Annotated in this window: 71 protein-coding genes; 25 read left to right on the top strand and 46 right to left on the bottom strand. The window is 60.9% G+C overall.

What is annotated here, in order from left to right:
* The first annotated feature begins 61 nt into the window (after positions 1-61).
* A complete protein-coding gene (locus NGM15_RS18660; protein ID WP_253439141.1) occupies positions 62-238 on the top strand; it encodes a hypothetical protein in 177 nt (58 codons plus the stop codon).
* 187 nt (positions 239-425) lie between these two features.
* On the opposite strand, the gene NGM15_RS18655 is transcribed toward NGM15_RS18660, so the two are convergent.
* From NGM15_RS18655 to NGM15_RS18565, 19 genes are all read right to left on the bottom strand, one after another.
* Complete coding sequence (locus tag NGM15_RS18655) at positions 426-602, bottom strand: hypothetical protein (protein WP_253439138.1); 177 nt, start codon at positions 600-602, stop codon at positions 426-428.
* A 44-nt stretch (positions 603-646) separates the two neighbouring features.
* On the bottom strand, positions 647-814 hold the full coding sequence (locus NGM15_RS18650; RefSeq protein ID WP_253439135.1) for a hypothetical protein: 168 nt from the start codon (positions 812-814) through the stop codon (positions 647-649).
* A gap of 275 nt (positions 815-1089) precedes the next feature.
* On the bottom strand, positions 1090-1323 hold the full coding sequence (locus NGM15_RS18645; RefSeq protein ID WP_253439132.1) for a hypothetical protein: 234 nt from the start codon (positions 1321-1323) through the stop codon (positions 1090-1092).
* On the bottom strand, positions 1320-2219 hold the full coding sequence (locus NGM15_RS18640; RefSeq protein WP_253439129.1) for a DUF6884 domain-containing protein: 900 nt from the start codon (positions 2217-2219) through the stop codon (positions 1320-1322). The genes NGM15_RS18645 and NGM15_RS18640 overlap by 4 nt, the downstream gene beginning before the upstream one ends.
* Positions 2216-2485: a hypothetical protein gene (locus NGM15_RS18635; RefSeq protein WP_253439126.1), complete on the bottom strand. Its 270-nt coding sequence runs from the start codon at positions 2483-2485 to the stop codon at positions 2216-2218. Before NGM15_RS18635 ends, NGM15_RS18640 begins: the two co-directional genes overlap by 4 nt.
* Positions 2482-2784, bottom strand: a complete 303-nt coding sequence (locus NGM15_RS18630) for a hypothetical protein (protein ID WP_253439124.1) — start codon at positions 2782-2784, stop codon at positions 2482-2484. Before NGM15_RS18630 ends, NGM15_RS18635 begins: the two co-directional genes overlap by 4 nt.
* On the bottom strand, positions 2781-3107 hold the full coding sequence (locus NGM15_RS18625; protein WP_253439121.1) for a hypothetical protein: 327 nt from the start codon (positions 3105-3107) through the stop codon (positions 2781-2783). The genes NGM15_RS18630 and NGM15_RS18625 overlap by 4 nt, the downstream gene beginning before the upstream one ends.
* Positions 3104-3922 (bottom strand): beta clamp domain-containing protein, encoded by an 819-nt coding sequence (locus tag NGM15_RS18620; RefSeq protein ID WP_253439118.1) that lies wholly within the window; start codon positions 3920-3922, stop codon positions 3104-3106. The genes NGM15_RS18625 and NGM15_RS18620 overlap by 4 nt, the downstream gene beginning before the upstream one ends.
* Positions 3919-4653, bottom strand: a complete 735-nt coding sequence (locus tag NGM15_RS18615) for a DUF6610 family protein (protein ID WP_311136472.1) — start codon at positions 4651-4653, stop codon at positions 3919-3921. Before NGM15_RS18615 ends, NGM15_RS18620 begins: the two co-directional genes overlap by 4 nt.
* A complete protein-coding gene (locus tag NGM15_RS18610; protein WP_253439112.1) occupies positions 4640-4981 on the bottom strand; it encodes a hypothetical protein in 342 nt (113 codons plus the stop codon). The genes NGM15_RS18615 and NGM15_RS18610 overlap by 14 nt, the downstream gene beginning before the upstream one ends.
* Before the next feature lie 568 nt (positions 4982-5549).
* Positions 5550-5837: a hypothetical protein gene (locus NGM15_RS18605; RefSeq protein ID WP_253439110.1), complete on the bottom strand. Its 288-nt coding sequence runs from the start codon at positions 5835-5837 to the stop codon at positions 5550-5552.
* 72 nt (positions 5838-5909) lie between these two features.
* Positions 5910-6188 (bottom strand): hypothetical protein, encoded by a 279-nt coding sequence (locus tag NGM15_RS18600; protein ID WP_253439108.1) that lies wholly within the window; start codon positions 6186-6188, stop codon positions 5910-5912.
* Positions 6185-6418, bottom strand: a complete 234-nt coding sequence (locus NGM15_RS18595) for a hypothetical protein (protein WP_253439105.1) — start codon at positions 6416-6418, stop codon at positions 6185-6187. The genes NGM15_RS18600 and NGM15_RS18595 overlap by 4 nt, the downstream gene beginning before the upstream one ends.
* Complete coding sequence (locus NGM15_RS18590; protein ID WP_253439102.1) at positions 6415-6624, bottom strand: DUF7563 family protein; 210 nt, start codon at positions 6622-6624, stop codon at positions 6415-6417. Before NGM15_RS18590 ends, NGM15_RS18595 begins: the two co-directional genes overlap by 4 nt.
* Before the next feature lie 99 nt (positions 6625-6723).
* Positions 6724-8280, bottom strand: a complete 1557-nt coding sequence (locus NGM15_RS18585; RefSeq protein WP_253439099.1) for a DNA cytosine methyltransferase — start codon at positions 8278-8280, stop codon at positions 6724-6726.
* A complete protein-coding gene (locus tag NGM15_RS18580; RefSeq protein WP_253439096.1) occupies positions 8273-8716 on the bottom strand; it encodes a hypothetical protein in 444 nt (147 codons plus the stop codon). Before NGM15_RS18580 ends, NGM15_RS18585 begins: the two co-directional genes overlap by 8 nt.
* Positions 8713-9081, bottom strand: coding sequence for a hypothetical protein (locus NGM15_RS18575; RefSeq protein ID WP_253439093.1), 369 nt, complete (start codon positions 9079-9081; stop codon positions 8713-8715). The genes NGM15_RS18580 and NGM15_RS18575 overlap by 4 nt, the downstream gene beginning before the upstream one ends.
* Positions 9078-9386, bottom strand: a complete 309-nt coding sequence (locus NGM15_RS18570) for a helix-turn-helix domain-containing protein (protein WP_253439090.1) — start codon at positions 9384-9386, stop codon at positions 9078-9080. The genes NGM15_RS18575 and NGM15_RS18570 overlap by 4 nt, the downstream gene beginning before the upstream one ends.
* On the bottom strand, positions 9383-9958 hold the full coding sequence (locus NGM15_RS18565) for a hypothetical protein (RefSeq protein ID WP_253439086.1): 576 nt from the start codon (positions 9956-9958) through the stop codon (positions 9383-9385). The genes NGM15_RS18570 and NGM15_RS18565 overlap by 4 nt, the downstream gene beginning before the upstream one ends.
* A 176-nt stretch (positions 9959-10134) precedes the next feature.
* On the opposite strand from NGM15_RS18565, the gene NGM15_RS18850 reads away from it, so the two are divergent.
* Complete coding sequence (locus NGM15_RS18850; protein ID WP_343233307.1) at positions 10135-10365, top strand: helix-turn-helix domain-containing protein; 231 nt, start codon at positions 10135-10137, stop codon at positions 10363-10365.
* Here NGM15_RS18850 and NGM15_RS18560 read toward each other — a convergent pair.
* From NGM15_RS18560 to NGM15_RS18550, 3 genes are all read right to left on the bottom strand, one after another.
* The gene (locus NGM15_RS18560) at positions 10358-12427 is read right to left on the bottom strand and encodes a minichromosome maintenance protein MCM (protein ID WP_253439083.1); all 2070 of its coding nucleotides are present in this window, start codon (positions 12425-12427) and stop codon (positions 10358-10360) included. The two genes, NGM15_RS18850 and NGM15_RS18560, sit on opposite strands and share 8 nt — an antisense overlap.
* Positions 12424-13041, bottom strand: coding sequence for a hypothetical protein (locus NGM15_RS18555; RefSeq protein WP_253439080.1), 618 nt, complete (start codon positions 13039-13041; stop codon positions 12424-12426). Before NGM15_RS18555 ends, NGM15_RS18560 begins: the two co-directional genes overlap by 4 nt.
* An 811-nt stretch (positions 13042-13852) precedes the next feature.
* A complete protein-coding gene (locus tag NGM15_RS18550) occupies positions 13853-14161 on the bottom strand; it encodes a hypothetical protein (RefSeq protein ID WP_253439078.1) in 309 nt (102 codons plus the stop codon).
* A 371-nt stretch (positions 14162-14532) separates the two neighbouring features.
* Here NGM15_RS18550 and NGM15_RS18545 point away from each other — a divergent pair, with 371 nt between their 5' ends.
* Positions 14533-14790, top strand: a complete 258-nt coding sequence (locus tag NGM15_RS18545) for an ArsR family transcriptional regulator (RefSeq protein WP_253439076.1) — start codon at positions 14533-14535, stop codon at positions 14788-14790.
* Between the two features lie 3 nt (positions 14791-14793).
* Here NGM15_RS18545 and NGM15_RS18540 read toward each other — a convergent pair whose 3' ends face one another.
* On the bottom strand, positions 14794-15837 hold the full coding sequence (locus tag NGM15_RS18540; RefSeq protein WP_253439073.1) for a Cdc6/Cdc18 family protein: 1044 nt from the start codon (positions 15835-15837) through the stop codon (positions 14794-14796).
* Positions 15838-16202: 365 nt separating this feature from the next.
* On the opposite strand from NGM15_RS18540, the gene NGM15_RS18535 reads away from it, so the two are divergent.
* From NGM15_RS18535 to NGM15_RS18525, 3 genes are all read left to right on the top strand, one after another.
* Positions 16203-16619 carry a hypothetical protein gene (locus NGM15_RS18535; RefSeq protein WP_253439070.1) on the top strand — a complete coding sequence of 139 codons (417 nt, stop codon included), beginning with the start codon at positions 16203-16205 and terminating at the stop codon, positions 16617-16619.
* Entirely contained in the window at positions 16616-16891 is a 276-nt protein-coding gene (locus tag NGM15_RS18530; protein WP_253439067.1) for a hypothetical protein, read from the top strand. Before NGM15_RS18535 ends, NGM15_RS18530 begins: the two co-directional genes overlap by 4 nt.
* Positions 16892-17095: 204 nt before the next feature.
* Positions 17096-17551 carry a S24/S26 family peptidase gene (locus NGM15_RS18525; protein WP_253439065.1) on the top strand — a complete coding sequence of 152 codons (456 nt, stop codon included), beginning with the start codon at positions 17096-17098 and terminating at the stop codon, positions 17549-17551.
* 10 nt (positions 17552-17561) lie between these two features.
* On the opposite strand, the gene NGM15_RS18520 is transcribed toward NGM15_RS18525, so the two are convergent.
* Together NGM15_RS18520 and NGM15_RS18515 are read right to left on the bottom strand one after the other, a co-directional pair.
* Complete coding sequence (locus NGM15_RS18520; RefSeq protein ID WP_253439062.1) at positions 17562-18008, bottom strand: type IV pilin domain-containing protein; 447 nt, start codon at positions 18006-18008, stop codon at positions 17562-17564.
* 380 nt (positions 18009-18388) lie between these two features.
* Entirely contained in the window at positions 18389-18586 is a 198-nt protein-coding gene (locus NGM15_RS18515) for a hypothetical protein (RefSeq protein WP_253439059.1), read from the bottom strand.
* Positions 18587-18849: 263 nt separating this feature from the next.
* Between NGM15_RS18515 and NGM15_RS18510 the strand changes: the two genes are divergently transcribed.
* From NGM15_RS18510 to NGM15_RS18425, 18 genes are all read left to right on the top strand, one after another.
* Positions 18850-19596: a hypothetical protein gene (locus NGM15_RS18510; RefSeq protein ID WP_253439056.1), complete on the top strand. Its 747-nt coding sequence runs from the start codon at positions 18850-18852 to the stop codon at positions 19594-19596.
* Between the two features lie 1155 nt (positions 19597-20751).
* The gene (locus NGM15_RS18505; RefSeq protein ID WP_253439053.1) at positions 20752-23292 is read left to right on the top strand and encodes a hypothetical protein; all 2541 of its coding nucleotides are present in this window, start codon (positions 20752-20754) and stop codon (positions 23290-23292) included.
* The gene (locus tag NGM15_RS18500) at positions 23289-24806 is read left to right on the top strand and encodes a S8 family peptidase (protein ID WP_253439251.1); all 1518 of its coding nucleotides are present in this window, start codon (positions 23289-23291) and stop codon (positions 24804-24806) included. The genes NGM15_RS18505 and NGM15_RS18500 overlap by 4 nt, the downstream gene beginning before the upstream one ends.
* A 3-nt stretch (positions 24807-24809) precedes the next feature.
* Complete coding sequence (locus tag NGM15_RS18495; protein WP_253439249.1) at positions 24810-25577, top strand: hypothetical protein; 768 nt, start codon at positions 24810-24812, stop codon at positions 25575-25577.
* Between the two features lie 105 nt (positions 25578-25682).
* Positions 25683-26747, top strand: a complete 1065-nt coding sequence (locus NGM15_RS18490; protein WP_253439246.1) for a hypothetical protein — start codon at positions 25683-25685, stop codon at positions 26745-26747.
* An 80-nt stretch (positions 26748-26827) separates the two neighbouring features.
* The gene (locus NGM15_RS18485; RefSeq protein WP_253439244.1) at positions 26828-27232 is read left to right on the top strand and encodes a hypothetical protein; all 405 of its coding nucleotides are present in this window, start codon (positions 26828-26830) and stop codon (positions 27230-27232) included.
* A gap of 189 nt (positions 27233-27421) precedes the next feature.
* Positions 27422-28096 (top strand): twin-arginine translocation signal domain-containing protein, encoded by a 675-nt coding sequence (locus NGM15_RS18480; protein ID WP_256499649.1) that lies wholly within the window; start codon positions 27422-27424, stop codon positions 28094-28096.
* A 196-nt stretch (positions 28097-28292) separates the two neighbouring features.
* On the top strand, positions 28293-28643 hold the full coding sequence (locus NGM15_RS18475) for a hypothetical protein (RefSeq protein ID WP_253439238.1): 351 nt from the start codon (positions 28293-28295) through the stop codon (positions 28641-28643).
* Positions 28643-29902: a hypothetical protein gene (locus tag NGM15_RS18470; protein ID WP_253439235.1), complete on the top strand. Its 1260-nt coding sequence runs from the start codon at positions 28643-28645 to the stop codon at positions 29900-29902. Before NGM15_RS18475 ends, NGM15_RS18470 begins: the two co-directional genes overlap by 1 nt.
* Positions 29899-30186 carry a hypothetical protein gene (locus tag NGM15_RS18465; RefSeq protein WP_253439232.1) on the top strand — a complete coding sequence of 96 codons (288 nt, stop codon included), beginning with the start codon at positions 29899-29901 and terminating at the stop codon, positions 30184-30186. Before NGM15_RS18470 ends, NGM15_RS18465 begins: the two co-directional genes overlap by 4 nt.
* Positions 30179-30493 (top strand): hypothetical protein, encoded by a 315-nt coding sequence (locus NGM15_RS18460; protein WP_253439230.1) that lies wholly within the window; start codon positions 30179-30181, stop codon positions 30491-30493. Before NGM15_RS18465 ends, NGM15_RS18460 begins: the two co-directional genes overlap by 8 nt.
* Positions 30494-30540: 47 nt before the next feature.
* Positions 30541-30762 carry a hypothetical protein gene (locus tag NGM15_RS18455; RefSeq protein WP_253439227.1) on the top strand — a complete coding sequence of 74 codons (222 nt, stop codon included), beginning with the start codon at positions 30541-30543 and terminating at the stop codon, positions 30760-30762.
* A complete protein-coding gene (locus tag NGM15_RS18450) occupies positions 30759-31424 on the top strand; it encodes a hypothetical protein (RefSeq protein WP_253439224.1) in 666 nt (221 codons plus the stop codon). The genes NGM15_RS18455 and NGM15_RS18450 overlap by 4 nt, the downstream gene beginning before the upstream one ends.
* Positions 31421-32401, top strand: a complete 981-nt coding sequence (locus tag NGM15_RS18445; protein ID WP_253439222.1) for a hypothetical protein — start codon at positions 31421-31423, stop codon at positions 32399-32401. The genes NGM15_RS18450 and NGM15_RS18445 overlap by 4 nt, the downstream gene beginning before the upstream one ends.
* Positions 32402-32416: 15 nt before the next feature.
* Entirely contained in the window at positions 32417-33751 is a 1335-nt protein-coding gene (locus NGM15_RS18440; protein ID WP_253439220.1) for a hypothetical protein, read from the top strand.
* Between the two features lie 2 nt (positions 33752-33753).
* Positions 33754-35589 (top strand): hypothetical protein, encoded by a 1836-nt coding sequence (locus NGM15_RS18435; protein ID WP_253439217.1) that lies wholly within the window; start codon positions 33754-33756, stop codon positions 35587-35589.
* A gap of 6 nt (positions 35590-35595) precedes the next feature.
* The gene (locus tag NGM15_RS18430) at positions 35596-38037 is read left to right on the top strand and encodes a hypothetical protein (RefSeq protein ID WP_253439214.1); all 2442 of its coding nucleotides are present in this window, start codon (positions 35596-35598) and stop codon (positions 38035-38037) included.
* A 210-nt stretch (positions 38038-38247) separates the two neighbouring features.
* Complete coding sequence (locus NGM15_RS18425; protein WP_253439212.1) at positions 38248-38619, top strand: helix-hairpin-helix domain-containing protein; 372 nt, start codon at positions 38248-38250, stop codon at positions 38617-38619.
* A 693-nt stretch (positions 38620-39312) separates the two neighbouring features.
* Here NGM15_RS18425 and NGM15_RS18420 read toward each other — a convergent pair.
* Genes NGM15_RS18420 through NGM15_RS18340 form a run of 17 tightly spaced genes read right to left on the bottom strand, consistent with a single transcriptional unit; the run spans position 39313 to position 43905 of the window.
* Positions 39313-39528, bottom strand: coding sequence for a hypothetical protein (locus NGM15_RS18420; RefSeq protein ID WP_253439210.1), 216 nt, complete (start codon positions 39526-39528; stop codon positions 39313-39315).
* Positions 39525-40091, bottom strand: a complete 567-nt coding sequence (locus tag NGM15_RS18415) for a hypothetical protein (protein ID WP_253439207.1) — start codon at positions 40089-40091, stop codon at positions 39525-39527. The genes NGM15_RS18420 and NGM15_RS18415 overlap by 4 nt, the downstream gene beginning before the upstream one ends.
* The gene (locus NGM15_RS18410) at positions 40084-40278 is read right to left on the bottom strand and encodes a hypothetical protein (protein WP_253439204.1); all 195 of its coding nucleotides are present in this window, start codon (positions 40276-40278) and stop codon (positions 40084-40086) included. The genes NGM15_RS18415 and NGM15_RS18410 overlap by 8 nt, the downstream gene beginning before the upstream one ends.
* Positions 40271-40474 (bottom strand): hypothetical protein, encoded by a 204-nt coding sequence (locus NGM15_RS18405; RefSeq protein WP_253439201.1) that lies wholly within the window; start codon positions 40472-40474, stop codon positions 40271-40273. Before NGM15_RS18405 ends, NGM15_RS18410 begins: the two co-directional genes overlap by 8 nt.
* Entirely contained in the window at positions 40471-40713 is a 243-nt protein-coding gene (locus tag NGM15_RS18400; protein WP_253439199.1) for a hypothetical protein, read from the bottom strand. The genes NGM15_RS18405 and NGM15_RS18400 overlap by 4 nt, the downstream gene beginning before the upstream one ends.
* On the bottom strand, positions 40703-40942 hold the full coding sequence (locus NGM15_RS18395) for a hypothetical protein (protein ID WP_253439196.1): 240 nt from the start codon (positions 40940-40942) through the stop codon (positions 40703-40705). The genes NGM15_RS18400 and NGM15_RS18395 overlap by 11 nt, the downstream gene beginning before the upstream one ends.
* Positions 40935-41147 (bottom strand): hypothetical protein, encoded by a 213-nt coding sequence (locus NGM15_RS18390; RefSeq protein ID WP_253439193.1) that lies wholly within the window; start codon positions 41145-41147, stop codon positions 40935-40937. Before NGM15_RS18390 ends, NGM15_RS18395 begins: the two co-directional genes overlap by 8 nt.
* Positions 41137-41469, bottom strand: a complete 333-nt coding sequence (locus NGM15_RS18385) for a hypothetical protein (protein WP_253439190.1) — start codon at positions 41467-41469, stop codon at positions 41137-41139. The genes NGM15_RS18390 and NGM15_RS18385 overlap by 11 nt, the downstream gene beginning before the upstream one ends.
* Positions 41459-41707, bottom strand: coding sequence for a hypothetical protein (locus tag NGM15_RS18380; RefSeq protein WP_253439187.1), 249 nt, complete (start codon positions 41705-41707; stop codon positions 41459-41461). The genes NGM15_RS18385 and NGM15_RS18380 overlap by 11 nt, the downstream gene beginning before the upstream one ends.
* Complete coding sequence (locus NGM15_RS18375) at positions 41697-41999, bottom strand: hypothetical protein (RefSeq protein ID WP_253439176.1); 303 nt, start codon at positions 41997-41999, stop codon at positions 41697-41699. The genes NGM15_RS18380 and NGM15_RS18375 overlap by 11 nt, the downstream gene beginning before the upstream one ends.
* Positions 41996-42220 carry a hypothetical protein gene (locus tag NGM15_RS18370; RefSeq protein ID WP_253439172.1) on the bottom strand — a complete coding sequence of 75 codons (225 nt, stop codon included), beginning with the start codon at positions 42218-42220 and terminating at the stop codon, positions 41996-41998. Before NGM15_RS18370 ends, NGM15_RS18375 begins: the two co-directional genes overlap by 4 nt.
* Positions 42213-42383, bottom strand: a complete 171-nt coding sequence (locus NGM15_RS18365) for a hypothetical protein (protein WP_253439169.1) — start codon at positions 42381-42383, stop codon at positions 42213-42215. The genes NGM15_RS18370 and NGM15_RS18365 overlap by 8 nt, the downstream gene beginning before the upstream one ends.
* Positions 42380-42574: a hypothetical protein gene (locus NGM15_RS18360; RefSeq protein ID WP_253439167.1), complete on the bottom strand. Its 195-nt coding sequence runs from the start codon at positions 42572-42574 to the stop codon at positions 42380-42382. The genes NGM15_RS18365 and NGM15_RS18360 overlap by 4 nt, the downstream gene beginning before the upstream one ends.
* Positions 42571-42813 carry a hypothetical protein gene (locus tag NGM15_RS18355; protein ID WP_253439164.1) on the bottom strand — a complete coding sequence of 81 codons (243 nt, stop codon included), beginning with the start codon at positions 42811-42813 and terminating at the stop codon, positions 42571-42573. Before NGM15_RS18355 ends, NGM15_RS18360 begins: the two co-directional genes overlap by 4 nt.
* Complete coding sequence (locus NGM15_RS18350; protein WP_253439162.1) at positions 42810-43118, bottom strand: hypothetical protein; 309 nt, start codon at positions 43116-43118, stop codon at positions 42810-42812. Before NGM15_RS18350 ends, NGM15_RS18355 begins: the two co-directional genes overlap by 4 nt.
* Positions 43115-43504, bottom strand: coding sequence for a hypothetical protein (locus NGM15_RS18345; protein ID WP_253439159.1), 390 nt, complete (start codon positions 43502-43504; stop codon positions 43115-43117). Before NGM15_RS18345 ends, NGM15_RS18350 begins: the two co-directional genes overlap by 4 nt.
* Positions 43501-43905, bottom strand: a complete 405-nt coding sequence (locus NGM15_RS18340) for a hypothetical protein (protein ID WP_253439156.1) — start codon at positions 43903-43905, stop codon at positions 43501-43503. Before NGM15_RS18340 ends, NGM15_RS18345 begins: the two co-directional genes overlap by 4 nt.
* Before the next feature lie 192 nt (positions 43906-44097).
* On the opposite strand from NGM15_RS18340, the gene NGM15_RS18335 reads away from it, so the two are divergent.
* The gene (locus NGM15_RS18335) at positions 44098-44310 is read left to right on the top strand and encodes a hypothetical protein (protein WP_253439153.1); all 213 of its coding nucleotides are present in this window, start codon (positions 44098-44100) and stop codon (positions 44308-44310) included.
* A gap of 12 nt (positions 44311-44322) precedes the next feature.
* Here the strand turns inward: NGM15_RS18335 and NGM15_RS18330 are convergent, their stop codons facing one another.
* From NGM15_RS18330 to NGM15_RS18315, 4 genes are all read right to left on the bottom strand, one after another.
* Positions 44323-45471, bottom strand: coding sequence for a tyrosine-type recombinase/integrase (locus tag NGM15_RS18330; RefSeq protein ID WP_253439151.1), 1149 nt, complete (start codon positions 45469-45471; stop codon positions 44323-44325).
* A 492-nt stretch (positions 45472-45963) separates the two neighbouring features.
* A complete protein-coding gene (locus NGM15_RS18325) occupies positions 45964-46128 on the bottom strand; it encodes a hypothetical protein (RefSeq protein WP_253439149.1) in 165 nt (54 codons plus the stop codon).
* Positions 46129-46234: 106 nt separating this feature from the next.
* Positions 46235-46645 carry a DUF8115 family protein gene (locus NGM15_RS18320; protein ID WP_253439146.1) on the bottom strand — a complete coding sequence of 137 codons (411 nt, stop codon included), beginning with the start codon at positions 46643-46645 and terminating at the stop codon, positions 46235-46237.
* Position 46646: 1 nt separating this feature from the next.
* The gene (locus NGM15_RS18315) at positions 46647-47477 is read right to left on the bottom strand and encodes a ParA family protein (protein ID WP_253439144.1); all 831 of its coding nucleotides are present in this window, start codon (positions 47475-47477) and stop codon (positions 46647-46649) included.
* Between the last annotated feature and the right edge of the window lie 74 nt (positions 47478-47551).

The raw sequence follows: 47551 nt of genomic DNA, 5'->3' as shown, positions 1-47551 counted from the left end.
AGTGAACGTAAGCGTCGTTGGAGGGAGTAGGTTTAATAGCTCCAATCGAGACGCGGGTTTCATGTCAAACCCAGGTGGAATGTTGCTGGCAGTGGTTGCCGGATTCCTCGTGCTTTCGACCCTCTACGCGGGGATCAATGGAATAAGCCCATCAGTTGCGATTGATTCATGGACGCCCATCATTGCGTTAGGTGTTCTCGCTATCGGCGTTCTTGGCCTCGTGGCAAGTCGCCTGTAAGACGGTAGCGATTACTCCTCATCGACGGCCCGATCTCGAGACCGCGTCGCCCGGCCTGCGTCGGTCGCCGGCCAGTCCTTTCGTCGGAACTCGCCAGGATGTTCGGTGTTGACATGCTCGGCCAGCTCGGCAGCGCCGCCAGTCGAGTGCGAACAGTCCGGTGATGGACAGACGAACGATCGTGGTGTCATGGTCGGCGATCGGGGTACTCTGCGGCCCCACCGACCGGCGCCTCTTTCACGACGACGTTGTGAGTCGGGTGGTCCGACCGGTGATCCTCGAGGTGGCCCTGCGCATCCGCTTTCTCAGATCCGCTCTCTCGGAACCGACAGTCGCAACAGACGGCCGTGTAATGAATTCCCATGCGTTGGTGTTCCGGGCACTCCTAGATAAATCTGGTCCGAGTCCTTACCGCTTCGTCTTCGACATGATCTCGATATTAGGGTCTCGGCTCGCCTCGTCGATCCGGTCGAGGGCGTGACGCTCGCAGTAGTACTCCGACCGCTGGTTCATCCGATGCCAGAGTTTGACGTTGAATCGGTAGTCCGACCAGCGCTCACACCGGTCGCATTTCATACGCGGTCGTTCGCTTCACTGGATAGAAACAGTCCGCCTCGGTGCGAAAGTGGAGGTAACAGGCAACGGTGGGAGACCATGCTGGCCCGATTTGGTGTGATGGTGCATGATAGGACCGTACCTACAGCGCGGCCAGGGGTCGAACGTGGGCGACTTCGCGCCTCCGGACGTCGTTTCGTGACGTCAGTCGTGGCCGGTGAATCGGCGCTCGAGCCGACGCGCCGAGGACCGCGATCGAGAACTTGCACTCGAGGTCAGCGTGGGTACTGTCGCGGTTAGGGACTCGGCTTGAGGCGCGGGGTATCTGGCGGCGTCCACGGATCGGTTTCGCCGTTCTCGTAGACGCAACAGCCGCCTATCTGGAAGCGGCCGTTTCCAGTCGCCTCGATCGAGTGGACGTACTGTGTTCCGGGTGCGTGCGGTTCGTGGTCCGGGCTCGGGTTCTCCGGGATGTGTTCGGTGCGGATCACGCCCCAGCCACAGACCGGACAGGGTTCGTCTTCGGTCACTGTGGCTCACCTCCGTCGGTCGCGAGCGCCGACGCCGCGACCTCGCCGGCCATCCACTGTCGTTGCTTCCCGATGCCGGTCAGCCCCTCGACCTCTCGGAACGGGAACGCGACCTCGAGGTCGCCCCGGATTCGAAGCACGTCGAAGACGTCCCGCTCGCGAAGGCGGTTCTCGTAGTCTTTCCCCAGGAGGACCTCCAGTCGAACGTCACGCGGATCAATGCCACCGGCGGCGTCCTCGAGCCAGCGTGCGAGTTCGTTGTGGACGTTGTACGCCCACAGGTCCACGAGCGTCGTGACAGGCTCGCCGTTCGGCAGGCGACCGTCGTGATCGACCGGGATGCCATCGAGATCGGTGACGTGCGTTTCGTAGTACTCGATCGGCGCGTCGGGCTCGAGCAGTGCGTGTTCGGCAGAGATAACCCGCCAGTCGTCGCCGACCGTCTCACCGTACTGGCGTTTGTTCGTCCAGTAGCCGCCCGCGTAGCGCTCTTTCGACGGGAGTGGCTCGTCGGCGTGGTCTTTCGTCCCGGAACAGCCGACGGCCACGAGCGTGATCGGGTCGCGGTCGCGGTGGGCCTCGATCGCGTCGCGGACGCGGTAACAGTGGCCCATCCCCCAGCCGACGCCACCGATATCGGCGCTGCCTCGATCAATGTTCTCGACAGCGTCTTTGACGTCGACGAGATCCGTGCAGGCAGTGGCGAGTCGGGCGGGCATACAGTCGGGAACAGGGGCGTCCTCGAGCACGCGCATGAGGAGTCGGTACAGTGGCCGCTTCGTGTTGGGGACGACGGTCGCGTCGCGAACGCCCCAGACCCAATGACTCGAGACCGCGAGGTCACCGTTCGAGAGCTCGTGTTCGCGCGGCGTCGGGGTTCGATCGACGTCGGTCACTGTTCGTCACCTCCTGCAGCCAACGCCGACCGGTGCTCTTCGCGATGCTCTTCGGCGTTCGTGTAGGCGATCGACCTCGAGAGGCCGTTCTCTGGATCGTACACCTGTTTCCAGTCACAGTCGGGATACGGGCACTCGAGGACCTCGTTATCTTTCTCGCGTCGGCGGGCGCCGATGCAGTCCATCGAGCAGTAGGGGATTCCCGACGCGCGCTGGGTGGTTTCCGTCCCGCAGTGGCGACACGGCTTTGGTTCGGCTTCGTTCATCGATCCGATTCCTCCGTCACGATATCCTCGAGCTGGTCGGCCGCACTTTCCCACGTCTCACACCGTGCGTTGAACGTGTCCGTTTGGTGGTGGCCGTACTGCGACGCGTACTCGAGCCACTCATCGATCAGGTCCTGGAGGTCGTCGTTCGCCGTCTGTCCTTCGGAGAGTCCGCGAACGCATCCGACCTTCCCCGCGAACTCCATCTCGTCGCCGCAGTCACAGCGGATCGGCCCATCGCGAGAGAGGTAGTCGATCCGGTTGTTACACTCCTCGCAGATGGCTCGGTTGACCATCATTCGGAATCACCGTCCCCGAAGGCGCACTCGTTACACAGCGACGGGCCACCGACGCCTTTCGTGCACGTTGATTGATTGACGCCACACCAGTCACACGCCCACTCTTCGTAGCGCTCGAGGCGCTCTTTGACCATGTCGGCGAGTTCTTTTTGCATCCCCGTGAGCCCGGTTTTGCGGACCTCGTCGGCGCCGATCGTGTTGTCCTTCGGCCCCTCGAGCCACTCCTCGCGATTGTACTCGGCCAGCTCGATGAGGAGTGGATAGAGTCGGTCGGGGTACTCCTCTCGAAGTTCGATCGTGTGTTCGTGGAGACCGTCCGTCATCGGTCGTCCTCCACGGGATTTTTCAGACGCGGGGCGACCACAACTCGAGGTCCTTCGCTGGACTCGGCGATGAGCGGGATGTTATCGCCCGTGTAGAATGTGACCGTTCCCTCCGTTGGGAGTGCCTGAGCCAGGTCCTCGAGATAGTCGGGCGAGTAGACCGACACCGCACCGTCGTAGGTGGCCGGTCGGCGCTCGAGGTCGGCATCGAATTCGTCCTGGTAGCCCCAGACGCGTTCGAACCCCCCGTCGTCCTCGTTGAACTCCTTTCGGTCTCCCTCGGTCAGGACGCCATCTGCGACCGGAAGGAACCGTATCCCTCTCGAGGCTGCCAGCGCCACCTTGTTGATCGAACCGGCGAACTCCCAGGATTCGGCCGTCCCCACCACCTCGAAGTCTATCCGCTCGAGGATGTCATCGAGGTCGCGGTCGTCGCGGATGTACTCCTCGTCGACCACGGAGGCGGTGTCGAACCAGTTGTTGTCTAAGATGGTGAGCTCGTCATCGCCGTCTTCGTACCGAAGCGTGACCTCCTCGTCCGACGAGGCGAGGAAATGGAGTGTTTCGTGCAGTTCCTCGACGTCGATGCCGATGACCGCCGGCTGGTTCGCCTCGATCTCGTACCGACCACTGTCGACCGCCATGACGTTCGCGGGGTCGACCGCACTCGCGTGCAGTTCCGAGGTCGTGAAGTGGAGTCGCGCTTCGTCCACGACCGGCTCGAGGGCGTCGGCGATGCGGACGAGGTCACCTCGAGTGACAGTCGCCTCGAACGCTTCCTCGTCGACGATCGTCTCCTGGGCCGTGTCCGTCATCGGTCGTCACCCCCTGAACGCTCAGTCCCCGTCTCTATGTAGCGGCTGCTTCCTCCGTCCGTCGCTGGGAATAAACCCCGTCGTTGGTGATCCATATTCAGGTTCGTAACCGAAATCTTGTATGCGGATTCGACCGCGTTCTCCATACCCTCCGGGCCGATCTTTCGCCAGTGTGGCCGGTCAGGATACCACGCCTTCGCGCCGATGGTTGCTGCCTTGTGGTGGCTGTTGCAGTCCATCGAGACGACGTTCTCGACCCACAGACGTCCGAGCAACTCGTGTTGCAAATGCGGCGTCCCTCCGAGGATGTGGAGGTCGTGGCTCGTTTCTCGATACTCCCGAATCGGTATCTCCGTCGCGGCATACTCCGACGGCGTCGAGTAACCGACGACGCACCACTCGGGAGCGTGCTCGAGATCGCCGTCGTGATGTGGGACGACGATAACGTTCTCGGCGTACTCAGCGAGCTGCCGGGCTCGGTCGTTGACCTTCTCGTAATTCGAGCCATCGTAATCCCCGGCGACCGCGTACTTTGGCCGGTGCCACTCCGCAGCCTCGAGTAGGCCCTCAAAATCCGGTTCTTCCCAGTGGAGATCGAGAAACTCCACGCGAACGTTCTCGCGTCGGTATCGTGGTTCGTCATCGAGGCGGGTACCGCGAAGGTATCCATACTCGCCCGCGTAGGCTGTCAAATCAGGCCGCCCTGTCGTGATTATATCAACAGAGGGCACGTTCACCTACCTCCACAGTCTCCTCGATTCCTCCACGGCGTGCCTGCTCGAGTCGGACGTAAAGACGCGCCGGTTCGATGGACCGCGAAATGTCTCGATAGAGTTCGTCTGCCAGCCGTTCGGCAGTGATTTCTTCGTCGCGGTAGGATTCGAGCCAGAGTTTGAGCGAGCGTGATTCGAGACAGTGACCGTCTGGTTCGTATTTGATCGTTAGGTCGTAGTGATCCGGGCCGCCGAAGTCGAACGGGCAGAGTGCCGTGAGTTCGGCCGTCTCGAAGGTCGTGATCTGGTTCGTTGGCGGAGCCTCGAATCGCTCAATACCACTCACGCGACCACCGTCCGGCTGTACGTTGCACTGAATGCAGTCGGGGCACAGCCATTCGCCATCGTGTTTCTCGAGCTTCGCAACGACACCGCAAACGTCACACCGCACCGTCATGGTCCGTTCTCCATGAGGCAGTTAATGCACTGCCAGCGGCAGGCCTGGCCGCTTGGATAGTGGGCTATCTCTACCCATTCGTGGTCGCACTCGTCGGTCATGCGACCACCTTCCCGTCGATCCACCACCACAGGCACGGGTCCTGTGATAACAGTGGGAGTAATTCAACTTCGCGCTCAGTCCCGTTCTGTTGTGTATCGTTCTTACTCATCGCTCTCACCTCGCTCAGTTTCCGGCCGAATGTATCGGTCTTTCCAGCCGATAAATTGCGTGAATCGCCGTTCCTGTTTCTCGGTCGGTCGTGGTAGGAACGCGGAACATTCCCGGCAGTGACCGATATACTCGCCGTTTGCTGCGTCTGGGTGGTGTCCGGTTCCGCACTTGTTGCACTCGATTCGTGGAACCGTACACGGGCCGTGGAAACGGTCAACACCGCTCGAGGACTGACACTCTTCGTTCATGCCTGACCACCTGCAAATTTCTCGAGGGTCGTTGACTGTGGCTCTGTCTCGCTCTCGGTTACGTCCGGATCGGTCGCGAGCAACGTCGCCGCCACTGTCCCCGAGGGCGGCCGGTAGCCCGTCGCCTCGAGGCCGTACTGTCCCAACGCCCGCTCGACGTGGTGCTCGCGTTCGTCGACGAACTCGGCGATCTCCTCGATGGTGAGTCGCCGGGCGCACAGCTCGGTGAGTGTTTCTTCGGTCAGTTCGCGGTCCAGATCGTCAAGTGGGATTCTATCGTGCATCGTCGTCCTCCGTTTCGAGTTGTTCGATGGCCTGTTCGACGTCGCGCTGAGTCGCCTCCGGGAGTCCGTCGCTCATGCTGGCACCTCGCTGGCGTCGTCGTGGACGGCCGCCTGGACCTTCCGGGCGAGCTCGCCCATCGGCGTATCCGTCTGCGATTTGCGGTGATACCGCTCGATCACCTCGAGCGGGAGCAGACCGAACTCGCTGGGGTCGCGCACCTTGTTCGGGAGCCGTTCGGTGGAGTAGGTGATCGACGGCCCGCCAGGATAGTGGACCGAGGCGACGACGTCCGATCCGATCACGGCGAGTTGCCAGTCGTAGCGAACACCGCCGTCGATAACGCGTCTCATCGGCGAATCCCCTCGCGTTTCGCGCGGTGGATGGTACGCGGGAGTTCGCCCGTCGCGACGATCGAGCCCCGGACGGTCTCGACGCCCCGGAGGTAGTGGTAGGTCCCTTCGAGTCCCTCGAGGCGGCACTCGTAGTGCTCTTTTACCTCGATGTCATCACCGTCGCGCTCGAGAGTCGCATCGACGATCTCGAGGCACTCAGGGCGCTGATGGTGCTCGCACACTATCATTCGCCGTTCACCCCCGGTTCGAAGTCGGGATTCCAGCCAGCGCCCTGCTTGAGGTGTCGGTACGTCGAGCACTCCGGGCACGCGTGGAGGTTTCCGTCGTTGTCGCCGTAGACGCCGACCGTCCCCTCGAGGACCCGATTCCCGCAGTTGAGACAGCGGTTCCCGATAGTGTCGGCGCCGTAGACCGTCGGAATTTCAGTGCTCATGGCCGTTCCTCCGGGAGTCCGCAGTTTGGACACGTCTCGCCGTAGATGTGCCTCGAGACGAGACGACCGCACGTGCAGTGCCAGAGCGAGCCTTTCGTCTTAGTCATCCGAGACCACCTCCTCGTACGCCGGGATCTCCACGTCGGCGTCGTCGGGGAACCCGGCGCCGTAGGTCGACAGCGTCGGCGCCTCCGTCGCGAGAATGTGCTCACAGAGCGCTCGGGCCATCCCGACCGGAACCGCGTTCCCGATCTGTGCGCGGCGGTCTTTCTTCGTGTCGCCCGTGATCTCGTAGTCCGCCGGGAACCCCTGCGCTTGTTTGGTCTCCGGCGGGTCGAGCATCCGGTATCGGAGATCGATACCGAACGGGTAGACTTCCGGATCGGCCAGCGCGTACCGAGCGCGTTTGGTGAGCGTCGGGAGCGGGTCGTCGATCGACTTCACCGAGTGTTCTGGCGTGCCGTTGTACTGGACCAGGAACGGCGAGAACAGCCGACCGTCGTGATTACGGGCCGTCACCGTGTGAAACGGCCTCTCGTCGGGATTGTAGGCCGGGTTCGAGTGCTTGCCTCGAGCCGAACCGTTCCGTGGCAGGACGAACGCCTGGGCTTCGATGAAGTGGATAGCGCCGCGTGTCGTGATGGTCGACACCGGTTCCGTGTCCGCATCGCGTGGGTACGCTCCGCCGTGCTGGCCCATCACCATCGGCGTCGACGCTGGTTCGTCGTCGACGGCGACCTCGCCACGAACCAGGAACGGTTCCGTCCGCTCGTCTATCGCCGTCTCGATCTCTTCGATCGGGACGACGTCGTCCTGGAGTGCGTATATATCGGCCTCGTCCATTCGCTCGAGTGCCGCCGCGTAGGGCGCCAGTCGGTCGTCACAGTGGTCGCGGATGCCCTTCGCGATGCGGTCCATCGTCTTGCTTGCGAGCGCCTTCGAGCGGGTGAACATCGACTCGCCCCGGTCGCTCCAGTCGATTATCTCGCTCGCTGGCACCCAGTCCTCGAGGTCGTCGGCCGGGTCGCTCGAGTGGGTTGGTTGTGGTGGAGTTGGGCGGTTCGTTCGTGACGCGATTACGAACAGTCGCTGTCGCGTCGTCGGGTCGCCGTAGTCGGCGGCCCGGAGTTTGACGCCGTAGCGGTCTTTGTCGTCACGGACGACGGTGTAGCCCAGTGCCTGAAGCATCTCGACCCAACGCACGAAGATCGAGCCGTCGCGCGACGGTGTCCCGTCGTCTTCGACCGGCCCCCACGACCGGAGCTCGCCGACGTTCTCGATGAGCAGGTGTTTCGGTCGCAGGAGTTCGACCCACCGGAGGACGTGCCACGGCGACGCCCGTTCCTGTTCTTTCACGGGCTTGCCGCCTCTCGCGTTCGAAAAGTGCGTACACGAAGGCCCAGCCGTCAGCAGGTCGACCGTACCGGGTTCGGCGACGTCTGGCGGGAAGATCGCCTCAACCTTTGCATGGTAGTGGTCGGCCCACGGGTGATTTTCCTCGTGGGTCGCGATCGCGTGTTCGTTGTGGTTGATCGCCGTGAGATGGAAGTCCTGGCCGGGCGTGTAGCCGAGGTTCTTCGCGGCGTCGACGGCACCCGTCGAGATCCCGCCCGCGCCTGCGAAGAGATCCACGACGGTGAGGGAGTCCTCAGACATCGTCGCCCTCCTGGAGGTCGTCGTACCCATAGCGCTCCACCAGCGCCTCGAGCTCGTCGACGACCGTCTCGGTCTCCTGTTTTCCCAGGCCCGACAAGTCGTAAACGAGTCGGACCAGGAGGTCGCGTTTCGGTTTGCGCTTCCCGCTCTCGAAGTCGGCGATCGTCTCGTCGATGGTCTCGAGTGCCGTCTCGATGGTGGACTTGTTGAGACTCGCGTTCCGACCGTAGAGCAGCGCGACCACGTCCTCGTCGGTCAGGCCGCTTCGCCGCAGCGCTCGGAGATCCGTCGCGAGCGTCTCGATCGACTCAGCGGCCTGGGCCACCTTGACGAGATCGGCGTGGAACTGCTCCGTGTCGATTGTGACGTCCTCGAGCTCGAGTTCCTCGTCGGCATTCGTGAGGAGTTCCTCGAGCGGGTGTTCGTCGTCGGTCATCGCGACTCACCCTGGTAGTCGACGCGGTGGCCCCACGTTTCGTAGTGCTCAAGTTTTCGTCGCCGTGCCGTGCCCTCGTTGTAGTAGTCCTCCTCGAGGTCGCACTCCTCGCAGGTGATCCGGTGGCCGCCGTCGGTCGCGACCGGCTTCTCCTCGATCGTGATCCGGTAGGTCGCACACGACGAGCCGCCCCAGCGATCGAGGTGGCCTTGGTCTTCGAGACGCGCGAGCACGCGGCCCGCGATGTGGCCGTCGATGTCGAGGTCGTGTTTGACCTGCGTCGTCGTCACGAACGACTGGCCGTTGCGCTTGCGGCGACGCACGTACGCGAGGATCTCGTCGGTGTGGTCGTCGAAAATGCTCATCGAACCACCCCTTCGGCCGCCTGGCGCTCCCACACCGGCCGTTTCTCGGGCGTCGCCGCCTGGTAGGCGTCACGCGGGCCGGCGTCAGTCATCTTCATCGCCGTCTCGACGAGTCCGATCGCCTCGAGATCGGCTAGCATCCGGTAGATGGTCGCCCCGGACCACTCGACCGCGTCCTCGAGTTCGCCCGCCGTCTGGGGCTCGTCGCAGCTCTCGAGGTGAATCCAGAACTCGGAGCGGTTCGGTTTCACGAACGCGAGGGCGTCCGGAAGCGCTCCCGTTCCGGGGTAGTCGGCGGGATTCATCGGCCACCCCCGATTGCCGCTGGTGCGTCCTCGAGGAGACAGACGTCCGCCAGCGCCGGGAGGCGCGACTCCAGGTGGTCGGCCTCGAGCGTCATCGGGCCACAGACGTGTGCGTCGCCCGCGCGGTAGTACGCCGCCTGGAGGTCGCCGTCCGAGATCGTGACGAACTCCGTTTTCGAGCGGTGTTCGAAGACGAGACAGAGGTCAGTGGCCTTCGACAGCGCTCGGCGGCAGTCCTCGCCCGAGAGGTCAGAGTCACCGGTCGCGAGGTGTTCACACAGGCGTGCGACGCTCTCGTCGTAGTGGAGGTCGTCCAGGATGTCTCGGGCTGAGTTGTCGTCGGTCGTCGGTTGGGTCGCGATCGTGCCGCCGTCGGTGACGAGCGTTGGTTGTTGTGGCCGGTGGATCGGGACGAACCAGGGACAGTTCGAGCACTCGAGGCGGTAGTCGTGGCCGCTCGCGGTGCAGGTTGCTTTGATGGCGGCGGGCTGTCCGCACGTCGGACAGGCGTCGTGCGATTCGGGTTGGGACGGTGCGTCGGATTTATTAGGACGCTGGTGTAACTGAGTCATGCTTGCTGGTTTCCATCCGTGCAAGCACTCGCACTGGTGCTCTAACACCAGGGCGTTCTCCGAACGTAGATCACGCCTGGAGTGCTTACTTCGCCTTTTCGTTCACACTGACTTATAGTTTTCCCATGAGACGTATGTCCGATAGGGTTTTACGGCAGGCTTACGCAGTGTAGAGTATGAATGAGCGTTCGAGAGACGAGAAAGGACGGTTTGATTCAAATGTGGCTTATTCTGATGTAGATTTCCGTCAGGCCGTTGCCGAGTTGGAGTTGCCGACCACCGGCGACATCGCCCGAGAGGTCGGATGCAAGCGAGCGACCGCCCATCGGCGCCTGACCCAGCTCGAGGAGAGCGGCGATCTCGAGAGTCGGTCGGTTGGGAACGCCCTAGTCTGGTCGGTCAGGTAGTTAGGAAGACCCCCTCAGACGGTTCGTAGAGTTCGCCTTTCTGTTTCAGTTTCTCGATTTCAGACTCGGCTTTGTCCGTGTCGATGCCGATCGAATTACAGCGCTCGAGGACCACGTCGATGGGTGCGCCCCTGTCGTACTCTTCCTCGACGTCCAGGATGCACGCCTTCACGCCTTTCACGCGGTCGCGCTGGCTTTTCGAGGTGCCTGCTTCGACAATATCGGCGTCGAACTCTCCGCTTTCGGGGTCGATTCCGACGTCGTTGAGCGACCGCATGATGAGTTCGATCGACCGCGTGACGTCCTCGTGTTCGATCGTGTCCGAGAGACGAGCTCGAGCCGACGCTTCCGCGAGTCGGAGGAAGGCCTGAAGTTTGCGGGCCGTCACCGGGACGGGGGAGTCCTCGTCGACGCCCTTCGATCGGATCTTTACGTAGTGGTCGATGAACCGGTTCCAGATATCTGCATTCGCGAATACCGGTTTGACCGTCTCTTTCGCGTAGGCGATGTACGCCCGGAGGACTTCGGTCGGAATCTCTCGCTCGACGATCGTGCCGTCGCCTTCGCCACGGTAGGCCGATCTCGCGGCCTCGTCCCACGACTGGACGATGTGTTCGGCGACCTCGCGGTCGCGTTCCTCGTCGGGCGTGTCCGACATCATGAACATGAGGTCGAATCGGGACATGAGCGATGGTGCGAGGTCTATCTGTTCCGAGATCGGCTGGTGGCGGTCGAACCGGCCGTACTTCGGATTTCCGGCCGCCAGTAGCGACGTCTTCGCCGGGAGCTTCGAGGAGATGCCCGCCTTCATGACGTCGACGCGCTGACGCTCGAGCGCCCCGTGCATCGCCTGGACGGCGTTCGGCTGGACCTTGTCGATCTCGTCAATGCACGCGATTCCGTCGTTCGCGAGGACCAGGATACCAGCCTTGAGCGTGTACTCCGAGCCGCCGAAGTCGTCTTTCACGGCAGCGGCCGTCGCGCCGGCTTTCGAGAGCCCCTTCCCGCTGACGTAGCGGCCGATCGGCGAGATATCTTCGACCTCGCCCAGGAGTTCGGACTTTCCCATTCCGGGGTCCGAGAGGATGAGGACGTGGAAGTCGCCCCGGAAGGTCGGCCCGTCCTCGAGGTCCTTCCGACCGGCGCCGACGAGCTGGAGGACCATCGCGGTCATGATCTGCTCGAGGCGCTCATCCCGAGAGAGTTGCGGCGCCAGTGAGTCGACGAGCATCCCGATCGGATCGCCGCTCTCGGCGATCGCCCGAATGTCGTCCATGTGTTCCTCGTAGTCGATGTCCTCGAAACCGCCGTCCTCAATCTCGAACGATCCGCCCTCGGTCTCGAGGTGGTAGTCGAACGTACGCGATTCGAGGTCGTCGTCATCAATCGACAGGATACCGTTCGCCGTGAGGCGTTCGTTGCCCTCGAGAGACTTCCCGGCGAGGTCGTCGTACATTCGGACGTCGATGTGTGCCTGCCCGGTGTTCGAGCGCTCAGGCGGCATCTCGAGACGTGCGACCTGATACTGCTGGAAGACCGTCTGCTCGGTGTTCAGTTGGAACGGACCCTGTCGCTCACAGCCCTGGCATTCGTGCGGTTCCTGCATCTCGTCGCCGCCGGACTGTGGAATCCGGTGAAGTGTTCCACAGAGCGTACACTCGAAAGCCGCCTCATCGATCTGCGGTTTCGGTTCCGATAGCTGTGTGACCTGGCCGCGAATCCCGAGTGCCTGGCCGATCTGCTCGGGTCGGTACTCGTTGATGTGGACCGTCCGGGCGTCCTCGAGGTTCTCGATGCGTACGTTCGCGGCCGAGAGGTCGATATCTGCCGGGAGGTCGTAGGTCCGGAGCGCCTCCTTGAGGTGCCGGAGGACGATCTTCGGCTGGTCGAGATAGTCGTCAGCGAGCCGGGGGTCGTACTTGAACAGGTCGTTCCAGTCGATCACCAGCGACTTTTGGTCATTTGGGAACCGGTTCGCTAGGCGAAGCACTTCCTCTTTGTAGTACTTCTTGAGGAATTCTTCGCACGATTCCATTACTTCGGGGATTTGTTGGGCACTCATTCAGAATCACCATCCTCGTCAGAGAGGATTCGAAGGTTCGGCGTGTTGTTTCCACCGTCAGCGGTCGCAGATTGATTAGTCGAGACGTTCATGCTGGAGCGCTTGAAGCGGTGATCCTCCAGTTGAAGGTCACGTTTATCGCGCCGATCGTGAAGGTCAGCCACTACGCGGGAGATATTGTCCTTCGTATCACGCCCGTACTCGTCGATCGCTGCTTGCTGGATCTCGGACGAGTACGCCATGACCGTCGTGTTCGGGTTCTCGAGGAGTGAATCGAGAACCTCGTCCAGTTGCTCGCGGTAGCTCGCTTTCGATTCGCGAATCTCCTCGAGTTGTTCCTGGAGCCGGTCGATGTTCTCGAGACGGTCTTCGGCCTTCGAGGAGAACTCTTCGGCTTTCTCCTTGAAGTCCTCGGCCTCTTCTCGGTGTTCCTCGAGCTGGCGTTCGAGAGCCGCTTCGGTGGAACCCTCGTCGAGACCGAGAGCCAGACGGACGGCCTGGTCAACGACCTGCCACTGCGGTTTGCCGGTCTCTTTCGCCTCCTTTTTGATGGCGTTGCGAGTCTCCACCGGGAGTTCCCCGGCCCAGGTCTTCCGCCCTTTCCGGGAGGTCATTGACAGAACCCCCGTTTCATCTGGATCGACTGGAGATATCCCTCTAGTAGCGATCTGCTTTCTAGAATCCTAGTAGCCTTTCTAGATTCTAGAAACCTCGCGCTTCTAGAGGCGTTTTCAGACCCTCCTTTATATACTGCCGTTCGTTCCGGTCCGGTTCTATCTTCAAATTGGTGACTCATCCTGTGGAAAACCTGGTTTCCTAACTGGTTTCTGGTAGGTATTCTAGAAACCGGCTGCCTTTCTAGAAGACCTGCCTTTCTAGAAAGGACGGGGTTTTCTAGAAGACTGCCCTTTCTAGAAAGGCAGGACCCTTCTAGAACGCGGGTGCTTTTGCTGGTTCCATCCGTGCGTGCCGTCGCGATCGTGCTGTAGGTATCGTTCATTCGAGTCGAGCTGGTGTGCTGACCCGACGCCGAACGACGACGTCGCCAGAAAGGGAAGGGACAGAGCAGTGGCTCTCTCCGATAGACTTAACTCCCATTCCAGCGAAGAAGTGAATACCGAACGACACAGATCCATCATCGGTGTTGGTCGCACCTCGGATCTGTGGAACCCACTTCTTCGGGTTTTGCGCTTTCGTCAGTCCATACTGTGTTCGGACGTATCCGACCGTCTTAAAACCTCTAGACACAGGCTGTCTGACGTGTGTCTGACTCAAGGACGTCCTCGAGCCGGGTGCCGACGGTCGGCTATCGTTGTGAGATAATTGAATTGTGTGTTCCATCCGTGCTAACCGCAAATGCTGTTGCGCCTGCCGTAGCGTGCTCTAACACGCGTGTCGGCGGGGTTCCGATACAGCCGCTCATCGCTACAACGTCACCTCATCAATCCCGAACTCAGAACACAGCACGCTGACCCACGAGGGAATCGTGGCCGGCTTCTCGAGCAGCGCCGAGTCGTCGTAGACCGAGACGATCTCGGCATCGCCCAGGGCGACGTCGAGTTCCCACCGGCGCTTGAGCTCGAAAACGAGCGTGCCATCGTGGGGGACGTCACCCGCGATCGTGACCTGGACGTGACTCGCTTCCGGTGGGAGCACATCCGAACCGAGGTCGCGAAGGTCGACCGTGTCAACTCGCGTATTCGTCTGGCGTGCGTGTGAGCTTTGAACGGCCATACCAAACTCAACGGGGCGTTTACCAATAAGTGAACATGGGGGTGTTACCACCCGTACCGCCCTTTGCCGTCTGGCGGTTTTACCACCATCATAGTTTTGTGGTTGGGTCCCGTTGTGCATGGTGTTGGCCTCTTAGTCTGTCAACAGTGGTCGCTCCCTGTGTGCAGCCACAGGGGGTCAAATCTCCTGACGATTCGAATCGCCAATGAGTCCCTACCGTTGACAACACCCTGTTAATGTCCGGTACACTTAAACCTTGGCGTAGATATGAGTCAGTATGGCTCATATTTTTGTCTACGTGCTAATAAATCGGATGAAACAAGTGCACAGCATGGCACCCTCCGATAATGCGCCGCAAGCGGGGTCTCTGGATGAATAAAGCCAGTAATCCCGTCCTTGAGTTCCTTGAGGAAAAGGACATCGCGGCGCCGGTATCCGTGCTGGACATAGAACTCGACGTATCGAGGTCGTCGATTACGCGAGCGATTCCCGAACTCGAGTCACGCGGTTTCATCGAACCCGACGACGATTACACGACTCACTATCGGATCACGGACCTGGGCCGGGGATATCTCCAGGGGAAAGTCGACGCGAACGACGTCGAACCGGAAGACGACGAAGACGACTGAGTCCTACGCCACCTGGGCGCCGAGTTCTTCGAGCACTATCTCTCGGATCTCGTATTCGGGCGCGACCTTCTTCTCGTGTTTTTCGATTAACTCGTATTCAGCAAACTTCGGCAGCCACTTCCGGAACGCCTGTTTCCCGACCGGATCATCGGAGCGCTTCTCGTAACACTCGTGCAACGGCGTCGACGTCGCCGGGCCGACTTCCCCAATCGCCTCGAGGCCGATCCGTTGCTGTCTCGAGAGCGACGACAACCGCGACCGAATCACCTGGCGATCGGCATCCGTCCTGGAGGCGTCGACGACCGCGCGTGTGACCGACTCCTCACCATCGCGACGCGCCCGCTTCACCGACTCGAAAAGCAACGAAATCGCCCGGCGACAGTCGTTTCGCTCCGCACACTCGGAGATATACTCGAGCACACCCGCCTCGACGGCGCCGGGCTCGAGGCCGATCGACGCGCGCTCTCGAAGGATCTCCACCAACTCCGACTCGTCGTAGGCGTCGAACTCGATGCTCGGAAACGACCCGATTCTCGAATCCAGACGGATATCGGCCCGGTCGAACTTTCTCCAGGGCTGGTTGGCGATGAGAATCGGTGTCAGATCCGGCACTTCGTACAGTTCCTGGAGCACGCGAAGCTCGTCGATCTGGTCGGCCTCGTCGAGGACAACGACGGTCGGTTCGTCGACGATTTCGCGAATGCGGACGGCCATATCGGCCGGGCCGACCGACCGGCGTTCGAGTGTCGACCCATCGCCCAGCTCGGCGAGGACGTGATTCAGAACGTCTCTCCGGCTATGGATCGAGAGACAATCGAGAAACGCGACCGGGATGCCGGCGACGCGCTCGAGGTCCTCGAGGACACAGCGCGTCGTGCAGGTCTTCCCGGCACCCGATGGCCCGTGGATGAACGCGCCCGTGGTGGAGTAGCCGTGTGTGAGGGGCTCGAGCACCGAGGTAAGGTGTGAGATTTCGCCGTCGCGATGGACGACCACCTCCCGATCGGGCTGGACGTCCGGCTGAAGGACCGCGTGATCGGTAATCATACTGTGTTGGTGGTCGTGACAGTCTGAAATAGATAGGGGTCCGGTTTCGTACGTTTCGTTCCCTCGGGCGCGGATAGGTATTCGGCTGTGACTCGAGTCGATTCACGGCCGACCTGTGGCCGCCAGCCGGCGCTCGAGCGCTGTTCGCGATGACTACCACGAAAATAGATATGCGTTCTGGTATGACTAACTAATATCTGGCACCCGATAGCCTCGGATAACTATGACAGAAACAAGAGGGGAATACCAATATTTATGTGGTAATAGCACTAGGCACTAGCTGAGCAACGTTGGTTCGCTGGGAGAATCCCGGCCGGGCGGTGCAACGCCCGGCCAACGTGCTCACCCGGAAAGGTGATGCAAGAATGTCTACGATTCAGACGGCAGAAAAAGGTATCGACGTCGAACCTCTCGAGTTGATCCGCCGCGCCGAGAAATCACGAACGACCGTCCGGCGCATCCGCGAGCTTCTCGAGGGCGATCGCTGTGTTTCGACCATCAAACAGGGAGACTGGTTTTCGACCATCGAGCACGTTCGCGACGAGACGGGCGTCGATCTTGTCCTGTTCTCGGAGAACCGCTACGGAGCGTCAGTGAAAGGACTCGACGAGTCGGGGCTGTGGGTCGCCTCGGCGAGCTACGACGAGCGCCTCGGGTTCAACAGTAGTAAGCGCCCGCGCTGGGACGTCGAGGACGGCCTGACGTTCTTCCAGCCGAACGACCCGCACCCGGAGTTCTGCCGACTCGAGGACGCGAAAGCGCGCCTCGAGCAGTATCGATGACGCCCGAACGCGCCGTGCTCGAGGCCGTCGTCGACGCCGGCCAGTCGACGCGGTGTACCGAGTGTGGAACGACCCTCCGACCGAACGCGCTCGTGGAGTGTGTCCTCCTGGAGGACGGCACGCTCGAGGCGACACGCTGTTTCGGGTGTCACGAACACGCCCACGATGGCGACGGCTGGCTCGTCGAGGGCCAGCTCGCGCCGTCGATCTCGCCGAGCGGGCGCTCGAGGTTAGTCCTCTCGGGTGCGACGGTCGTCGATCGGTCTGTGTAACCACAAGAGTCATTGTTTCTGGGACGAACGACTAGGATACCTCGAGGGTACTATCGAGGCGGGTAATACGGCCACCTGGCCGGGCCGGAGGTCCATCTGGCCCCGATTCGCGCACCAGTGAACGGTTCTCCGTTCACGGTTTTCAGAACACGGCGAGCAACAGCGGCGAAATCATTTTAGTTGCCATTGCTGATATTCTGAACAATGGATGCCCGGCCGATGGTGATAACAGCGGTGGTAACGGTTTTTCTCGTCTCATGGGTATTTCTCGCGCCAGTACTCGGCCTCCCGTTTGGATTGAATGCGGCCACTGGTGCATCGATGGGAGATGAAGGTCCGGTCCTCAATATCTGGTACGACGGCGAACCGGAAATGGGGGACGTCGTAATCTTTGAACAGAACGGCCAGTTGAGCAACGATCGCGTCGCCCATCGCGTCGTCGACGAAACCGAGCACGGGTTCGTTACGAAAGGTGATGCGAATCCGTATACCGACCAAGAGGTGGCAGGCGTCGATTACGTAACAAGTGAGAACATGGTAGGTGTCGTTCTGATCCGAATGGGGGTTTTTGAGGTACTGTCGCCAACTGCGGCTCTATTAGTGGTCTACGGGGTCCTCGGAGTATGGCAAAAACGAGAAACTGAAAAGGCGCAAAACTGACGTTCGTCAGTTAGCTAAAGTCGTAATCAACCGTCTTGATGACAGACTCGTCGTCACCGTTGATCGCAACGATTCGAATTTCTCCCGAATCGCTAGACAGGTGGTCAGTGCCGCTGGAGTTGTATTCTAACACAACTTTGTCTCCAGTGTTTTTTAGACCGTCAGAAACGAGATCCTCACCATCAGAGGTCACGTCGCCACGGACAGCGAAGCTGTTCGCGTCTCCCATGTTCTCGACCGTTACGCTGACATTTTCATCATCATTCTGAACATCCGCTCCGACGACTGCGTTCACACCGGAGCTGCCCATGTTACCGCCGAGATCCAGCACGAACGCCGCGATGACGGCAGCGAGAATCACCGTAATGGCGACCATGAGTATAACTCCGATGACAGGAGATACTGCCCGTTCCGATTCGTTTCCGATCAGTTTGCTTCTGTATTTCTTTAGATCCATGATTGATCTTCTTGTGCGCACCGTGCGTGAACGGTCAGAAACTTTATTGACTGGTCCGGCATCGGACCAACCGGCGGATAGGGATGGGGGAAAGTCAACCACACCCACGCCGTCAGCTTCTTCGCGTCGCACCTGTGCTGATAGTCACACCTAACGGCTGTATAATAAACCCTGTGGCCCGGTCTGAATAAACGACATTCATGGATTCTTAGACGGTTTCAAAATTGATAATCAGCGACCCACAGAAGACTTACAACGCCCTCTTGAAACGTTCGCGTCTGGCGATTTCGCCACTAACCAGTTCGATGTCCGAACGGCTTTGGTCTTCGAGAGCGTAGCCACTGGCGAGGCCCGTCTCCCTGGCAGGTCACGGGCTCGGCTTACTCTCGGTTTTTCACGACGGCGTACTCGTCGGCTTCGTCGAGTTCGATCTGTGTCCAGATCGCCCGCTTGATCGCATCCTGTGGATCATCACAGACAGGCGAGTTCTCAAGCAACCTGTCGATCGTCGCCTGCGGCAGCGAGAGACTCAATCGCGTCTTTTCCGACGAGTCGTCACCATCGGGCTCGTCGCCCATACCCTGACCACTCACCGACGGGCCAATAATCTAGGCTATTCCGTTGCACTGCGTGAAAACGATTTATCGCGAGTATAATCATACTTTTGCACAAAATAGAACAGATACTCGTATTCCTGCGAATTACCCCGCAAGGATTATATTAGCGCGCGTGTATGTATCCATTAACCCAAACCGGACCTGCCCCGACGCGCGTCGGATATGGGCGCGGCCCTAAGCAGGTGCCTCACGGTATCGGGCAGTAGTTACTTCTAGCGATAACCATGAGCACACAAGCCGCAGCACTCGGAAACCGGGAGAACTGGTGGGGAGAACGACCCGTCGAGGACCTCCTCGAGGTCGACGTCGCCGACCTCTCGAAGACGGATCTCAAACGGGTGATCGAACACGAGATCGATTTCAACCTCGCCCTCGAGCACATGACCGAGCAAGAACTTCGGAGCTACCTCCGAGACCTCCGATCGGGGAGTTCGAAGGCGACCGGGGCGGTCACGAACCTCGAGCGAGCGCGCTGGAAAGCTCACACCGAGCTCCGAAAGCGCGCCGATCCGGTCTCGGCGACCGCGAAGTTCGGCGCCCCGAACCGACCGATTCAGGCCGGCTTCGCGTGGCTCTTCGCCGACGATCCTGGGGACCTGCTCGACCACGATCCACTTGCAACCCACACCGAGCGGTGTACGGTCCCGCTGACCGATCCGTGTCTCCATGTCCCGAAGCATTCGTCGACGCAGTGGGGAGAGACGGAGTACGGACAGAACCGATTCCGACGACGGTACGACCCCGAACACGGCTACATCGGCGGCGTTGCTTTCGAGCCGCTACCCATTTCGGAGTTCATGCAACTCGTCGAGGACCTACTCGGAGATCTCGACGTGCGGTACGGCTTCCGGCGCTCGAAACTCAACAAGTGGCGCGACCAGTCCCGATCGATGAAAAAAGAGTCAGACAATTCAGACCAGGACATCCTGACGCAGGTACTGTTCCGGATTTTTCGCCAGGCGGATAACTAACGGAGACTCATCACAATGACAAACTCAGACTCGAGAGACGAATCGCGCGTCAGGCGCCTTCGCGGAATGATCAACGCATCCATGCTGTCTATCGGAAGAAAGCAGTTTCTCGCCGTGATTTTCGCTGTATTGATTGTATCGAGCATGCCGGCGATGGCGGTGGGGACAATCACGACGGCGTCAACGTCGACAACCTCACAAACCGGCGTTAGTGTTGGGGGCGTCGTTTACGAATCAAACGGGGAAGTCATATACGAGGAAGACGGCGAAGAAGTTTGGACATATAGCCTAGCAACCGAGATACATGATAGCGGGCTTGCTGCTGACGAAGATGGGATTTACGTATTGACCGATGATTTAATTAGTCTAAATTATGAGGGAGGTGAACAATGGCGAGTTGATTCATCTAACCTCCAAACAACCGACGATAGCTATGGGGGTCTTGATATTGGGAATTATGATGGGCAGAAAGCGATCTATGTTGGGGGCGGCTACAATAACCATGTCACGATCATATCGGCCGACGATCAGTCTGTTTTGAACGAATTTGGCACCAGTGGAACCACTCAATTCATCTCTAATCTAGAGAAGGGGGATGGATACGTTGGATACGGATCAACGTTACCCGAATTTGGGGCGTATACGACTGATGGGACTGAAATTGGGTTAATCGATAGTGGTGATGATCGGCCCGCTGGCGGAATGTATGGAATCGACTCAAATGATGAGTATTGGTTTGTCACGTCCGATATACTACAGGCATTTGACGAGGATCTAAATGTCGCTTGGGATAGAGACTTCGGGTCAGGGGCCGTTCTTGGCGTGGCTCATTACGAGGGGAGTGTCTATGTTGCCTCCGAAGTAGATAATCGGATTCTGGAGATTGACCCCGGTACTGGTAATACTCTCTCCCAATTTGACCAGTTCTCGACTACATCTTCGACATCGGACAAGGATATGGTGTCTGTCAATGAGGATGGAACAATAATAGCAGCCGTAGGGTCGACAATCCATTACTATTCGTCAAGTGGCGATTTGATCTCAACATCAGAGAAAACGAGCAATATTACTATTGCGGCTGGGACAGGGTCGACTGGTGTCCCACTCACCGGCCGGGTCACCGATCAACACGGCGACCCCGTCCAAAACGCAACCGTGGAGTACTGGGGGATATCCGACTCACAGTTCACGGTAGAGGACGTTAACGACCTCGAGAACGAGATCGGCTCACTCGAGCGGGAGCTCGAAGATGTCGAACCGAGCGAGTGGCAGCAGTTCCGCGACGAGTTTCAGGACGGCAGCGCAACCGGCTTACTCGACACGGACGCCTACCGATCGGACCTCGGCGACGTCACGTACCCACTCGTTCACGCGCCCGAAGACTGGTCCGCATCAGGTGGCTTCGGAACAACGTGGGTCTCCTCGGAGATCGACCAGCCGAGAGTCCAAGTCGAGAAAGACGAGCCGGTCATCATCTCGCTGTGGGACCCCGACGAGAACCGACTTCGGCCGACGCGTGGCCCAGTTCGAAACTCGTTCCACGGCGAGCCCGTTTCGGGCGAAGTGACGATCGAACAGATCGGCCCGAGTGGAACGTTCGACACGAAAACCCTCGAGACGGAGGTCATCTTCAAGGAAAACCGACTCACCGGCGATATAGAACACCACGCCGTCCGCACGCAACTTCCGCCAGGCGTCTATCAGGCCTACCCCGAGGACAACCGCGCGGCCGCGTACACGTTCATGGTCGGAAATTCCGAGGAAGTCTTCGACTCCTACCGACAGGACGTCGAGCAGACGATTGCCAACCTCCAAGAACGATCCGACGTCCTCTCGAGCGAGATCGACCTTCGCGAGAACGCCGACTTCCAGCACCTCGTGAACGAAGGTGTCGCTGTCCGACAGAAGACCACGACCAACGCGACCGGCCACTATACAATCGAAGCCGACTCGAGCGTACGCACGTACAACGTCCAGGCGTACAGGGCCGACGACGGAATCCTACAGATGCTCGAGTCTCAGAGTGACACGACCAATCCATCATTCGCGGACGTGACGATCGACGATCTCCGTCAGTACCGCCTCGACGGCTACAACGGGACATACTACCTCCCGATGGAGACCAATCGCGTCGACACAACGCAGGAGAACCCCGACGCGGATGTGACGGTCCATCGCGTCGATGGCCTCCCGCTCGAGGACATGGAGGAATACGAGAAACGCCTCCAGGAACTCTTCGAGCAGTATCTGAACCAGTCTTCGACGGAGTTGATGAACCAGTGGGAAGAGATGCTGACCGAGATGAACGAGGAACGCCTCGAGCAGATACACGAGGAATACCAGAGGATAATCGAGGACAACGAGGACCTCCGGGATGCGATCGAGGAAGCGCTCGGACGTGACCTCTCGGACCCCGATGAGAACCTCACGAACGAGGAACTCCGTGAGGAGCTGGAGGCGATCCGCGAGGAACTCAACAACCAGAACGAGATCAATCTCGGTGGCGGCAACGGCGAGATCGAGGATGGCGAACTCTTCGCGGAAATCCCGGTCCCGAGCTGGGCCGACGAAGACGACGTCGTCCTCCTGGTGCGCAACGCCGACGGCGAGCGCGTCCCGATCGGCGAGGAGTACATCTCGATGGAGTCGACCGGCATCGGCAGCCAGGCGGTCGTAGTCGACGGATATCCGGTCGCCGAGGACTTCTCGGCTGGCGACCTCGAGATCGAACTCGCGGGCTCGGAAGGCGTCGGCAGCGGCTCGACGCCGATCCAGAACCCGGCCTTTGACGGCACGCTCCCGACGATCGAGTCGGTCCAGTGGTCGACTCTTAGCCCCGGCCCCGATGAACGAATCTCGGCAGGCGTAAATCCCGCACCCGACAGCGAGTACGCGGGCATCCAGTCAGTCGAGGTCTTCGGTCCCGAAGGCAACCAACTCGAGAGCGAGATCGACGGGAACCGCGCCCGGTTCAAGACCGCCGGCAAAGGCACGCATCTCGTCCGGTTCACGCTCGAGAGCACGACCGGTGATACGTTCGTCGTCGCCGAGCGCGTCCGCGCGGGACAGAACCCACACTCGGACCCGGCAACGATCCGGATTGGCGACTCACCGATGGGCAAACACGCCGTCGTGGGCGAGCACCTCTCGAGTGCGCGAATCGACGACAGTGACGGACTCCAGATCGACGCGTTCGTCGAGGATTCCGATAGCACGCCCGCCGAGATCCACCTCCGACTGGACAACGCGCTCGAGGGCGATACGCACAACGTCGACCTCTCGGTCGTGACGGAGGGCGATGAACGCCAGATCGGAAAGCACGTCCAGGTCTACTGGCACCTCAACAACTTGCCAGAGGGGACGCTGTTCACCGGCAACGGCCCGATCACCTGGGATGGCGATACCCGCTACGGCGAGGTGACCGAACGCGACGGGAAAGCCATCCTGGTGACTCACACCGACGACTCGGGCCAGCTCTCCCTCGAGGCGAACACCGATCCGAATCTGCTCGACCGGGCGTTCCACCGGATGAGTCGCTACACGCACGGGATTTCGATTCCGTTCCTCGGCTTCCTCGGCTCGCTCGTCGATAGCGGCGTGACGATCGCCGCCGAAGTCGTCCAGACATCCGCGACCACGACGACGGCGCCGACGGTTGGCCTCGAGCCTACCGCGACACAGGGGGTGACCGCATGACTCAGTACACTCGCAGACAGTATCTCCTCGGAGTCGGAACACTCCCACTCGCCAGCATCGCACCGGCCGACCGCGAACTCTGGTGGTCACCGCCGGACGATGCCGTGAGCTACTCCGAGGGGCGTTACGGGTTCATCGTCTCGGTCGAACCCGACAGCCTCGAGGAGTTCAGAGAGGACGTCGAAGGCTACGACAACGTCTCGTGGCTCGAGTCTCGAGAACACGCGGCCTCGGGGACGGTCACGATCGTCGCCCCTCCGGGCGATATCGGCATCCGGCAGCGCGACCGGGCCTTCGGAAACGGCCTCGCGCATCTGAGCTACGTCGAAAGCGTCGAACTCAACCGGACGATCTCGCTGGCGGACCCGATCGAACCAGCGGGCTCGAACGCCTGGTCGGGAACCGGGTTCGGCACCCAGAATTACCTCAAGGTCTTCGGCGAGGGCGCGCTCTCGAAGTCAGGCGTCGCCTTCGACTCGGACATGCAGGAAGGCCCGATCGGCAACGTTCACACGCACACGCGGGCGGACGCGGTCACCGTGGATACCTCGGGCCTCACGATCGGCGTGGTCGACACCGGCGTCAACTACGGCGAGGCCATCCCCGAGAGTCGGTTACTCTCGACCTCGACGGACTTCACGGACGGCGACGCGACCGGAACCGATGCCGTCGAGGACACTGACGGACACGGTAGCTGGGTCGCTTCCTGTATGGCCTCGGAACTCACGGGCGACTACGCGGGCTTCCTTCCCGCTGCCGACGTCCTCGGGTGTAAGGCGCTCGAGGACGGACAGGGAACGATCGACGATATCGCGGCCGGCATCCGACACGCCGCCGACGAAGGCGCGGACGTGATGTGCCTCTCACTCGGATCGTTCCAGTTCTCCCAGGCTATCCAGAACGCCCTCGAGTACGCCGTCGAACAGGGAACTATCCCGGTCGCAGCGAACGGCAACGACCGTCAGATGTCCCGATGGCTCTCTCATCCGGCCTCGAGCGAGCAGACGATCGCCGTCGGATCGACGACGGCAGCGCTCCCCAGCGAGTCCCGGTCGGCGTACTACTCGAACATCGGACCTCACAACGGAATATCGGACAACTCCGGTGGCGAGACGCAAGGCGCGATGCCCGACATTGGCGCCCCGGGCTGCAAGCTCACGGCGCAGGTCCCACAACCGTCCGGAAGCGACTCACTCGAGACGCTGACCGGGACGTCGATGGCGGCGCCGGTCGTCGCGGGCGTGATCGGTCTTTACCTGGCCGAAAATCCGGGAACGGACTTCGAGACCGTGCGCGAGGGCCTCCACCGGACGGCCGCACCCATCCCGAACGCCGCCGAAGAGGAGATCGGCCACGGGATGCCCGACGCCGAAGCACTCCTCGCGGGCACCGAACCCGACACGCCACAGGCAGAGGCCATGACCGACGAGGCCGAGACTCGAGGCGTCGCGTACTCGACGCTCTCGGGCGGGATGTACCCGCGACTACTCGCGAGCGCCCAACAGCGATTCTAATCCATGTCACGCACACGCCGCCAGATCCTCACTGCGGGCGCCGCGCTCGTCGGGACCGCACTCGTCGGGTCGACGGCGTCGGCTCAAGAGGGTGACTGGCTCCCGGATCACGTCGTCGCCGCCGGTGACGATGTCGAGTCCCTCGAGCCCTATCAGCCGAAGCTCGTCACGACGCCCGCCGACCGGGCGGCATTGCTCGGGTTCTATGGGTGTTGGATGGACAGCGCCGAATACGACGAACGCGTCTATTTGTTCTGGGCCAGATACACCCACCAGGACTCGAGCATCGACGCCATCCCGTTTCTCGGCGATATCTTCGCGAGGGACAGCCACCTGGGCGACCACGAGCCCTACGCGTTGTTCGCCGATCGACAGACTGGCGAGGTGAAACGTATCCTGTACTCGGGATACCACCACTACGGCGTCTCGAAATCCAAAGATGAAATCGAACTCGTGGCCGACGCGACGGCCGCCGAGACCCACCCGGTCCTCGATGTCGTCTCTCCTCACCACCACTACCAACTCGTGCACGAGGATCGGGGCGTGCTTCCGTCGACGTTCACTGGCCTGGAGTCGTTTCTCGAGGCCCATCCCCGATGGCGCGATCGCGACGTCTGGCGAAATGCGGATCTCGAATCCGTCACCGACCCGTGGCACGCCGAAGAACGGGGATACTGGTGGAAAGACGGCACGAGAGATGCCCGGATGGCATGGCTTCGAGTCGCGCTCGACTGGCGGGACAGCGACCACGACGAGTTGATCCGAGCATGACACCACTCAATTACCAGTCTGGAGGGGTCCCGCCTCCGTACGGCTGAGGCGAGACACCCACTCGAGCACCGACTTCCAACTACACCCTTCCTTCACAACACTCCAATGAGAGCAACCTTCAAGCGACTCGCAACGCTCCTGCTCGTCCTATCGGTTATCACGGGCGGCATGGTAGCGTTCGCAGGCTTCGCAGCAGCAGAAACAACCACCCTCGCCGGCGACGACACCGATCTCGTCACCGGCTTCGAGGCGAACGAATCTGATCACCTCGAGTACGATATCACGGCCGACGGGACCGACTTCGACACCGACGGAACCGATACGGCACACCTCAACGTCACGTACGACGGAACTGAGTACGCCGCCCTCGAGGACGCGATCGACAACGGCACGGCAACGAGCCAGACGCTCAACCTGAGCCACGACGAGCTCGAAAAGTTGCCCGGTGACGCCCTCCAGAACACGACCATCACGGTCAACGTCTGGGGAGAAGACGCCGACGGCAACGAGACGACGGCGATGGAGACGTTCACCGTCGACCTCGAGTTCGCGAACACGCACGCGGTTCGCCACATCGACTCGAGCGACAGCACGCTCCTGACCGAGTTCGAGCAGGCGGAAGAAGACGACGGCTGGTTCTCACTCTCCAGTCTCGCGCTCTGGAACAACGACCTCGAGGACCAGGCCGAGATCGAGGACGAGATCGGCATCGACGGCCAGAACACCGACGTCAAGGTCTACGCTGACGGCGACGTCGCGGACGTGCTGGACGCCTCACTCGAGAACGCCGAGGACGGCGACCGCGTCGGCCTCCTGATGCTCTCGAGCCTCGACGATGAGCCCGTCTACGTCTTCAAGGGCGAAGCCGGTGAGAAGATCACCGGCGACGAGGTCGACGAGAACGACAGCTACATCGTCGCCCACGAGGGCGGAGAGATGGACGTCAACCTCGGCGACGACCACGAAGGCGAGGAGACCGTCGACGTCTCGCTCATCTCCGGCCAGGACGTCGACGCCAGCACGCTCCAGGACCTGGGCTACTCGATGCTCCAGTCCTACGGCATCTCGATGCACAACGTGCCGTACCTGGGCGGCTTCCTCACCGGCGGCTTCGGTGGGGCGCTCATCGCGGGCGGCCTCGTCGTCTCGCGGCGCCGACTCTCGGCCTAAGCACAGACTCACGACCACCAGCGGAACGCGTTCTTTCGGTACTCAGGCCGAGTTAGAGGTTCGACTCCTCGAGAGCGCCTATGGCTACCCAGCCAGCCACCCGGCAGCACAGTACCGTTTCCCGAACGACCGAGCGGACCAAATCGGACGCACTCGCCGAGCTCGTCAACACGGTCTCCGAGCAGATCGGCTTCCCGACGATCGACCCGCTTGAGGTAGACGGCGACTTTGTTCGTGACGAAAACAGCGTCTTCCGCAAAATCTGGACGCGTGCCGACGGCAAGGAGACGGAAGAGCGCGTCGTCGCCCGCTCAACGTCGCTCACGGCTGGCTGGCACGTTCACCACCAGACGCCTGACGGCCGCTCCCGACGAGTCACGGAGGCGCCTCTCGAGCGGGAGGCAGCCTTCGAGGAGGCCGAACGGCTGGCCGCCGATCTCGATCGCGTTCCAGTCGAGTGCCGGACCGGCCGTGCCTCGGAGTAGATAGTCCGCGCCCTCGTCTCGAGGCGCGCTCTAAGTATCGGGGCTTGGGGGTGGTGTTGGCCCGCCCTGCTTTTCACAGGGCGTTTCCACCTTCGACGACCGGCTCCCGCCGACTGCTCACCACTCACCTCTTCCGTACCTTTCGCGCCCCGCAGGAGCGGGTTCAAATCCCGCCGGGCGCATACCACAATGAAACCCAACACCAGCAGACGACGGTTCCTCCGGTTGTCCGGACTTGCGGTGGCTTCCGCAGGCTTCGCGACGCCGGTTAGCGCACAGACCGAGACCGAATCGAGACAGGGTATCCTCGCCGACGGCGTCGCAGAAGGCGGGGATAACTGGGCGTTTTTTTCCGGAATGATGTCCTCGGCGTTCGGGACGATCGGGCGCCGAGAGGACCCGGAACGACTAGCCGGGGCGATGCAAAACGAGTTCAACGCGAATGCCGACGCGTGGGTCTCGTATGGGAACTGGCTCACCGACGAGTACGACGTCCAGCCGATCGGGGCGGCGAACATCAACGTCACGGTCGCACAGACGCGGCGTGTTCTTCCAGATCCGTTCGAGCCGTACGAGACCCATATCGAGGTCGGGTATGACGACGAGACGGAGACGTTCGACCACCTCGAGTGGCACGATGGCGAAGTCGACGACGCCGACTACCACCTCGAAATCCGGAACCAGGCTGCTGAGTCGGCGCCGGACGAACTCCTCGAGTTCCGCCAGACGTTCATCGGCGAGGACGGCGAGGGACACGAACTCCCCGACCAGGAGTATATCAGCGAACTCCAGGGGAAGTACTTCAACTACCTGCGTTTCGGCGAGGATGCCGAACACGTCCTCCAGCTCCTTCTCGGGAACTAATGGCCCGGAAGCGACGTAAGCGCGATCGCGAGGGGCGGTTCTCGAAACTCGATTACCGGGAACAGGCCGACCACGGCCATCGCGCACATGAGAACTGGTTTCAGACACAATTCCGGCGACTTCGCTGGTTCCTCGGCAAGCTCATCCCCGGTCGAGGGCGGGGATCTCCGGGACCGCGAAAAAAGAGGTGACCAACATGGGAATCATCAAAAACGCACGCAAATTCATCGGTGAGGTATCGCTGTCAGACTTCCTTCCGGACTGGTTCCTCGACCTCACAGTCAGGGCACTCCCCCAGGCGCTGGGGTTCGGGACCGCCGAAGAACAGGTCAAAGGATCGATCATCCTCATCGGGTGGTCGATCTTCACGGGCCTGTTCACCGGCCTCGTGACGGCCGTGTTCGTGTTCTTCTGGGGAATCTTCCTGTTGATTGGCATCCTCCGGTGGAACGAGTGGTTCGGCAACAAATACGACCGGGCCAAATCAGCATCGCTCCCGGGAATGAAAAAGAGTGGAAAGTACCGCATTCGTCGAGGGGATGACTAATGCCCTGGAAAGGATCGGGGAGCGGTCCTCGAGGCCGTGGCCGGCGAACTGATATTGCGAACGCCATCCGCCGAGCCGAGCGGTCGGTGTTCGTCGTGATCGGGAAGGTGCTCGTCGTAGCGCTGTTTTTCCTGTTCGCCATCGCCTCTGCGGCAAGCGACGCATGGGTGATCGCCGCCCTCGCGGGCGTCGGAGCGTTCATCGTGGCGAGCGTCATCCTCCCCGTTGAGGACCTCCGTGACGGCATGTCGTGGCTCTGGTCGGGGAAGTTCGGCGAGTGGGTTCACGGTCTGTATCTCCGCCTCATCCCGGGGCGCTCGCCTTCGGAACGACGACGCGGCCTCGTCTCGGTTCGCGGCCTCGTAGTACTGGGACTGACGGTCTGTCTCCTCTCGAGTGTGGTGTTCGTCGCCGGAACGGCGTTCGCCCAGGAGGACGACGAGGAACGGATCTGCGCCGACGTCACCCACGACTACCTCTCCGACGATAGCTACGCGACCGACTTCGAGGAACACGGCGTCATCGAATCGACTGACCGGAACGTGAAGACGACGCTCGAGGAGACGGACGCGTTCGTCCGCCTGTCGGTCGAGAACCCCAACAACTACTGTGTCGACATGACCGTCAAAGTCCATCCTGAGACCATTCCGCCCGCAGAGGTCGGCGAGGTCTCGGCCGCTGACGGTGACACTGACTCAATGTGGCGAAACGTCCACGATTTCGACACCGACCAGTCCTACACGGAGATCACGTTCCGGATCGACGCCGAAGACGAGTTGACGTTCGCACCGAACCGGATGCGCGTCCTCGGCATCGCCTGGAAAGACGAGCAGACCAGTGGCGGTGTCCTCGATCGAATTACGGCGCCGCTGAAAGACGACTCGCTCGAGCAACGAACCTATCAGATCAACTCGAGCGAGGGGTCGATCGTCACCGTCCCGCTCGAACACAGCGATGGACAGTCGATCGACGAGTGGACTGCCGTCTACCAGATCAACGACGGTGAGTGGCGCCCAATCACGACCGACAGTGCCGACCCAGCGTTTTACCGAACCGTCGACGGTGGGGCGGCCGTCCAGTTCCACTTCGATACGGATGGCTACGACAAGGGAGACATTGAGGTCGAGTTCACGGCGAACCCGAACTCGATCGACAAGGCGAAACACGAGTGGCGCTCGTACGCCTCGAGCTGGTCGGACCTGTTCAACTTCAACTTCGACTTGCTCTGGCTCACGCCGCTCGCGGGGGTCCGGCTATGAATCTTGGACAGACGATTACGGCGATTCTAATCCTGACAGTCCTCGCAGTGAGCTTACTGAACCCGGGTGGCTGGGTTCTCGCACTGACGATCGCGTTCATTATCCTCACGGTCTACGCCGCTATCGAGTTCTTCCCGGAGTACATCCTCGTCACGAACCAGGGGAAAAACGCCCGGAAGGACAAGCGCCGACGTCGGCGTTCGCGAGGACTCAACCCGTTCAGCCGGACGTCGAAACGGGAGACGCGAACCGACAACACGCGAGAGGTGAACAACGATGAGTGAGATGGCCGTTGCGGGCGTGATTATCTTTGGAGGGCTCGCCCTCGGATTGCTGTTGAGCCGGCACTTCTACAGCGAGTCGCGCTGCCTCGAGTCGATGGTCCGGATTCCGATGAACCTCACGTGGGTGCTCATCGGTTCGTTCATGATTATCGGAGGCTACACCGTCGCCGGTGTCATGGTCCTCGCGGCAGGCTCGTACTTCGCGTTCTCGAACGCCCGGCGTATCGACGAGTCAGACCTTCGGGAAGAGACCGGTGGATGGCGCAAGCGCGCGGCCAATTGGTCACCCGTCAATCGCTCAGGTTGACCGATTTTCCTTTCGAGAGCGGTTATAACTCCCCACTGAACGATGACATGAGACAGTACACCGACCACACCACAGGCACCGTCACCCGAAACAAACGATCGATCCAACTGTATTTTCCCGTCCGATTCTCCCGATCGCCGTCGAACCCGCTTCGCGGCGTCGAGGAGTTCGTCGCCTTCTGCGACTCGGGCGCAATCGTCGTCGTGCCCGTCGACGACGCCCCGGCGTTCCCGCTCGAGGTAACACCACCAACAACACTCGACCTATGAGTACCTACACCCACCCGACGAGTCGTACCGACGCCAGCCCAACCGAGCAACAGCGGACGGAACTGTCCGAACTTCGGACGCGGCTGTTCAACAAATACGAATACCTTCGCGACGACGCACCCGAACTCCACGCCGAGATCGACGCGTGGCTCACCGAGAGCGTCACCCTGCCCGACGGCAACGTGGGGTCGGCCGTCAAATCCCGACTCCGGTCGCTGAAAAAGAAACACAAGATGCGGAACCACCGGGGGGTCGATAACGGCGAGGCGGCCTTCCCCGAAGACTGCGAGCAGTGCCCGCATTATGGCGTCGCCTGTCCGATGCTCAAGCGTCACTCGGTGACGAAAACCCTCGAGCGAATTATCAAGACCGCCGAGACCGACGACGACCTCGTCGACCAGCTCTCGGATCTGGCGATCGAACACGACTGTCACGTCGTCCTCGAGGAACTCGACGCCTACCAGGACTCCTACGGCGAGTTCCTGAAACGCGGCTACGAACTCCACTCGCGAGCACAGGCGGTGCTGGCCGGCGAGGATCCCGACGCGACCGAGTACGACTTCGCGAACTACGACGACGGCCCACCGCCGGAAGCACAGGCACAGGTCGAAGCGACCGTCGAGGCCGTCATGAACGACGACGAGGACGGTGATGACTTGTGATCGACGTCCTCTCTGGGGTTGCAGGTGGATTGGCGTTCCTCATCGGTCTCGGCATCCTCTACTGGGCGATCCTCAAGTTCACATCGGCAGGAGACGACCCTCACGATACCGAAAGCACTGACGACCGCCTGTCCGTCGGCTCGGACCCGCGTCATCGTCGAGTCGGCTTCCGGGGGCGCGTCTCGAGGCAGACACCGATGACGAAAGCGGTGCTCGCCTCGGTCGTCGTTCTCGCAGTGTATCTCGCCGTGGCGATCTACCAGGTAGCGGCGACCGGCCGACCGACTGAAGCCATCTACGCCGAGTACGCAGAGTGGGCCGGGTTCGGCCTCGTCTGCGTGACTGGCGGCGTCTGGTTCAAGGCGAAACAGGACGCGAAATCGGGCGAGATACAGATCACGCTCGAGCGTGAGGAAGGCAACAAACGCCGTGTCGTTCGATTCGACCGATCGAATACACAGCTCACCGACGACGGGACGACGCTCGTCCCCCAACTGAAAGATCACCAGGCCCTCGGGCTGTTCTGGCGGCCAAAACTCAACGCGGACGACCCGAAGCGTCGAGACGCCGATCACCGACTCCCCGATGACCTAATTTTCTGGGAGGTGCCAGACGACGATTCTGCTGTCTGGGACGAACTCACGGGCGAAGTCTCGGTTCGGGCCTCTGAAATCCGCGAGGTAAACAACCCTGGTCGAGTGGCCGACTACGAGATCGTCCCCTCGGAGCGAAAGAGCAAATCCGAGATTCGACAACTCGAGAACGATAAGACCGAACTCGAGGAGGAACTGAAATCCGAGCGCGTTCTGAACGCTATCCTCTCGGAACAACTCTCGGAAATCGAAGACGTCCTCACGAACGAGGAACAGGCCATTTTCCAGCGCCTCGAACAGGCCAAAGACCTGTTTGAACCCGAGGAGAACGGCCACCGATACGACGAACGCGACCGACAGAAGACGGCGTCCACGAGCGACTAACCAGAGACGATTCACATGACGGACACACACCGACAGAGCCCGTGGTTTCGGCTTTTGATTATCGCTCTCGTGGCCCTCCTCACCGTAGGGGCCGCCGGGGCGATCGGGCTGGCGGCCGCCGACACCGGCCCGTCAGCACAGACGATTACACTGAATGAGAGTGCCAACGATTCCGAAACGCCTTCGCAGGCTGAACGCGTCCGGATTACGCCCGAGGACTACGATGAAGACTACCTCGAGATATCGACCGAGCAATCGGATAAGGCGTTCAACACCTCGGGACCGTTCGCGACGTTCTCGCTTTCACAGCCGGTCGAAAGCGCCCGCGTCGGCCAGCCGAACGCGGACGCCCGCGTAATGGGCGATGGATCCGTGGTTCGCGTCGAGTACGCCGACGACGCGGCTGGATCGGAGGGGTCGCTGTACGATCTCGAGTTGTTCTTTGCCGATGGCTCGAGCTACACGGTCGACCTCTATGCGACCAACACCGACGTGTCGGTCGAGGCCGCCGAGTACACCGAGTATAGCGGTGTCATCGACTACCTGAAAGACCAGGCCGGTGACAACGGATACGAGGAGACGCCTGACGGCGCTCAAGACTATATCGAAGATACCGAAGACCGAGCCGACCTGTTCGATCACCTGTTCTCCGAGCAGGTCCAGATGTTCATCACGATGCGGATCATGGACGCCCAGAACTTCGTCTCCTGGGTCGTCGCCATCGGGTTGATCGCTGGCCTCGCCATCTACTTCCAGCGCAAACACGGCTGGATTCTCGAGTTGCAGCAACTCGCCGAAAGCCGCGCCGAATTGATGCGCGAGGCGATCCGCCAGGACTACGAGGAGTTCCGAAACGCGGCAGCGAAACACCCGCTCGAGGACGTTACCGAGATCGGGACGAACGCCGCCCGCTACTGGCGTGAGCAAGACGTCGAAACCGTCGATGACATGATCGAGGTCGCCTGTAAGGGTATCGTCAAAACCGACCAGTACGGCAACATTGTCTACGATGATGACGGCCAGGTAGTGTTCGCTCACCACGGCGTCGACGACCTCGCGGCGGTCGATCCCCTGACCACCGAACAACTTCGCGAGCAGACGTGGCTCGGGCCGCTCATTTACGAGGGACGGCTCGCAGCGACGACCGCCCTCTCGAATATCGAGGCGGCACTACTCGTCGCCGAGAAGGACTACAACCGAGGCAACGAGGTCCGCGATGCCCGGCGGACGGTCTCGGAACTCGTCGCTCGACTCTCGGGTGAGCGTGACTACGAACACGCCGAGACGTCCTCGAACGCCGCTCGAGGGACGACTCATCACTACGGCGGCTCTGCGGCTGGAGGTGACTGACCGTGTCGCTATCACTCACTGACGCCGACCCGGAACACCCGGACGAACCGTCGCTGTTCACCCGCCTCTCGAATATCGTGCTGGGGGATCCGACGAAGGCGCCCCGCCGGATTGCGACGTTGTTCGTCTTCTCGCTATTTGCGTTCATCTGCGTCGGTATTTGGATGCTGATGAACGCTCGGATCGATACCTCTGGGTCCTCGGCCCCGCTCGTCGGCCCCGCTGCCAGCATTCTCACCCACTGGGCGATCGTGCCGGTGCTGGCCGCGTGGCTCACTCGGCGCTGGGTGTTCTTCCGCCGGAAGCAGTACGCGAATAAGGCGGCGGACGTGACTGGCTGGACGGTCCAGACGATTTACCAGCTCTGGGACGAGGTCCGATCGACCGATGGGTGTACGCGTGTCATCGCCTCGACGGACGATACGCGAGAAACCATTGCACAGCGGATCGATTCTGCCCTCGGAGGGGACTCCGACGATGACACGGTCGACTACTGGACGCCGCCGGAAGACGGTGCCGAACCAACTCGAGCCGATTCCCGACCGACCGATGTTCCCACAGTCGATGCGACGGTTCTTCAAGAGTCGATTCAACGTGGTCACGCGGCCGGGGTTGCAGTAGAGGAGGCCGTCGACGACGCGGATGTATCCCTATCCCAAAAGACCTGCTCGGAATCCGATGTCGATGAGTCGACCTCGCTTAAACAACGGCTCTGGAAGGTAGTCACATGGCCGTTCGTGACGCTATGGACGGTACTCACGTTCCCCATTCGGGCGGTCGTCTCGGTAACTCGCTGGATCGTTCGTTGGTTTCTCGACGCCGTATCGAGTGGTGATCGACCGGAAACCGAAGTGTCGACTCGAGACGAGCGGGACGTTCCGTGGAAGGTTCGCTTCCTTGAGGAGGTCAAACACCTCTGGCTCGACCTCCAAAGTGGGTTTCGAACGGGCGAAGCGGCAATCCGCTTCGGCGTCCCCTTCGGCGTGGCCTTCACGATTCAACTGTTCGCGATCGGGCTGTGGACGACGCTTCCAGTCTACGCGCTGTTCATCGCGACGAGTGCGTTCGTCGGCCTGACGTGGTACTGGGTCGGCAAACGGCGCCGCCAGCGCCGACTACGGCGCCACCGAACTCGAGCGAGTGACGAGTACTGGCTCGATTGTGCCGGACAGTTCAAGACCGTCGAGACGGCCGACGTGACCGCGTACGTCGGATTCATTGCCGGTCGGCGGTACGCGGCCTACGATCGGCGAGAGTTCGTCCGGAAGACGAGCGAGACGATGCATCAGCACGTCACCGACGAGTGTGTCGCGCCGTCAGAACTCGAGCACTACGCCCGGTGTCTGGCTCAGATGAAGCCGAATCTCGACGGTCACCGAAAGAACGTACTCCGGTCGCAGATCATGCACGATCTCGATGAACTGGTCCGGTCCTCGGAAGACGAGATTATCCCGAAAGCCGAGCTCGCCTGGTTGGTGATCGAACAGCCGACAAACTCCAAGATTCGGACGTCGATTGGCTACGACCCGGAACTCGTCTGCGAGGAGTACCAGTACCTCGTCGAAGAGGCACACGTCCTCGACGAGCGCGAGGTGGCGTTCACCGACTCCTCGGGCGACGAGCAGTCGTTGACGATCGTCTTCCCGGCGGACAAACGCCGACTCCCCGACGTCTCCGAACGTCACTCGCAGTTCTCGAATCGATTCACGGACAAGAAGGGCGAGCCGGTCTACAAACTCCCCGACGTCGACCCACGGGACAGCCTTCGCGGGCTCGTCCCATCGCCACAGGCCGCTGCCCGGTTCAACGGGGCAACGGCAATGCCGAACAGTGACTAACCACACATGAAAAACGAACACCGGCTCGTTGAGAGTATCCAGAGTCGCGATGACGACCACGTCTCCGAGACGGTCTCGGAACTGGCGACGCATTACGAAAAGCGCCAGCGTCACACCAAACAGGCCGAACAGAACGCCACGATACGGAAACTCCTCGAGCAAGCCCGGAAGGCACTCGCGGGGGCGTCCGATCACGAGGTCGACGAACTCCTCCACGCCGCCCACTGGCTAATTCGTGACCACGACGACCTCGGGTCCGTCCTTCGTCCCGGGTATGACGACCTCAGCGGGCGGGCGAAGACACTCTTTCAGGATCACCGCGCACTCCGGGATAAGGGCCTCCCGCCGGACTCACCGAAACACGAACTGGTGACGCTCCTCGAGGTCGCCGAAGCCCTCGAGTTGATCTACAGCGCTGGGGACATGACCTGGTACGAGCCCGTCCGGTTTTCACGTATCGATCCCGCGCCGGGAAAGGCGAGTACTCCGGGACCACTGACGCCAATCGGGAGGATTCGTATCGGTGCCGACGAGCCGATCGGCCCGGGCGACCGCCGGCCCGTGATCGAGCACAAGTCGTGCGAGCACGTTCTGACGGTTGCTCTTCCGAGGCAGGGAAAGGACTCGACGAACGTCTCGCTGTGTGCGAATCTGAAAGAGGAGCACCAGTACAAGTGGATTAGCCTGTGGGACGACGGCCGCGACGAGACGAACATGATCGCCATCCCTAACGACGAGGAGCCGATTCAGGAGAACCTCGAGGAGATGGGCCAGGAGCCGACGGCCTACGATACGCAGGTGTACGTGCCCGCGATGTCCGGGCTCCCGCGTGAACTCCCGGGGAACTTCGAGCCGTTCACGATCGGCGTCGACGACCTCACCGGGAAGTTGATTCTCCGTCTCGGTGGCTTCACTGCCGACCGGAACACCATCAACCGGGTCGAACAAGCGCTCAAGGAAGCGAAACAGGCATCAACCGACCAGGTGGCCGTCCTCGTCGACCGACTCGAGAAATACGCCGAAAACGTCGAAGCGACAGTCACCATTCGCCAGCTCGCTGACGACGATTTCGATCGCGAGGACGCCGATGGTGACGTGGAGGTCCGGGAGGACGACCATGGGGCGACCGAGATCCGGTATCAGATGGATGCCGACGACGTCCTCCGCGAGTGCGCCCAGACCGTCCTCCATCTGGCCGGTGAGGGATTGCTGGCGGATTCCGACGCGTCGACGAATCTCGATATGGCCGAGGTCGTACGCCGAAACGACCGGGTGGCGACGCTCAACTGTAACTATCTCGAGGACCGGAACGAGCCGCTGAAATACGTCATCGCGAACCTCTGGCTTCGGCTCTTGCTCCGGGTTCGGGACGAGGATAAGTCCCTCCCCCGCGTCGCCCTCGAGGTTCGGGAGCTGAAACAGATCGCTCCGTCGAAGATGACGCTCGTCCCCTACCCGGACGAGGCCCGCCCGCTTCGCCAGACGCTTTACGAGATCGCCACCCAGGGTGGCTCGCGTCGAATCATGATGGCCGGGTCGACCCAGAAGCTCAACGACGTCGCGAAACCCGTCCGGTCGAACATGCCGTACAAAATCTTCCTAAAACTCGATAACGGGCTCATTTACGATATGGACGATGAGATGCACTTCCCCAGGGCACTGAAAGAGCAACTGAAAGGATTCGATCCAGGGCAGGGCGCACTCAAGGTCGACGAAAACTTCTATTGGCCGATCTGGTGGCGTGGAGCGCCCTGTGGACTCGGAGACGGTGACGTTCCCTTCGAGAGACGCTACGGGCAGGCACTCGGGTACCGCGTTCGAAGCCACACCGACGACCGCTGGCGCTCGGCGTTCAACGACTGCGAGTGGTGGTGTGACGTCGACGGGACGGCTTACCCGACTGACGAACCGCCCGAAGTCGATCGGTGGTATCTCACCTCTCGTGACGTGCCCGCGTGCGTCCGCCCGGAAACGCTCGACGAGGAGAGCGTGTATCGCTTCAGCCAGTGGCGACAGGAGTATCCGGTGGTGAACGATCTCCGATTCCAGCCGACGGCAGTTGCGGGCGAGTCGCGGGAAATGCGCCTCGAGCGTCTCGAGCGAGCGAAGGAACGGCGAATGGCCGAAGTGATGGCCGGCGGTGCAGCAACGGCACAAACCGATGGGGGCGGCGAGGACTATCGGCTTCCTGCTGCAATTCGTGACTGGATCGACTACGGTGACGAGAAGCGCCAGCGACTTCTCGAGTGTCTAACCGAGATCGATCAGAACGAGATTACGAGCCGTCGATCACTGTCCGAGTTCACTGGGATACCTGATTCGACTCTCGCTGATTGGATGGTCGACGATGGGCCACTCGGAAGGTGTATCGAAAAGGTCGATCGTGTATACGCGGTCACGGCTCTCGGGGAGAAAGCGATGGGGTTCCCCTGGGACGAACTCGAGTGATGGTCGGCAACCAGCGACCATCTGAATCAGCTTTTCGTCTTTCGATTTTCCTGACTCCTGTCGTGGTCGGATCGCCCGCGCTACCCACCGCGTATATACTAATGTTGCGCACGACAGAATAGAGAAATTGATCGATTTATTTTATATTTGATTTGCCCGGTCAGGGAAGGCTACAGACGGTAACACTACACACGCACACGAGAATCAATCATGCCCGCCGAACCCACGCTCCTGGACGCCGCGTTTTTCGTCCTCGTCCTCGGCGTCACCGCCTATGCGACTGTCCGGAACCGTCTTTCGAGCCCGCAGACCCCTGTTGAAGAGGCTCGAGAGGCGTACGCACGCGGCGAGATCGACGCCGACGAACTCGAGCGTCGTCTCGAGTTCCACCTCGACAGCAGAAACGACCAGATCCGCGCGTTCGTCGAGGACGTGAACAACGTCGGACCGAAGACGTCGAAGGCGATCGCCGAGGAGTTCGACTCGCTGACCGAGCTGCGCGGCGCCGATCGGGAGCAACTCGAGGCCGTCCACGGTGTCGGGGAGAGTACGGCCGAGGCAGTGCTCAAGAAGTGTGGTTAATGGGTTCCGGGGGGAGCACCATCCGCCGAATTTCAACTACTATCGGAACAGTTGAAGGACCGCTCCGATGAACATCGCGATTATCGCTGCGTACACGAGAATCGTGAAGTGGTTCGTGAACTGTTCGGTGCTGTAGCTAAGCGCTATTGTGCTGATTACGTCGATCATTTCGTGCTCTGGTTGCGCTGTTTTTCGTTGGCAACCATCTAACACGACAACGGGAATTTATATAAATTTCTAGGGTGGGGGTGGTTCTCTTTTAAGATTTCGAGCACTGCCGTGAGGGGCTGCGCGTCCTGCGCGCGTATTCTACGTTTCAATCACGCAACCTAGGTAGTTTTATAGGGTTGGGAGCAGACCAAACTTCCGCGCAACGTCAGCCCTCTCCGGAACTAAGCATTCTCGGAGGACGGTTGACCAAGCGCATAGACACATCTATGCCACCAGTTGATGTTACGCTCCAGGTCGCATCGGTTGCATTGCTGTCGATCAGCGTTGGTCTCAAGCTCTACGCTCTCCGGTCTGAGGATCGGGGGCGTTAGAACGAGCCAACGCCCTCTCCGGAACTAAGCATTCAGTACCAACACCGGGGTTCATATGAAGTTTTCGGGAGTTCAATACTCGGTGTTCATCAGGGATAGAGAGGTTCCTTTCCCGTTTTGGTGAACTCACGCCCTGGTTCAGTAGAAGCAGTTACTCGAGTTCGACGCTCGGTTCGTCCGTTCGAAGCCGTCCGATCGGCTCGCCACAGGTTGAGCAGTCTCCGTAGGACTCCGCCACCGCCTCGACGAGTTCGTCGACCGAGTCCTCCACGCCCCCGACCTCGAGTTCGTAGCCCTGACAACCATTCGGACAGCCAGCGACGACAACTGTCTCTTTTCGATCCGTGCCGATACGATGACCGCTCACGCGTTATCCCCCAGCGTCGGCGTGTACTCTGTCTCCGCGTCCTCGAGACGCGTTCCACACCGCACGCATTCGGGAACCCCGCTTTTGAGCTTGAACCGCGTTCCCCGACAGTCCGGGCACCGATCGCCGTCGGCGTCGGGGTCCTGGGCGTGGGCGAGATCGTCGCGAACGTGGATCGTTCCGGGCGTCCACTCGCCTCGATAGCCGGCTTTCACGCGCATCCGGCAGTCGTATTTCGCGACCTCGTGGACGACCTCCGGCGGGATGGAGATCGACGGGAGCGGCCGCGTCGGGATGGTCAGTGGCTGGAGAACGACCTCGTAGCACGGTCGCATCGGGGCGTCTTTCCCGAAGGATATCTGGCCGGCCTCGTGAATCCGGGCCGCCGAGAACGTGAACTCGTCCGTATTGACACAGGGCCCGGTGTGGGTCCACTCCTCGCCCCGTCGGGTGATCGTGAGTGCGTCCGAGCCGGGATAGTTCTCCGAGGGTTCGGGGTCGTAGGCGACACACGGCAGGCCGTTGAGTGCATCCCGGACGTCGGCGGCCTTTTCGCTATGCATCCGGGACCACCTCACCGAAACATCCGGGGCAGAGAAGCCACCCACGCGAGAAGAAGTCGTCAAACTCGAGTTCGTCTTCGGCCTTCTCGAGTGACTTTACGGGCCGTTCCTCCTCGCCGACGCGGTAGTGGGTGTCGGTGAGCGTGTCGATGTCCGTCCCGCACCCCGCACACGAGACGTCACCCACAGGCCTCACCCCTCGCGGCCTCGAGTTCACGCTTTCGCCGCCGGTATCCCTCGTGTCCGCCGGCCCGATCGGGCGCGCCACAGGACGGACAGCCCGCCAGGACGTGCCCGAGGACGTCGAGTTTTCGTTCGGCCTCGAAGGACTGGCCGCAGATATCACAGTCCCACTCGCCCGCGTGTTCGTATTCGGCGCTCATATCACGTCGACCTCGGCGACGTTCTTCCCGCTCTGGTACTCCTCGAGCGCCTGGTAGTGCCCGAGGCACACCGGAATCTCGATCAGGTGGTCGCTCTCGTCCTCCCCGAGCGGCACGTGCTCGCGATTGAGGACCTCCAGGACGGTGTACATCTCGCAGTTCGGATGCGGCGCCGGAGCGCACAGCAGGCACTCGTCTTCCTCGTAGGCGTCCTTTCGGTCGGTGGCTTTACTCGCCATCGTCACCACCGAGAGAGTCGAGCAGTGCGTCGACCGCCGCCGAGTGCAGTTCGCGAGCGACCTCGCTATCGAACCCACCCTGCGTCCGCCCACGGGCGTCGAAGACGAGTTTACAGTCGTGACACGCCGTCATCGTATCGTCCCACATGATTTCGTTGATCTCGTCGGCTGGCTCGAGGTCCGTCCCCTCGCAGTCGGGACACTCCTCCAGGAGCGGATCGTTACTCACCGTCGCCACCTCGAATCTGTTCGACTTCGTTTGCGAGCTGGCGCTCGAGCGACGTCGCCCCGTCGACGAGGTCCGTCACCGTCTCGTGTTTCGGCTGGTCCAAGCCGGCGGCCGGCACCTTCTGGAGTGCTGCCAGCGCGTCTCGCGTGTGTGCGAGGGACTGTTCGCGGATCTCGAGATCCGAGAGAGGATCGTTACTCGCCATTGTCGCCCTCCGTCCGCCGGTTCGGATCGGTCCAGTCCACGAGCATCGAAAAGTCGTCGTGGTCGCCAGCGTAGTCGGGCCAGAACCCAGGATCGGAAGGTTTCTCGGATAACTCCCCGCCGACCGCCTCGAAGAGTTTCTGGTTCGGCGTTGGATACTCACGCTGGAGTGCGACGTCGCGCCCGTAGTCCGTCAGGATGAACAACAGGCCGATCACGGCGTTCTCTCGCTGTGTCTCCGCCTCTTCCGATGCGTCCTCCAGGATGTCGTAGATTCGGCTCAGTTCATCCGCTAACCGCGTCTGTTCTGTTTCAGTCTGCAAATCCAGTCACCTCATTACCGCAGTCGAAGCACAGTTCGTCCATGCCGCCGTCTCCGCCGTTCGCTCGAGGGCCGTCGCGGATGTATCCGGCATGGTCGTCCGGGATGGTCTTTCCACACTCCGAGCACTCGCTCGGGATGTATCCGAGAACGTAGTCGGTCCCCTCGTATCGCCAGTGCTGAGAGCGGACGTATTCGACCTTCGAGCGGTCGATGCCGTTCGAGGTGTTACTCGGCATCGTCCACCCCTGCTTGCTCGGTTTCGATTCCGTTACCGCACTCGAGACAGTACCGGACGTAGTCCGCGCTGAACATCGCCCGGAGCTTTTCGCGACTCGATGTCGCTTCGGGCTCGAGACTCTCGATCGGGAAGTCCAGCTTCTCCATCGCGTAGGGAGAACAGCGCTCGCCACACTCGTCGCAGTTACCGTCGTGGCGCCGACGCCCGAGTCGGAGCTTCGGTTCGCAGATCGCGAGCGCTGTCGCCCTCGAGAGGTTGAACATGACGCCCCAGTACAAACGTCGGATCATCGGTCGATCACCGCCCGGTCGTAGTCGTCGACGACCTGGCCGATTCCGACTGGTTCACCGGGGTCGTAGGTCATTGGGACGGCAACGTGGCGATCTCGCTGGCCGGCTCGTCGTTCGGCGACGTCCTGGGAGAGCTCGTCGGCGACGACGTCGAACCACATCTCGCCGATACCGACGCCTGTGATTTCGACGACCTGCCAGTGGTCCGTCTCGTTACTCATGGACGATCGCCTCCTCAAGGAGGTCGGCCTCCGAAACGACATCCATCTCGACGGCGTCTCCGTCGTGGACGCAGTACAGCGTCGGCGGCATCGCGAACGCGCCTGCCGTCGTGGAGTTCGTTGCGATTTCCTTCCCGCATCGTCGGCACTCGTGGAGGCTCATGCTGCGGCCCTCTCATCGTCGCCCTGCTCTAGCCACTCCGGGAGGAGACTGTCGAGTTCGTCGCGTTCTTCCTCAGTTACGTCTCTCTCAACGGTGTCGATGGCCGTTTCCACAGCGGTATCGAGGTCGAACTCTTCCTCCGGTATCTCCCGGTGAATAAACGCCAGCTGGGCGAGTAAGTCGGTGATCATGCGTGAAACGTCACCTCCACACCGTTGTACTCGAGGACGCGATCGCCACATTCCGGACACTCGGTCGGGACGTGCTCCGCGAAGCGGAGTCGGTCGTAGCCGTCCACTCGGACGTCCGAGGGGTCGATCTCGACGCTCGTCAGCCAGCCGTCACAGAGGTCGGGGTCGTCCTCGCCGATCATGCAGCGGATGGCGAGGTTGTTCTTCCGCAGCTCGTCGGGGACGCGTTCGAAGCTCATGCCGTTTCACCCGCGATATCGGCCATCCCCAGATTCACAGCCCGAGCGTAGAACTGGTGCTCGAGGTAGTTCTCTGCGCGGTCGGGGACGTCCTCTCGAGAGACGGACTCGAGTCCCTGATTGTTGACCTTCCGCTCGAGTTCCGATTTGGTGTACCCCAGCGGGAAGATCGTGCCGTCCTCGTCGAAGTCGGCGGCTTTGATGGCCGTAATGCCGCGCCGACCGACGTAGACGCACCCGCTGGCGTGCTCGAGGCGGTAGAACTCCTCGATTCGGTCGACGTCGTCTCGTTCGAAGTCGCTCATCCGACGGTCACCATTCCGACCTTCTCGGTCGATTCGACGCGCAGAACGTCGTGTTTTGATTCGGCCCACTCGATAGCCGCGTCTTCGGTCTCGTCTGCGTGGGTGAACGACTCGTAACGCTCTCCAGAGGTCGATTGCTCGCAGTGGACGACCGCCCGAATCCGGTACTCAGGCATTCGGACCATCGATTCCTTGTAGGCCGTCTTGTCGATCGGGTTGTACGCGTCCTCGAGGCGTTCCAACACCTCGGTCCACGACGCGTCGTCGTCTTTCATCTCGACGATCGCCGCCTTGAACGGGTTGTCCTCGGGAATCTGCTCGAGGACTTCGTCGTCGTCGATCTCGATCGGTTCGCACTCCGTCGTTTCGGGGTCAGGGAGGCTCATGCCGGCACCTCGCGCCCGAGCCGCTCGTGATCGATGCCGTAAATCCGAACGTCGACGCCTCGAAGTTCGGTTTTCTTCGTCCGTTCATAGTCCTCGAAGCTCTGCTCCGGGTCGACCGATTTCAACACGGCCTCGTGTTCCTTCGGAACGACGATCTCGTTCCGCCAGACTCCCTGGCGCCATTTCGAGGCCGATCCGGTTCTCAGCGTGTAACACTCAGCGGCGTTCTCGGTCAGCTCGAGTGGCTCACCGACGATCTCGACGATGCCGCGCTCGTCGCCGACGTGCAGTTCGATACCGCCGTCAATCTCGGCCATGATCGGAAGCCGTTCGCGTAGCGATGCGTCTGCGTCGTACTCGTCTGGCAGCCATTCGGGTCGGTCGGCTTGACTCTGTGCCATACATCACGTTTCTATCTTATTCAACATATATGTTGCGCTGCTGTAGATACTGTTGAATAAGCACGGTATACTTTTATCACGGCATCTCGTTAGATCACACCATATATGTTGACCGGCAACACAGACGGCGAACGAATGACGAGGGCGTTGCTCACCGACGGCGAACGGGATGCAATACGAGGAGACCCAGATATGGACGCTAGTGTGCGCTCGAGCCACCGTTCTCGAGTGCGCGGGAAGATGGACCGGATGGAAACCGACGCCCGTCTACTGCGTGAACACGATCCAGAACTCTACGACCAGCTTCGCGAGGCCGTCGTCGAAGAAGACACCGAGGAGAGGTTGGCGCGGCTCGAGGAAGAAGTCGAGGACCTGCGGGAGCAATTAGAAGACGAGAACAGTTGACGGAGTGGGGCGCTATTCGATTTCTTCGAGGACCTCGTCGATCGTGTCGGCCGTGTCTTTCGTGTTGAGGTGGCTGTAGGCCTCGTGAGTCGTCTCGATTGAGTTGTGCCGTAGTGCATCCTGTGCACGCTCGGACTCGCCTGCCGCGTACAGGTCGGCCCCGAGACGGCGGCGGGCGCCGTGCGGCGTGAGATAGCCGTGGCGGTCGTCGACGTCGATGTTCGCCTCGTCGGTCAGTTGTTTCATGATCTGCCGAGCGCGCTCTTTCGAGATCGCCGGTGGCGCCACCTCATACTCCTCGAGGAGTTCGTCGAGAAACTCGGTTTTCAGTACGTCGCCCCGTTCCTCGAAACGCAGAGACACCACTTTCGAGCCGATTTCGTCCTCGAGGTTCTTCCGTCGAGCCTTGTAGCTCCAGCTCGGGAAGATCGGCCAGTCGTCACTCGGCGGGTCGGCCTTCCGTTGCCACCGATCCAGTACTTCGCGGGCGGACTTCGGGAGGGGAACCTCCTGATTGTGTTTGCGCCCCTTTCCGAAGACGTACAGGACCGCGTTCTCGAGGTCGACGTCGCCCCAGGTGACGCCAGTCCGTTCCCGATCCTTGAGGTCATTAAAAAGTTCGGCGCCTCGGGCCCCGGTTCTCGCGAGTAGGACGACCATTGTTCGGTCACGGTACGCGATATCGGGGTCGACGTCGATCTTCCCGTCGAGCGCCCAGTCGAGTCGCTGGGTGACGTAGTTGAGGATCTGCGTGCGTTGCTCGGTCGTCCAGTACTGGGCGTCCCGATCGCCGGTGTCGTCGGGGAGGTACTCCTGCCCCCGATCGGTTTTCGCAGGGTTCTGGTCGGCCATCTCGTTTCGGACACAGAACCCGAGGAACGCCCGGACGTAGTCGTAGTAGGTGTTCGCCGTCGACGCTTTCAGGTTCCCGTCTCGGTGGTCCTCTTTCAGTTCGTAGCCGAAGTCCTGGATGTCACCCGAGGTGAGCTCGCCCGGCGCCGCGATCTCGTGGCGCTCGCAGAACTCGACGAATCGATTCAGTGGCGTTCGCATCGTTTTGCGCGAGCCGTCCGAGTTGAGTGAATCGAGGTAGCGCGTGACCGCCTCTTCGACGGTGTAATCCCTGGGGTTTCGGCCTCGAGAAGGTGGTCTCTCGTTCATTGTACGTTCACACCTGCGGGGTACAGCGTCGACCCTAGTAAATCTGTTTGGTTAAACTGGTGTTTAACAAAGTAGTAGGCGAGTCGTCTGAGGCGTGTGTTCTCGGTAGTCTCGAGTCTTCTACCCTCGTTTTAGGGGTTTATATACTGTATGTCGCTATATCTTTTGCTCTTCCCTAGTCCTAGATGCTAATCGCCCGGATATCAACGTCTGACGCCTGTTAGCGGACGGATAGGAAACAGAGGGGTTCAGACGGTACCTTTCGGGGAGAAAATGAATAGAGAAATTGGCGATACAATCATGGCTAAAGCTCCTAAGAATAGATGGCCCCATCCTATTGATTCGCCACCGTGGAGGAATCCGATACCTGCTGCTACGAGAATGATTCCTGCCACAAAGAGACCGGAAGGGACGCCCCAGACAGGACTCGTGTTGATTGGTTGAGTCATTATCAACCTCAAACGACACGTCTGGTGATATAAATCCAGCGCGTCATTCAATCTGAAACAGCGCGTCCTCGAGCCCCAGCCCGTGCTCGCCGGCGACGTCCTCGGCGAGCGCCAGCGCCCGATCGCGCCGGTCGGGGTCGTGGAGTACGCGTTCGCGAGCGTATTCGATCAGCGCCTCGACGATCAACAGGTCGTCCTGTGGGTGCATCGCCGGCGTTCGCTGCCTCTTCCGGTATAAACTATCGTCTTACTGTAATCGTATACAGTATACGTATACAATATCTATATTCAGACTGCGAATACCGCTTCCAGATTCAGATTTCGGATGCTTGATTCACAGCATGGCGTTTCTTCGCCTCGAGCGTCGTTTCGACGGCTTCCGGGGCGACTTCCGAGAGACCGACGCGTACCAGGAGTCCGAGTGCCATCGCTTTCGTCGCGTCGGCGTCGGTTCCCTCACGGTCGAGTTCGTCCTGGGCGTCGGCCACGATCTCCCCGAGGCCGTCCGTCTCGTCGAGGCCAGCGACGAGCGCTGCCAGATCGGAATCCCGAATCGTCAGGTTGCTGTGGGCGTCGCCAGCGTCGATCGCCGCGTACGCGTCGACGATCGCGCCCTCGAGCGACGGCGAATCGTCGGTCGGTTCGTTCGACGGCTCGGTTTCGTGGCGTTTCTGGCTCTTCGCTTCCTCGAGTAGGGCTTCGGCTTTGGATGTGTCGTCGGTCATGTTATCGTGCCTCCAGTCGGTCGAGTAGATCGTTGGTCAGTTTGCGATACGAGTCGCGCGCTCGCTTCCCTGTCGCGTACAGTTCGTCGTCCTCGAGCGCGAACAGCGTCCGGCCTCTCGCCTGTTCGTTCCCGATGTCCTGGGCTTTCGTCACCGACGGACCGGCGACGTCGGGATAAGCCTTCTCGAGTTCGGCTTCGAACTCACCCGAGAGGTTCGTCCCCTTCTCGATCATCGTCGCGAACACGAGCTGGAGTTGTGGGCTCGCGTCGTGATCGGCGTCGTCGCGGATCGCCTCGAGTTCCGTCTCGAGATTCTTCGCCTGGTTGCGTTCGAACTCGCCGGGTTTCAGCGGCGCGACGACGTTCTCGGCGGCGAACAGCCCGTTGATCGTGATGTTGTCCTCCTTTCCGGGGAGGTCCAGGAGGACGAGATCGTAGCGCGGGGCGAGCTCGTCGGTGATGAACGCGTCGAGTTTTCCGTACCGATCCTCACGTGGGACGTTCGCGAGGTTGTTGTCGGCGCCGCCGAGACCCTCATCTGCCGGGATGATGTCCACTCCCTCGTCGGTCTCGAAGACCATCCGATCGACGATGTCGTCGATATTGTCTCGGATGAAACTCCAGTTCTCGCCGAAGACCGCCGAGATCGGGGCGTCGGGGTCGTCGACCTCGTCGGCGATGCCGAACTGTGTCGCCAGGTCGTTCTGGGTGCCGGCGAGGTCGAGTGCAACGACCTCGAGGTCGTGGTGGTTCACCGCCGAAACGGCGATGTGGCCCGTTGACGTCGTCTTCCCGACGCCACCCTTCGGGACGTACGTCGCGGCTCTCATGGTGTTTTCCATATACGTATACTGTATACAGATAGGGCATACAAATAGGTTTGTCAGACGCAGTATCAGTATTC

This window comes from Natronosalvus halobius (assembly GCF_024138145.1).
GTDB lineage: Archaea > Halobacteriota > Halobacteria > Halobacteriales > Natrialbaceae > Natronosalvus > Natronosalvus halobius.
This window is presented reverse-complemented; position numbering and strand designations above follow the sequence as displayed.

What these genes read in the sequence shown, in the direction of transcription:
- NGM15_RS18660 (WP_253439141.1), top strand. Translation starts at nt 62, where the DNA reads ATGTCAAACCCAGGTGGAATGTTGCTGGCAGTGGTTGCCGGATTCCTC.
- NGM15_RS18655 (WP_253439138.1), bottom strand. Translation starts at nt 602, where the DNA reads ATGGGAATTCATTACACGGCCGTCTGTTGCGACTGTCGGTTCCGAGAG.
- NGM15_RS18650 (WP_253439135.1), bottom strand. Translation starts at nt 814, where the DNA reads ATGAAATGCGACCGGTGTGAGCGCTGGTCGGACTACCGATTCAACGTC.
- NGM15_RS18635 (WP_253439126.1), bottom strand. Translation starts at nt 2,485, where the DNA reads ATGAACGAAGCCGAACCAAAGCCGTGTCGCCACTGCGGGACGGAAACC.
- NGM15_RS18630 (WP_253439124.1), bottom strand. Translation starts at nt 2,784, where the DNA reads ATGATGGTCAACCGAGCCATCTGCGAGGAGTGTAACAACCGGATCGAC.
- NGM15_RS18625 (WP_253439121.1), bottom strand. Translation starts at nt 3,107, where the DNA reads ATGACGGACGGTCTCCACGAACACACGATCGAACTTCGAGAGGAGTAC.
- NGM15_RS18620 (WP_253439118.1), bottom strand. Translation starts at nt 3,922, where the DNA reads ATGACGGACACGGCCCAGGAGACGATCGTCGACGAGGAAGCGTTCGAG.
- NGM15_RS18605 (WP_253439110.1), bottom strand. Translation starts at nt 5,837, where the DNA reads ATGCACGATAGAATCCCACTTGACGATCTGGACCGCGAACTGACCGAA.
- NGM15_RS18600 (WP_253439108.1), bottom strand. Translation starts at nt 6,188, where the DNA reads ATGAGACGCGTTATCGACGGCGGTGTTCGCTACGACTGGCAACTCGCC.
- NGM15_RS18595 (WP_253439105.1), bottom strand. Translation starts at nt 6,418, where the DNA reads ATGATAGTGTGCGAGCACCATCAGCGCCCTGAGTGCCTCGAGATCGTC.
- NGM15_RS18590 (WP_253439102.1), bottom strand. Translation starts at nt 6,624, where the DNA reads ATGAGCACTGAAATTCCGACGGTCTACGGCGCCGACACTATCGGGAAC.
- NGM15_RS18585 (WP_253439099.1), bottom strand. Translation starts at nt 8,280, where the DNA reads ATGTCTGAGGACTCCCTCACCGTCGTGGATCTCTTCGCAGGCGCGGGC.
- NGM15_RS18580 (WP_253439096.1), bottom strand. Translation starts at nt 8,716, where the DNA reads ATGACCGACGACGAACACCCGCTCGAGGAACTCCTCACGAATGCCGAC.
- NGM15_RS18575 (WP_253439093.1), bottom strand. Translation starts at nt 9,081, where the DNA reads ATGAGCATTTTCGACGACCACACCGACGAGATCCTCGCGTACGTGCGT.
- NGM15_RS18570 (WP_253439090.1), bottom strand. Translation starts at nt 9,386, where the DNA reads ATGAATCCCGCCGACTACCCCGGAACGGGAGCGCTTCCGGACGCCCTC.
- NGM15_RS18565 (WP_253439086.1), bottom strand. Translation starts at nt 9,958, where the DNA reads ATGACTCAGTTACACCAGCGTCCTAATAAATCCGACGCACCGTCCCAA.
- NGM15_RS18850 (WP_343233307.1), top strand. Translation starts at nt 10,135, where the DNA reads ATGAATGAGCGTTCGAGAGACGAGAAAGGACGGTTTGATTCAAATGTG.
- NGM15_RS18560 (WP_253439083.1), bottom strand. Translation starts at nt 12,427, where the DNA reads ATGAGTGCCCAACAAATCCCCGAAGTAATGGAATCGTGCGAAGAATTC.
- NGM15_RS18555 (WP_253439080.1), bottom strand. Translation starts at nt 13,041, where the DNA reads ATGACCTCCCGGAAAGGGCGGAAGACCTGGGCCGGGGAACTCCCGGTG.
- NGM15_RS18550 (WP_253439078.1), bottom strand. Translation starts at nt 14,161, where the DNA reads ATGGCCGTTCAAAGCTCACACGCACGCCAGACGAATACGCGAGTTGAC.
- NGM15_RS18545 (WP_253439076.1), top strand. Translation starts at nt 14,533, where the DNA reads ATGAATAAAGCCAGTAATCCCGTCCTTGAGTTCCTTGAGGAAAAGGAC.
- NGM15_RS18540 (WP_253439073.1), bottom strand. Translation starts at nt 15,837, where the DNA reads ATGATTACCGATCACGCGGTCCTTCAGCCGGACGTCCAGCCCGATCGG.
- NGM15_RS18535 (WP_253439070.1), top strand. Translation starts at nt 16,203, where the DNA reads ATGTCTACGATTCAGACGGCAGAAAAAGGTATCGACGTCGAACCTCTC.
- NGM15_RS18530 (WP_253439067.1), top strand. Translation starts at nt 16,616, where the DNA reads ATGACGCCCGAACGCGCCGTGCTCGAGGCCGTCGTCGACGCCGGCCAG.
- NGM15_RS18525 (WP_253439065.1), top strand. Translation starts at nt 17,096, where the DNA reads ATGGATGCCCGGCCGATGGTGATAACAGCGGTGGTAACGGTTTTTCTC.
- NGM15_RS18520 (WP_253439062.1), bottom strand. Translation starts at nt 18,008, where the DNA reads ATGGATCTAAAGAAATACAGAAGCAAACTGATCGGAAACGAATCGGAA.
- NGM15_RS18515 (WP_253439059.1), bottom strand. Translation starts at nt 18,586, where the DNA reads ATGGGCGACGAGCCCGATGGTGACGACTCGTCGGAAAAGACGCGATTG.
- NGM15_RS18510 (WP_253439056.1), top strand. Translation starts at nt 18,850, where the DNA reads ATGAGCACACAAGCCGCAGCACTCGGAAACCGGGAGAACTGGTGGGGA.
- NGM15_RS18500 (WP_253439251.1), top strand. Translation starts at nt 23,289, where the DNA reads ATGACTCAGTACACTCGCAGACAGTATCTCCTCGGAGTCGGAACACTC.
- NGM15_RS18495 (WP_253439249.1), top strand. Translation starts at nt 24,810, where the DNA reads ATGTCACGCACACGCCGCCAGATCCTCACTGCGGGCGCCGCGCTCGTC.
- NGM15_RS18490 (WP_253439246.1), top strand. Translation starts at nt 25,683, where the DNA reads ATGAGAGCAACCTTCAAGCGACTCGCAACGCTCCTGCTCGTCCTATCG.
- NGM15_RS18485 (WP_253439244.1), top strand. Translation starts at nt 26,828, where the DNA reads ATGGCTACCCAGCCAGCCACCCGGCAGCACAGTACCGTTTCCCGAACG.
- NGM15_RS18480 (WP_256499649.1), top strand. Translation starts at nt 27,422, where the DNA reads ATGAAACCCAACACCAGCAGACGACGGTTCCTCCGGTTGTCCGGACTT.
- NGM15_RS18475 (WP_253439238.1), top strand. Translation starts at nt 28,293, where the DNA reads ATGGGAATCATCAAAAACGCACGCAAATTCATCGGTGAGGTATCGCTG.
- NGM15_RS18470 (WP_253439235.1), top strand. Translation starts at nt 28,643, where the DNA reads ATGCCCTGGAAAGGATCGGGGAGCGGTCCTCGAGGCCGTGGCCGGCGA.
- NGM15_RS18465 (WP_253439232.1), top strand. Translation starts at nt 29,899, where the DNA reads ATGAATCTTGGACAGACGATTACGGCGATTCTAATCCTGACAGTCCTC.
- NGM15_RS18460 (WP_253439230.1), top strand. Translation starts at nt 30,179, where the DNA reads ATGAGTGAGATGGCCGTTGCGGGCGTGATTATCTTTGGAGGGCTCGCC.
- NGM15_RS18455 (WP_253439227.1), top strand. Translation starts at nt 30,541, where the DNA reads ATGAGACAGTACACCGACCACACCACAGGCACCGTCACCCGAAACAAA.
- NGM15_RS18450 (WP_253439224.1), top strand. Translation starts at nt 30,759, where the DNA reads ATGAGTACCTACACCCACCCGACGAGTCGTACCGACGCCAGCCCAACC.
- NGM15_RS18440 (WP_253439220.1), top strand. Translation starts at nt 32,417, where the DNA reads ATGACGGACACACACCGACAGAGCCCGTGGTTTCGGCTTTTGATTATC.
- NGM15_RS18430 (WP_253439214.1), top strand. Translation starts at nt 35,596, where the DNA reads ATGAAAAACGAACACCGGCTCGTTGAGAGTATCCAGAGTCGCGATGAC.
- NGM15_RS18425 (WP_253439212.1), top strand. Translation starts at nt 38,248, where the DNA reads ATGCCCGCCGAACCCACGCTCCTGGACGCCGCGTTTTTCGTCCTCGTC.
- NGM15_RS18415 (WP_253439207.1), bottom strand. Translation starts at nt 40,091, where the DNA reads ATGCATAGCGAAAAGGCCGCCGACGTCCGGGATGCACTCAACGGCCTG.
- NGM15_RS18405 (WP_253439201.1), bottom strand. Translation starts at nt 40,474, where the DNA reads ATGAGCGCCGAATACGAACACGCGGGCGAGTGGGACTGTGATATCTGC.
- NGM15_RS18400 (WP_253439199.1), bottom strand. Translation starts at nt 40,713, where the DNA reads ATGGCGAGTAAAGCCACCGACCGAAAGGACGCCTACGAGGAAGACGAG.
- NGM15_RS18390 (WP_253439193.1), bottom strand. Translation starts at nt 41,147, where the DNA reads ATGGCGAGTAACGATCCTCTCTCGGATCTCGAGATCCGCGAACAGTCC.
- NGM15_RS18380 (WP_253439187.1), bottom strand. Translation starts at nt 41,707, where the DNA reads ATGCCGAGTAACACCTCGAACGGCATCGACCGCTCGAAGGTCGAATAC.
- NGM15_RS18375 (WP_253439176.1), bottom strand. Translation starts at nt 41,999, where the DNA reads ATGATCCGACGTTTGTACTGGGGCGTCATGTTCAACCTCTCGAGGGCG.
- NGM15_RS18370 (WP_253439172.1), bottom strand. Translation starts at nt 42,220, where the DNA reads ATGAGTAACGAGACGGACCACTGGCAGGTCGTCGAAATCACAGGCGTC.
- NGM15_RS18365 (WP_253439169.1), bottom strand. Translation starts at nt 42,383, where the DNA reads ATGAGCCTCCACGAGTGCCGACGATGCGGGAAGGAAATCGCAACGAAC.
- NGM15_RS18360 (WP_253439167.1), bottom strand. Translation starts at nt 42,574, where the DNA reads ATGATCACCGACTTACTCGCCCAGCTGGCGTTTATTCACCGGGAGATA.
- NGM15_RS18355 (WP_253439164.1), bottom strand. Translation starts at nt 42,813, where the DNA reads ATGAGCTTCGAACGCGTCCCCGACGAGCTGCGGAAGAACAACCTCGCC.
- NGM15_RS18350 (WP_253439162.1), bottom strand. Translation starts at nt 43,118, where the DNA reads ATGAGCGACTTCGAACGAGACGACGTCGACCGAATCGAGGAGTTCTAC.
- NGM15_RS18345 (WP_253439159.1), bottom strand. Translation starts at nt 43,504, where the DNA reads ATGAGCCTCCCTGACCCCGAAACGACGGAGTGCGAACCGATCGAGATC.
- NGM15_RS18340 (WP_253439156.1), bottom strand. Translation starts at nt 43,905, where the DNA reads ATGGCACAGAGTCAAGCCGACCGACCCGAATGGCTGCCAGACGAGTAC.
- NGM15_RS18335 (WP_253439153.1), top strand. Translation starts at nt 44,098, where the DNA reads ATGGACGCTAGTGTGCGCTCGAGCCACCGTTCTCGAGTGCGCGGGAAG.
- NGM15_RS18330 (WP_253439151.1), bottom strand. Translation starts at nt 45,471, where the DNA reads ATGAACGAGAGACCACCTTCTCGAGGCCGAAACCCCAGGGATTACACC.
- NGM15_RS18325 (WP_253439149.1), bottom strand. Translation starts at nt 46,128, where the DNA reads ATGCACCCACAGGACGACCTGTTGATCGTCGAGGCGCTGATCGAATAC.
- NGM15_RS18320 (WP_253439146.1), bottom strand. Translation starts at nt 46,645, where the DNA reads ATGACCGACGACACATCCAAAGCCGAAGCCCTACTCGAGGAAGCGAAG.
- NGM15_RS18315 (WP_253439144.1), bottom strand. Translation starts at nt 47,477, where the DNA reads ATGAGAGCCGCGACGTACGTCCCGAAGGGTGGCGTCGGGAAGACGACG.